Annotated in this window: 45 protein-coding genes and 2 pseudogenes (2 of these 47 cut by a window edge); 25 read left to right on the top strand and 22 right to left on the bottom strand. The window is 71.7% G+C overall.

What is annotated here, in order from left to right; translation table 11 throughout:
- From ACFV9T_RS22570 to ACFV9T_RS22555, 4 genes are all read left to right on the top strand, one after another.
- Positions 1-134: the final stretch of a zinc-binding alcohol dehydrogenase family protein gene (locus ACFV9T_RS22570; RefSeq protein ID WP_385443109.1), read on the top strand. The gene continues 850 nt to the left of window position 1, outside the view; only the last 134 of its 984 coding nucleotides appear in the window; its start codon lies beyond the left edge, outside the window; its stop codon occupies positions 132-134.
- Between the two features lie 185 nt (positions 135-319).
- Positions 320-1141 carry a PaaX family transcriptional regulator C-terminal domain-containing protein gene (locus tag ACFV9T_RS22565; RefSeq protein ID WP_385443107.1) on the top strand — a complete coding sequence of 274 codons (822 nt, stop codon included), beginning with the start codon at positions 320-322 and terminating at the stop codon, positions 1139-1141.
- Positions 1142-1317: 176 nt separating this feature from the next.
- A complete protein-coding gene (locus tag ACFV9T_RS22560) occupies positions 1318-2700 on the top strand; it encodes an MFS transporter (RefSeq protein ID WP_385443104.1) in 1383 nt (460 codons plus the stop codon).
- Positions 2697-4121, top strand: a complete 1425-nt coding sequence (locus ACFV9T_RS22555) for an alpha/beta hydrolase family protein (protein ID WP_385443103.1) — start codon at positions 2697-2699, stop codon at positions 4119-4121. Before ACFV9T_RS22560 ends, ACFV9T_RS22555 begins: the two co-directional genes overlap by 4 nt.
- Here the strand turns inward: ACFV9T_RS22555 and ACFV9T_RS22550 are convergent.
- The 5 genes from ACFV9T_RS22550 to ACFV9T_RS22530 all read right to left on the bottom strand — a co-directional run bounded on the left by ACFV9T_RS22550 (position 4118) and on the right by ACFV9T_RS22530 (position 9978).
- Positions 4118-4732 carry a DUF742 domain-containing protein gene (locus ACFV9T_RS22550; RefSeq protein ID WP_385443100.1) on the bottom strand — a complete coding sequence of 205 codons (615 nt, stop codon included), beginning with the start codon at positions 4730-4732 and terminating at the stop codon, positions 4118-4120. The two genes, ACFV9T_RS22555 and ACFV9T_RS22550, sit on opposite strands and share 4 nt — an antisense overlap.
- 16 nt (positions 4733-4748) lie before the next feature.
- Positions 4749-5183 carry a roadblock/LC7 domain-containing protein gene (locus tag ACFV9T_RS22545; RefSeq protein ID WP_385443097.1) on the bottom strand — a complete coding sequence of 145 codons (435 nt, stop codon included), beginning with the start codon at positions 5181-5183 and terminating at the stop codon, positions 4749-4751.
- A gap of 32 nt (positions 5184-5215) precedes the next feature.
- Positions 5216-8059: a nitrate- and nitrite sensing domain-containing protein gene (locus ACFV9T_RS22540; protein ID WP_385443094.1), complete on the bottom strand. Its 2844-nt coding sequence runs from the start codon at positions 8057-8059 to the stop codon at positions 5216-5218.
- 228 nt (positions 8060-8287) lie between these two features.
- Positions 8288-8431 carry a hypothetical protein gene (locus tag ACFV9T_RS22535; RefSeq protein ID WP_385443091.1) on the bottom strand — a complete coding sequence of 48 codons (144 nt, stop codon included), beginning with the start codon at positions 8429-8431 and terminating at the stop codon, positions 8288-8290.
- Complete coding sequence (locus ACFV9T_RS22530; RefSeq protein ID WP_385443088.1) at positions 8431-9978, bottom strand: MFS transporter; 1548 nt, start codon at positions 9976-9978, stop codon at positions 8431-8433. The genes ACFV9T_RS22535 and ACFV9T_RS22530 overlap by 1 nt, the downstream gene beginning before the upstream one ends.
- Positions 9979-10534: 556 nt before the next feature.
- On the opposite strand from ACFV9T_RS22530, the gene ACFV9T_RS22525 reads away from it, so the two are divergent.
- Complete coding sequence (locus ACFV9T_RS22525) at positions 10535-10930, top strand: DUF485 domain-containing protein (protein WP_385443086.1); 396 nt, start codon at positions 10535-10537, stop codon at positions 10928-10930.
- Positions 10927-12513, top strand: a pseudogene (locus tag ACFV9T_RS22520) (cation acetate symporter); the annotation flags it as partial. The gene ACFV9T_RS22525 and the pseudogene ACFV9T_RS22520, both read left to right, overlap by 4 nt.
- 86 nt (positions 12514-12599) lie before the next feature.
- On the opposite strand, the gene ACFV9T_RS22515 reads toward ACFV9T_RS22520, so the two are convergent.
- On the bottom strand, positions 12600-13589 hold the full coding sequence (locus ACFV9T_RS22515; RefSeq protein WP_385443124.1) for a LacI family DNA-binding transcriptional regulator: 990 nt from the start codon (positions 13587-13589) through the stop codon (positions 12600-12602).
- A gap of 286 nt (positions 13590-13875) precedes the next feature.
- Between ACFV9T_RS22515 and ACFV9T_RS22510 the strand changes: the two genes are divergently transcribed.
- The 7 genes from ACFV9T_RS22510 (at position 13876) to ACFV9T_RS22480 (ending at position 24795) form a co-directional block, all read left to right on the top strand.
- Positions 13876-14802, top strand: a complete 927-nt coding sequence (locus tag ACFV9T_RS22510) for a carbohydrate ABC transporter permease (protein ID WP_385443084.1) — start codon at positions 13876-13878, stop codon at positions 14800-14802.
- Between the two features lie 4 nt (positions 14803-14806).
- Positions 14807-15754: a carbohydrate ABC transporter permease gene (locus ACFV9T_RS22505; RefSeq protein ID WP_385443082.1), complete on the top strand. Its 948-nt coding sequence runs from the start codon at positions 14807-14809 to the stop codon at positions 15752-15754.
- 78 nt (positions 15755-15832) lie between these two features.
- Positions 15833-17173 carry an ABC transporter substrate-binding protein gene (locus ACFV9T_RS22500; protein ID WP_385443079.1) on the top strand — a complete coding sequence of 447 codons (1341 nt, stop codon included), beginning with the start codon at positions 15833-15835 and terminating at the stop codon, positions 17171-17173.
- A gap of 45 nt (positions 17174-17218) precedes the next feature.
- Complete coding sequence (locus ACFV9T_RS22495) at positions 17219-19282, top strand: beta-galactosidase (protein ID WP_385443077.1); 2064 nt, start codon at positions 17219-17221, stop codon at positions 19280-19282.
- A gap of 29 nt (positions 19283-19311) precedes the next feature.
- A complete protein-coding gene (locus ACFV9T_RS22490; RefSeq protein ID WP_385443075.1) occupies positions 19312-21354 on the top strand; it encodes an RICIN domain-containing protein in 2043 nt (680 codons plus the stop codon).
- A 118-nt stretch (positions 21355-21472) separates the two neighbouring features.
- Entirely contained in the window at positions 21473-23371 is a 1899-nt protein-coding gene (locus tag ACFV9T_RS22485) for a glycoside hydrolase family 9 protein (RefSeq protein WP_385443072.1), read from the top strand.
- A gap of 86 nt (positions 23372-23457) precedes the next feature.
- Positions 23458-24795, top strand: a complete 1338-nt coding sequence (locus ACFV9T_RS22480; RefSeq protein ID WP_385443069.1) for an NAD-binding protein — start codon at positions 23458-23460, stop codon at positions 24793-24795.
- A gap of 10 nt (positions 24796-24805) precedes the next feature.
- On the opposite strand, the gene ACFV9T_RS22475 is transcribed toward ACFV9T_RS22480, so the two are convergent.
- The 3 genes from ACFV9T_RS22475 to ACFV9T_RS22465 all read right to left on the bottom strand — a co-directional run bounded on the left by ACFV9T_RS22475 (position 24806) and on the right by ACFV9T_RS22465 (position 28856).
- Positions 24806-26785: a phosphatase PAP2 family protein gene (locus tag ACFV9T_RS22475; RefSeq protein WP_385443067.1), complete on the bottom strand. Its 1980-nt coding sequence runs from the start codon at positions 26783-26785 to the stop codon at positions 24806-24808.
- Between the two features lie 64 nt (positions 26786-26849).
- Entirely contained in the window at positions 26850-27491 is a 642-nt protein-coding gene (locus ACFV9T_RS22470; protein ID WP_385443065.1) for a YceI family protein, read from the bottom strand.
- A gap of 186 nt (positions 27492-27677) precedes the next feature.
- Complete coding sequence (locus tag ACFV9T_RS22465) at positions 27678-28856, bottom strand: PucR family transcriptional regulator (RefSeq protein ID WP_385443062.1); 1179 nt, start codon at positions 28854-28856, stop codon at positions 27678-27680.
- 166 nt (positions 28857-29022) lie between these two features.
- Between ACFV9T_RS22465 and ACFV9T_RS22460 the strand changes: the two genes are divergently transcribed.
- Positions 29023-30813, top strand: a complete 1791-nt coding sequence (locus tag ACFV9T_RS22460) for an FAD-binding dehydrogenase (protein ID WP_385443060.1) — start codon at positions 29023-29025, stop codon at positions 30811-30813.
- A 19-nt stretch (positions 30814-30832) separates the two neighbouring features.
- Here ACFV9T_RS22460 and ACFV9T_RS22455 read toward each other — a convergent pair whose 3' ends face one another.
- Complete coding sequence (locus ACFV9T_RS22455) at positions 30833-31978, bottom strand: Glu/Leu/Phe/Val dehydrogenase (protein WP_385443058.1); 1146 nt, start codon at positions 31976-31978, stop codon at positions 30833-30835.
- 132 nt (positions 31979-32110) lie between these two features.
- On the bottom strand, positions 32111-33025 hold the full coding sequence (locus tag ACFV9T_RS22450) for a LysR substrate-binding domain-containing protein (protein WP_385443056.1): 915 nt from the start codon (positions 33023-33025) through the stop codon (positions 32111-32113).
- A gap of 176 nt (positions 33026-33201) precedes the next feature.
- On the opposite strand from ACFV9T_RS22450, the gene ACFV9T_RS22445 reads away from it, so the two are divergent.
- The 3 genes from ACFV9T_RS22445 to ACFV9T_RS22435 are packed head-to-tail and all read left to right on the top strand — an operon-like array spanning position 33202 to position 37370.
- Entirely contained in the window at positions 33202-34386 is a 1185-nt protein-coding gene (locus tag ACFV9T_RS22445; RefSeq protein WP_385443053.1) for an NAD(P)/FAD-dependent oxidoreductase, read from the top strand.
- A gap of 27 nt (positions 34387-34413) precedes the next feature.
- Entirely contained in the window at positions 34414-35817 is a 1404-nt protein-coding gene (locus ACFV9T_RS22440; protein WP_385443050.1) for a 2-oxoadipate dioxygenase/decarboxylase family protein, read from the top strand.
- Positions 35818-35840: 23 nt separating this feature from the next.
- Entirely contained in the window at positions 35841-37370 is a 1530-nt protein-coding gene (locus ACFV9T_RS22435; protein ID WP_385443047.1) for an aldehyde dehydrogenase family protein, read from the top strand.
- Here the strand turns inward: ACFV9T_RS22435 and ACFV9T_RS22430 are convergent.
- From ACFV9T_RS22430 to ACFV9T_RS22420, 3 genes are read right to left on the bottom strand one after another with little or no spacing between them, the layout of a single operon-like run.
- Positions 37357-39693 (bottom strand): SpoIIE family protein phosphatase, encoded by a 2337-nt coding sequence (locus tag ACFV9T_RS22430; RefSeq protein ID WP_385443044.1) that lies wholly within the window; start codon positions 39691-39693, stop codon positions 37357-37359. The genes ACFV9T_RS22435 and ACFV9T_RS22430 overlap by 14 nt on opposite strands.
- A complete protein-coding gene (locus ACFV9T_RS22425) occupies positions 39651-40025 on the bottom strand; it encodes a hypothetical protein (protein ID WP_385443043.1) in 375 nt (124 codons plus the stop codon). Before ACFV9T_RS22425 ends, ACFV9T_RS22430 begins: the two co-directional genes overlap by 43 nt.
- Before the next feature lie 33 nt (positions 40026-40058).
- Positions 40059-40451 carry a VOC family protein gene (locus ACFV9T_RS22420; RefSeq protein ID WP_385443041.1) on the bottom strand — a complete coding sequence of 131 codons (393 nt, stop codon included), beginning with the start codon at positions 40449-40451 and terminating at the stop codon, positions 40059-40061.
- A gap of 92 nt (positions 40452-40543) precedes the next feature.
- Between ACFV9T_RS22420 and ACFV9T_RS22415 the strand changes: the two genes are divergently transcribed.
- Positions 40544-41614: a helix-turn-helix transcriptional regulator gene (locus ACFV9T_RS22415; RefSeq protein ID WP_385443039.1), complete on the top strand. Its 1071-nt coding sequence runs from the start codon at positions 40544-40546 to the stop codon at positions 41612-41614.
- 166 nt (positions 41615-41780) lie between these two features.
- On the opposite strand, the gene ACFV9T_RS22410 is transcribed toward ACFV9T_RS22415, so the two are convergent.
- The 3 genes from ACFV9T_RS22410 to ACFV9T_RS22400 form a co-directional block, all read right to left on the bottom strand.
- Complete coding sequence (locus tag ACFV9T_RS22410; RefSeq protein ID WP_385443037.1) at positions 41781-42665, bottom strand: fructosamine kinase family protein; 885 nt, start codon at positions 42663-42665, stop codon at positions 41781-41783.
- On the bottom strand, positions 42662-43132 hold the full coding sequence (locus ACFV9T_RS22405; protein WP_385443036.1) for a low molecular weight protein-tyrosine-phosphatase: 471 nt from the start codon (positions 43130-43132) through the stop codon (positions 42662-42664). Before ACFV9T_RS22405 ends, ACFV9T_RS22410 begins: the two co-directional genes overlap by 4 nt.
- A 320-nt stretch (positions 43133-43452) precedes the next feature.
- Positions 43453-45003, bottom strand: coding sequence for a carboxylesterase/lipase family protein (locus ACFV9T_RS22400; RefSeq protein ID WP_385443034.1), 1551 nt, complete (start codon positions 45001-45003; stop codon positions 43453-43455).
- Between the two features lie 153 nt (positions 45004-45156).
- Here ACFV9T_RS22400 and ACFV9T_RS22395 point away from each other — a divergent pair, with 153 nt between their 5' ends.
- Positions 45157-45312, top strand: coding sequence for a DUF6131 family protein (locus ACFV9T_RS22395; RefSeq protein WP_385443032.1), 156 nt, complete (start codon positions 45157-45159; stop codon positions 45310-45312).
- 16 nt (positions 45313-45328) lie between these two features.
- Here the strand turns inward: ACFV9T_RS22395 and ACFV9T_RS22390 are convergent, their stop codons facing one another.
- Complete coding sequence (locus tag ACFV9T_RS22390) at positions 45329-46183, bottom strand: LysR family transcriptional regulator (protein ID WP_385443030.1); 855 nt, start codon at positions 46181-46183, stop codon at positions 45329-45331.
- A 68-nt stretch (positions 46184-46251) separates the two neighbouring features.
- On the opposite strand from ACFV9T_RS22390, the gene ACFV9T_RS22385 reads away from it, so the two are divergent.
- A complete protein-coding gene (locus ACFV9T_RS22385; RefSeq protein ID WP_385443028.1) occupies positions 46252-47184 on the top strand; it encodes a DMT family transporter in 933 nt (310 codons plus the stop codon).
- 127 nt (positions 47185-47311) lie between these two features.
- The gene (locus ACFV9T_RS22380) at positions 47312-49288 is read left to right on the top strand and encodes an aconitate hydratase (RefSeq protein WP_385443025.1); all 1977 of its coding nucleotides are present in this window, start codon (positions 47312-47314) and stop codon (positions 49286-49288) included.
- 167 nt (positions 49289-49455) lie between these two features.
- On the opposite strand, the gene ACFV9T_RS22375 is transcribed toward ACFV9T_RS22380, so the two are convergent.
- The 4 genes and pseudogenes from ACFV9T_RS22375 to ACFV9T_RS22360 all read right to left on the bottom strand — a co-directional run bounded on the left by ACFV9T_RS22375 (position 49456) and on the right by ACFV9T_RS22360 (position 53667).
- On the bottom strand, positions 49456-50142 hold the full coding sequence (locus ACFV9T_RS22375) for a GAF and ANTAR domain-containing protein (protein WP_385443023.1): 687 nt from the start codon (positions 50140-50142) through the stop codon (positions 49456-49458).
- 42 nt (positions 50143-50184) lie between these two features.
- Positions 50185-50778, bottom strand: a complete 594-nt coding sequence (locus tag ACFV9T_RS22370) for an aconitate hydratase (protein ID WP_385443122.1) — start codon at positions 50776-50778, stop codon at positions 50185-50187.
- Between the two features lie 468 nt (positions 50779-51246).
- Positions 51247-52475, bottom strand: a pseudogene (locus ACFV9T_RS22365) (aconitase family protein); the annotation flags it as partial.
- 301 nt (positions 52476-52776) lie between these two features.
- Positions 52777-53667: an FCD domain-containing protein gene (locus ACFV9T_RS22360; protein ID WP_385443020.1), complete on the bottom strand. Its 891-nt coding sequence runs from the start codon at positions 53665-53667 to the stop codon at positions 52777-52779.
- Positions 53668-53820: 153 nt separating this feature from the next.
- On the opposite strand from ACFV9T_RS22360, the gene ACFV9T_RS22355 reads away from it, so the two are divergent.
- The 4 genes from ACFV9T_RS22355 to catA all read left to right on the top strand — a co-directional run.
- The gene (locus ACFV9T_RS22355; RefSeq protein ID WP_385443018.1) at positions 53821-54747 is read left to right on the top strand and encodes an SDR family oxidoreductase; all 927 of its coding nucleotides are present in this window, start codon (positions 53821-53823) and stop codon (positions 54745-54747) included.
- A gap of 120 nt (positions 54748-54867) precedes the next feature.
- Positions 54868-55878, top strand: a complete 1011-nt coding sequence (locus ACFV9T_RS22350; protein WP_385443016.1) for a LysR substrate-binding domain-containing protein — start codon at positions 54868-54870, stop codon at positions 55876-55878.
- Positions 55805-56908: a mandelate racemase/muconate lactonizing enzyme family protein gene (locus ACFV9T_RS22345; protein ID WP_385443015.1), complete on the top strand. Its 1104-nt coding sequence runs from the start codon at positions 55805-55807 to the stop codon at positions 56906-56908. The genes ACFV9T_RS22350 and ACFV9T_RS22345 overlap by 74 nt, the downstream gene beginning before the upstream one ends.
- 39 nt (positions 56909-56947) lie before the next feature.
- Positions 56948-57671, top strand: the 5' portion of a protein-coding gene (gene catA / locus ACFV9T_RS22340) for a catechol 1,2-dioxygenase (protein ID WP_385443013.1). Its footprint extends 143 nt past the window's final position; 724 of the gene's 867 nt are visible here — the first part of the coding sequence; the start codon lies at positions 56948-56950; the stop codon falls past the right edge of the window.

Here is a 57671-nt window from a genome sequence, read left to right as displayed (position 1 = left end):
GCGCCGTGCTCGACGGCGAACTGCGCGTGGCGGTCGGCCAGGTGCTGCCGCTGCGGGACGCCGCAGAGGCCCACCGCCGCCTCGAAAGCGGCCGCACCACCGGCAAGCTGGTGCTGGAGATGGGGCAGGAGTGACCTGCTCACGGTGACCCCCGCGCCCAGCGGCGCGGGACTCCCGCGCCCGTTGGCGCGGGTGTACCGGCGGCCCCGGCCCACCCCCGACGGGCCGGGGCCGCCGTCGTGTCTCACGGGGTGTCCCACGGGGTGTCCCACGGGCGGCGGCGGACGCGCTGTCGGCGGATGCGCGTACGGTTGGCACCGTGACCACTGCTGATGCCGCCCCCCGGCCCCAGTCGCTGATGCTCACCTTCCTGGGGGACTGGGTGCTGGGCCGGGACGTGTGCGTGTACTCGGGGAGCGTCATCGACCTTTTCGGCCGTGCGGGTGTCGGCGAACACGCGACCCGCTCGACGCTCACCCGCATGGTGGGGCGCGGCCTGCTGCGGCGGCAGCGCGAGGGCCGCCGCATGTACTTCGGGCTCACCGAGCGCTCGGAGACGGTGCTGCGGGACGGCGAGGGTCGCATCTGGCAGACCGGCGCCGTCAACCGCAACTGGGACGGCACCTGGACCCTGCTCGGCTTCTCGCTGCCCGAGTCCTGGCAGCGCCAGCGCCACGACCTCCGCTCCCAGCTCACCTGGAACGGCTTCGGGCCGCTGTTCAGCGGGCTGTGGATCGCACAGGGCGAGGTCGACGTGGTGCCCATCCTCAACGAACTGGGCCTGGCCGCGCATGTGAAGGTGTTCCGCGCCCACGCCGACGCGGGCATGGACATCGGCGCGATGATCGAGGAGACCTGGGAGCTGCCCGCGTTGGCCGGGCGGTACGAGGAGTTCGTACGCCGCTGGCAGCCCCAGGAGCACACGTCCGCCGGGGACGACGCGTCGCTGGTGGCCCGGCTGCGGCTGTCCACCGAGTGGCTGCGGATCATCCGGCAGGACCCCCGGCTCCCGGTCCGGCACCTGCCCGATGACTGGCCCGCCGAGCAGGCCGAGAAGACCTTTCGCGCCGTCCACGAGCGCCTGACACCGGGGGCGCGGACGGCGGCGGAGCGCCTGCTCGACCTGGTGCCGGTGCGCTAGCCGACTGCTCAACCGCACGCGATAACAGGTGACCGAAGCCGGTCCCGCAGTCCGTCGCGCTGTCAGTCGCGCACAAATGTTGTGCAGAACATTGACCGCAGTCGGATATCTGCCTACCTTCGCGGGAACCAACGGCACCGTCTCCATGCCACCCCGACGGCACCAGGGAGCTTCCCGTGCAGCCAGCCCCCGTCCCCGTTCCGCCGCCCCCCGATTCCCGGCAGCTGCGCCGCGTCGCACTGTCCGGCCTGCTCGGCACCGCGGTCGAGTTCTACGACTTCCTCGTGTACGGCACGGTCGCCGCGCTCGTCTTCGGCGAGCTGTTCTTCCCCGACGCCGACCCCGCCGTCGGCACCATCGCCGCGTTCGGCACCTTCGCCGCCGGATACCTGGCGCGGCCCCTCGGCGGCATCGTCTTCGGCCACTTCGGCGACCGGCTCGGCCGCAAGTCGATGCTGCTGCTCACGATGGTCCTGATGGGCACCTGCAGCTTCGCCATCGGACTCCTCCCCACCTACGACGCGATCGGCGTCTGGGCGCCGGTGCTGCTGGTCGCCCTACGCGTCGTCCAGGGCCTCGCGATCGGCGGTGAGTGGGGCGGCGCCATGCTCATGGTCGTCGAACACGCCGAGCGCACCGGCGGCGCCCGGCAGCGCCGTGGCCTGTGGTCGAGCTTCACCCAACTCGGCGCCCCGCTCGGCTCGATGCTCTCCGCGGGCGTGGTCACCATCGTCTCGACCCTGCCGGACGACGAGTTCCGGGCCTGGGGCTGGCGGGTGCCGTTCCTGCTGAGCGTGGCGCTGCTCGCCGTCGGGCTGTTCGTACGGCTGCGGGTGGCCGAGAGCCCGCTGTTCACGGAGGCCCAAGCCCAGTCGCGGAACACCCGGCCGTACGACAAGCCCCCGCTCGCCGAGGTGCTGCGCAGCCCCAAGCCGCTGCTGCTGGCCGGGTGCGTCGGCATCGGCGCGTTCACGGCCCAGGCGCTGCTGACCAGCTTCATGATCTCGTACGCCGTACGCAACGGGTACACCCGGCCGCAGGTGCTCACCGCCGTGACCGTCGCCTCCTGCGTGGCCCTCTTCGCGCTGCCCGCCGCCTCCGCGCTGTCGGACCGGGTGGGCCGCCGCCCGGTCGTGCTCGCCGGGGCCGTCGCGTCGGCCGCGCTCGCCTTCCCGGTCCTGGCGCTCGTCGACTCCGGATCCCCCGGGCTGCTGATCCTGGCCCTGGCGCTGGGCCACGGCGTGGCGCAGTCCACCATGTACGGACCGCTCGGGGCCCTGCTCAGCGAGATGTTCGGCACCCGTGTCCGCTACACGGGCGCCTCCCTCGGCTACCAGCTCGCCACCCTGGTCGGGGCCGGTTTCTCACCGCTGATCGCGAGCAGCCTGCTCGCGGCGTACGGCGGCGGCAGCACCCCGCTCGCGCTGCTGCTGTGCGGCGGCGCGGCCATCACCGCGCTCACCGTGTGGCGGCTGCGCGAGACCCACGCCGACACCCTCGACGACCGCGCCACCGCCCCCTCCGCCGATGTCCCCGCCACCGAAGGAGTCCGCCCGTGAAGCCCCGCGCCCGCGCCCGCGCTCTCGCCCTCGCCGCGACTGCCGTGCTCGCCGCCACCACGCTGCCCGCCCTGCCCGCGCAGGCCGCGAGCGCCGAAGGTGAGCACCTGGAAGGCCAGCTGGCCTCCGGGGCCGCGTACATGGTGGACGTGCCCGCGCGGTGGAACGGCACCCTGCTGCTCTTCAGCCACGGCTACACCCCACAGGGCGCCCCCAACCCGGCCCAGAACGCGCCGAGTTCACAGACGCGCGCCCGGCTCCTGGACCAGGGGTACGCCCTGGCGGGCTCCTCGTACGCCACCACCGGCTGGGCCGTGACCGACGCGGTGCCCGACCAACTGGCCACGCTGGACCTGTTCGCGCAGCGGTTCGGCGCGGCCCGGCAGACCCTCGCCTGGGGCCAGTCGTACGGCGGGTTCGTCACCACCGCGATCGCCGAGCGCCACCCCGACCGGATCGACGGATCGCTGTCGATGTGCGGACTCGTCCAGGGCGGGGTCGCCAACTGGAACAGCACCCTCGACCCGGTCTTCGCGCTGAAGACCCTCCTCGCCCCCGACTCCGGCATCCGCCTCACCGGCTTCGCCGACCAGGCGGCGGCCAAGGACGCCGCGACCGCGCTCACCGGGAAACTGACCGCCGCCCAGCAGACCCCGCGGGGCCGGGCCCGGATCGCGCTCGCCGCCGCCCTGCACAACATCCCCGGCCACAACGACGCGTCGCAGCCGAAGCCCGGCCCGGCCGACTGGGCCGGACAGCAGGCCAACCAGTACGCGGCGGTCTCCGGACTGCTGCGGACCGCCGCGTTCTCCTGGCGGCAGGAGGCCGAGTCCCGCGCGGGCGGCAACCCGTCCTGGAACACCGGCGTCGACTACGCGGCGATGCTGCGGCGGTCCTCGGTCTACAAGGAGGTGACCGAGCTGTACAAGGAGGCCGGGCTGCCCCTGCGCGACGACCTCGCCGCCCTGGACCGCGCGCCCCGCACCACCGCCGACCCGAAAGCCGTGGCGTGGATGCGGCACACCAGCGGCTTCACCGGCAGGCTGACCGACCCGCAGCTGAACATCCACACCACCGGAGACGGGCTGATCCCCGTACAGTCCGAGAGCGCCTACCGCCGGGCCGCCACCGGCGGCGGATCGGCGGGGCTGCTGCGCCAGGCGTACGTCGACGCCCCCGGCCACTGCACCTTCAGCCCCGGCGAAACCCTCGCCGCCGTGCACACGCTGGAGCGGCGGCTCGCCACCGGCCACTGGAACACCTCGCCGGACGCGCTCAACTCGACGGCCAAGGCGCAGGATCCGGCAGCCGAGGCACGCTACGTCGGCTACCGGCCCACCGCCTATCCGCGCCCCTACGACCTGGCGCACCAGGACGGCCCGCGCCACCGGGGCGAACACCACCGGGGTGATGGCTCCTAGAGCCGCCTGAGCCCGGTCAGCACCCGCTCCATCAGCGTCACGCTCGGGACTTCGCCCTCTTCGGTCCCGGTCTGCTCGACGGCGATCAGCCCCCGGTCCGCCATGTCGCCGAGCAGAACCCTGGCCACGCCCAGCGGCACCGAGAGTCGTGCCGCCACCTCGGCCACCGACTTCGGCTCCTGGCACAGCGAGATCACGGGAACGTGGTCCGCGTGGGTGAAGGAGGCGGACTGGTGCCCCAGTTCGGTGGTCGTCACCAGGGTCTCCAGCTCGAAGTGATGCTGGGACCTGGTGCGACCACCCGTCCACGTATAGGCGCGCACGAACGAGGGCGAGCCCTGTTGCTGCTCGTGTCCGTCCTCCCACGCCGCGTGCTCCTCGTCCTGCGACGGGGGGTACGCGTACGGGTCCTGGGGAGCGGCGGGCGGCGCCTCCTCCGGCTGCTGGCGGGCCGCGGTCTCCGGCTGGGAGCCGGAGTCGGAGCCGGACTTCTTCCGCGGCCGCCGTGCCTTGCCGAAACTGAACGCGTTGAGCACGTCGGCGAAGGTCTGGTCGTCCTCCGCGCCCTGGTCTCTCCGAGTGTGCCCGGAAGGGCCTTCACCGGTGCTCATGATCTCCTCATCCGGGCTAGCGGGCTGCTGTCTGCTGGAATCCTTGCAGCTCGGCGCGTAGTTCGGGGGTCAGCATTTCGCCGACCTGGTCCACGAGCACGGCCATCTCGTAAGCCACCTGACCAATCTCGCAGTCCGGTGCCGCCAGTGTCACCAGGCACGAGCCGTCCTTGATGGACATCAGCAGCATATGTCCGTACTCCATCTGGATCACCGTGCTCTTCACCTCACCGGTGTCCAGACACCGCGCGGCGCCCTGGATCAGGCTGATGGCGCCCGCGGCGATGGTGGCGAGGTGTTCGGCGTAGTCTCCCGCCAGCCGGTTGGAGGCGGTGAGCAAAATCCCGTCGGCTGATACCACCACGGCGTGGGCCACATTGGGAACACGTTCGGTGAAGTTGGTGACCAGCCATCCGAACTGGCTCACCTCCCGCGGGTGGGGTGAGGTCATGGCTTCTTTCCTGCCCGTTCGTCGATGGAATTTTAGCGCTCGTCGGGGCGGGCCCGACGGATGCCTGACTGGTAGTTGCTGAGGAAGCTGTGCGTCTGTCCCGCGTCCTGGCTCGGCTTGGCCTTGCCGGGGGCGGTACGCGGCGCGGGACGTTCACCGGGCCGGGGCCCGCGCGGGGTCCGCTTCGGTAGCCCGGACTGGGTGCGGTCGGCCTCCTCCGCGGTGTCCGAGGAGTCGGCCGGGGCCTCGGCGGGACCGCCCGGGCGGCGGTCGGCCCCCTGGTCCGGGCCGTTCCCCGGCAGGGGTTCCGTCTGCTCGGAGGGCGGGGTGAACAGACGCGAGGAGCCCTGGGGACGGGGGCGCGCCGGACCAGGCGCCGGTGCCGGTGCCGACGGCTGTGCCGGTGCCGATGGCGCGTCATCCGAGGCGGGCGGCGTGAACCACGACGCGCTGGTGGCGCGCTGCTGCTCCTGACCCGACCACTGCTCCTGACCCGACCGCTGCGGTGGCACCAGGCCGTTTCCGGTGGTGGGCCGGGCCTTCTGGGCGTCGTGCTGGGCGGCCGGTCCGTCCGCCGGTGTCCTGCCGTGCTCGGCGGCGTGCTGGGACCCGTGCTCGGCGGCGTCGCGGGACGTGTCCGGCGTGCCCTTGCCGACCGGGCCGGGGCGTCCGGCCCCGTTGGCCCCGTCGGGCCCGCCAGGCGTACGGCGCGGCAGCCGCTTCGGCAGGCCGCCCTGAGTGTTCGAGTCAGCCGTACCGGTTCCGGCCGAGGCGGAACGGTCCTGCTGCGGCCCGCCCCAACCCGCAGACCGCGTACCGGAGTCGGCGGCGGCCGCCGGACGGACCCCGTTGGAGGTCTCGCGCACGGCGGGGGCCGCCGTGATCTGGCCCTGTGGCCGCGCCGGTTCGAAGGCCTTGGCGGCGGTCGGCGTCGGACCGCCGCGCCGGGGCGAGTTGCCCCGGGGAGCGTCGTCGGACCGGTCCGTCGGTACGAGGTTCGCCGGGACGAGCACACCGGCCCGCAGACCCGCGCCCCACTCCGAGCTGAGGTTCACAGAGATGCCGTGGCGGTTTGCCAGACGGCCGACGACGAAGAGGCCCATTTGACGGGAAGACGAGGCTTCCTCGGAACTGGTTGCCTCCAGCCGCCGATGTGCCTTGGCCAGTTCGGCGCCGCTCATCCCGATGCCCTGGTCGCGGACCTCGATGAGGGCGGAGCCGTCGCGGCGCGGCGTGGTGCTGATGACCACCTGGGTCTCCGGCGGGGAGAACGCGGTGGCGTTGTCGAGCAGTTCGGCGATGATCCGCGCCAGGTCACCGGCCGCGTAGCCGGTCACCGCCACGGAGGCGGAGGCCTGCACCTCGGCGCGCTGGTAGTGCTCGATCTCGGAGACCGCGGCCCGCAGGACGTCCTCCAGCTGCACGCGGTGACCGTGGGTGCGGACGAGCGTGCTGCCGCAGAGAACCATCAGGTTCTCGTTGTTGCGCCGCATCCGGGTCGCCAGGTGGTCCATCTGGAAGAGGTTGGCGAGCTGGTCCGGGTCCTCTTCGTGCCGTTCGAGCTGCTCCATCAGCCGCAGCAGCCGGTCCACCAGGGTCTGGCTGCGCCGGGAGAGGTTGACCAGGGTGTCCCGCAGGTCGCCGCGGAGCGCGGCCTGTTCCGACGCCAGACGCACGGCCTGCCCGTTCACCGCGTCGAAGGCCCGGGCGAGCTGCCCGAACTCCTCCGTGGTGTGCACCGGCACGGCGCTGACGGCGGTGTCCGCCTTCTCGCCCTCGCGGATGCTGGAGACGGCGGCCGGGAGCCGGTTCTCGGCCACGTCGAGCGCGGTGGAGCGCAGCACGGTCAGCGATCGCAGCAGATGCCGGCCGATCGCGAAACCGATCCAGAGGGCGAGCAGCAGCACCGCGAGCAGGCCCACGGAGTAGGCACCGGCCCGGTTACTGGTCTGGTCCTGCAACTGGGCGGAGTTCACGCGCAGCTGCTGGGCGAGGTTCTTCTCGACCTTGCCCAGGAGTACCGCTGTCGTCTCCGAGCTGCGGTTCCACTGGGAGGCCGGGATCGGCGGTGTGGTGACGCCCTGCTCGGCGTCCTGGGACCGGGACAGCGCGGTACGCACCAGATCCGAGCGCTTGGCCACCAGCTTGCCGGTGACCGTCCGCTGGTACATCTCCTGCTCCGAGGGGGTGGCCACGGCCCGGAAGTCGCCGAGCTTTTCCTGCAGCCGGATGTCGGACTCCTCCAGCGCCCGGATCAGCTTGGTGTCCATGGGCTGCCCGGGCTCCATGCCCTCCAGGAGGGTCACATGCTGGAGGTGGACCTCTTCCTGGACCGCCTCCAGGTCGTACAGCGCGGACGCGGGCCCGGTCAGCTTGGGTTCGGCGAACCGGCTGCCCAGGGACTGGTCCAGGTCGAGCAGGCTGTTGATGACGGTGCGGTACCTGTTCACCGCGGCCCAGGAGCTGATGCTGCCGGACGTCACCTGCTGACGCAGATCGGTCAGGCCGCCCAGGGCTTTGGTGGCGTCCTTGTAGCGGACCCCCGCGGCGCCCTTGAGCAGGGGTGCCCGCTGCTCGGTGTTCGTGAGCACGGTCCGGGCGCGGTCGGTGGACCGGGCCTGCCGCAGCATGTCGGCGGAACCGGCGTCCGCCTTCTCACGCAGGTGTTCGGCGGCCATGGTGCGCTCCATCTGGAGGCTTCCGAGCAGTGGCATCAGCCCGGAGCGCAGCTTGACCAGCTGCTGCATGTCCGCGTACGAGTTGGCGCGTTCGACTTCGCGCTGAATCTGGACGACACCCAAGGCGACCGCCAGCAGCGCGGGCACCACCAGCACGGCGCCCATCTTGACCGGAAGCCGCCAGTTTCGCCATTGCACGATAGTGGCCCACAGCCCCGGGCCGCGTGCAACTTCGGCCGCATGCCTGCCCGGGGTCACGAGACGCGCTCCGCGCCCGGAGCGGCTTGGCCACAGCGATGTATCACGATGCGCTTTCTCCTGGGATTTCTCCTGAAGAGGAAGTCGAACGACCGGCGGCACACCGGCCTGGCCGGGGGCGGCGGAAACGCCCGCGGCCGGACTGGTGATGTGCCGGCGCGAACACCTCTACTCGAACAGCTTTCGGCTCGTCATGGCGAGCTCATAGAGGCCGTACGCGAAGGGAATGGCCACCCACAGCCACGCCACGGCCAGCAGAACGGGCGACGACTTCACGGCCGCGCTCTGCGAAGGATCGTCCTGGTGAGCCATCAGTTACCCCTCTCGGCCGACGCGGCCTTCTCAGCCGACGCGGGCTTGTCGGTCGACTCAGCCGACTCGGCCTTGTCGGTCGACTCGGCCGACTCGGCCTTGTCGGTCGACTCGGCCTTCTCCGCGGCCGGTTCGGCCTTCTGGGCCTTCTCAGCCGGTTCGGCCTTCTCGGCCTCGCCGCCCCGCTCACCCGAGGCCACCGGCTCCGACTCCGACTTCGGCTTCGGCTCCGGCTCATGGAACTTCGGGTTCACCGGGCGCACCAGCTCGTTGGCGATGAAGCCGATGACGAGGAGCCCGATCATGAGGTAGAAGGAGACGGCGTAGAGGCCCGGTCCGGAGTTCCCGGACTTCTTCCCGGCGTCCGCCACGGCGTCCACGATGATCGGCCCGGCGACCCCGGCGACCGACCACGCGGTCAGCAGCCGACCGTGGATCGCGCCGACCTGGTACGTGCCGAACAGGTCCTTCAGATAGGCCGGTACGGTCGCGAACCCGCCGCCGTAGAACGACAGGATCGCCATGGCCGCGACCACGAACAGCACGGTGCTGCTGTTCTTCCCGAGCAGGATGGTCAGGTAGAGCAGAGCACCCGCGCCCAGGTACAGGCGGTAGATGTTCTTCCGGCCGATCGCGTCGGAGACCGACGACCAGACGAAGCGGCCCGTCATGTTGGCCAGGGACAGCAGGGCGACGAATCCGGCGGCGGCGGTCGCGCTCACCGGGGCGTCGGTGTCCTGGAAGAAGTCCTGGATCATCGGGGCGGCCTTCTGCAGGATCCCGATGCCCGCAGTGACGTTCATGCACAGCACGATCCACAGCAGCCAGAACTGAGGAGTCTTCACCGCGTTCTTCGCCGACACGTTCGCCGTGGTGACGAGCGCCTTCCCGGTGTCCTCGCTGGGGACCCAGCCGGCCGGACGCCAGCCGTCGGCCGGTACCCGGATGAGCAGCACGCCGAGCGTCATGAACGCGGCGTAGGCCAGGCCGTGCACCAGGAAGGTCTTGGCGATGCCGCTGGTGTCGCTGCCGAAGGAGGACAGCATCTGCGACGACCAGGGGGAGGCGATCAGCGCGCCGCCGCCGAAGCCCATGATCGCGGTACCGGTGGCCATGCCCGGGCGGTCCGGGAACCACTTCATCAGCGTGGACACCGGCGAGATGTAGCCGATGCCGAGGCCGACTCCGCCGACGACGCCGTATCCGAAGATGACCAGCCAGTACTGGCTGGTGGCGACACCGAGCGAGGCGATCAGGAAGCCCGAGGAGAAGGTCACGAGCGACACGAACATCGCCCACCGCGGTCCCTTGCGCTCGACGAGCGTGCCACCGAAGGCGGCGGAGAGACCGAGGACGAGAATGGCGATCTGGAAGGGCAGTGCGCTGGCGGTGCCCGATATGTCTAGGGCTTTTTCCAGCGGCGTCTTAAAGACGCTCCAGGCATATGCCTGGCCAATGGAGAAGTGAATCGCAAGCGCCGCCGGGGGAATCAGCCATCGATTCCACCCCGGCCCTGCGATAATGCGCGAGCGGTCGAGGAAACCCACCGCTTACCTACCTCCGTCCTCGGGAACCCATTGCCGCAGGCTCTATTTGTGGAGACGCCAAACGCGTCTCGGGCGGTGGCGAGTGTAGAGCACTCTGATCAGCGGTAACAACGGCGGGACATCATTGCGGGCCCCGTAGTGGAGCAGCCTCCCACACGTTCGCATAGATGGGGCGATCCACCAACATCATCACATTGCATGCATCCTCCGTTCACGAAAAATCCGCAAGTCCGGTGGTCAGGGGTCGCCGCCATGGCGTGACACCAGGTCAGACGGATCGAAAGGAGGAAGGATCGGTAAAAGCGCACATCCTGAGAAGTTCTGACAGGTGATCACAAGCGGTTCGTAGCGGCATATGTGGCATCGAATCACCTGGATGGGGTGCCACTGGTGCATCCCAGGACGGGCCGGTCCACGGGGTATCCCCGGTCGTTGACGGCATCCGGCGCCTTACTACACTGACCCCGCCATGGGGCTGCGGGTTGCTCCTCCTCCCCACCATCCACTGCAGGCAGATCGGTACGAATTCTCCTGCCCGAAACTCCGGGAGAGGACCATGACGAAAGCGGTGCGGCCGCCCGCGCCCATTTCATCCGAGCGGGCCACTGGACAGGGGTTCGCCGGCCGCGGCAATGAAAACGGCGAGCCCGACTTCGCCGCGATCCAGGAGAGCCCGGAATTCGACCGGCTGCGCAAGAGGCTGCGCCGGTTCGTCTTCCCCATGAGCGCGCTCTTCTTTTGCTGGTACATGACCTTCGCCCTGTTCTCGGCGTATGGTCATGGTTTCATGAGCCGTAAGGTGTTCGGCTCGGTCAATATGGGGACCGCCTTCGGCCTGCTGCAGTTCGTGTCGACGATGGCGATCGTTCTGCTGTACCGGGGCTTCGCCGACAAGAAAATCGACCCGCAGGTGGACAAGGTGCGCGAGTTGGCAGGGGCCGACAAGGAATGACATTGCAGAGCGCGGGTGAGGCCACCGGCAGCCCGGTCATCAACGTCAGCGTATTCGTCGTATTCGTCCTGATTACGCTGTTCATCGTCTACAAGGCCACCACCCGGAATCAGACCGCGGCCGACTACTACGCCGCGGGAAGCGCCTTCACCGGCGTGCAGAACGGCATCGCCCTCTCCGGCGACTTCCTCTCCGCGGCGTCCTTCCTCGGCATCTCGGGGGCGATCGCCGTCCACGGCTACGACGGCTTCCTCTACTCCGTGGGATGGCTCGTCGCCTGGCTGGTCGCCCTCCTGCTCGTTGGCGAACGGCTGCGCAACACCGGCCGGTTCACCGTGGGCGATGTGATGGCCTACCGGATGAAGCAGCGCCCGGTGCGCGCGGCGGCGGCGAACGCCACGCTGGTGATCACGTTCTTCTACATGCTCGCCCAGATGGCGGGCGCGGGCGGGCTCATCGCCCTCCTGCTCAACGTGCACAGCAAGGGCGGCCAGGCCCTCGTCATCACGGCCGTCGGCCTCGTGATGGTCTTCTACGTCCTGGTGGGCGGCATGAAGGGCACCACCTGGGTGCAGATCATCAAGGCGGGGCTGCTGCTGGCCTGTGTGACCTTCATGAGTGTGTTCATCGTCGGCAAGTTCGGCTTCAGCTTCTCGGCGATCCTCGACCAGGCGGCGCAGCGCAGCCCGCTGGGGGAGAGCCTGCTGGAGCCGGGCGGCTGGTACGGCGACGGCGCGATGGACAAGCTCGACTTCGTCTCGCTGTCCCTGGCGCTGGTCCTCGGCATCTCCAGCCTGCCGCACGTGCTGATGCGCTTCTACACCGTGCCGAACGCCAAGGAGGCGCGCCGGTCGGTGGTGTGGTGCTCCTGGTCGATGTTCATTTTCTACCTGGGCATCCTGGTCGTCGGTTACGGCGCTGCCGCGCTGGTCGGCCCGGACGCGATCCTGGAGGCCCCCGGCGGGGAGAACTCGGCGGCACCGCTGCTCGCGTTCAAGGTCGGCGGCGCGGTGCTCCTCGGCATCGTCTCCGCGGTGGCCTTCGCGACGATCCTCGCGGTGGTGGCCGGTCTGACGCTGACCGCTTCGGCCTCGTTCGCGCACGACGTCTACGCCAACGTGCTGCGGGAGGGGAAGGCCGACGCGCGCTCCGAGATCAAGGTCGCCCGTCTCACCGCCATCGCGGTCGGCGTCCTGGCCATCGTCGGCGGCATCGTCACCAGCGGCCAGAACGTCGCGTTCCTGGTGTCGCTGGCCCTGGCGCTCGCCGCGTCCGCGAACCTGTCGACGATCCTCTACACCTTGTACTGGAAGCGTTTCAACACGGCGGGGACGCTGTGGAGCATCTACGGCGGCCTGGGGTCGGGGCTGATCCTCATCCTCTTCTCCCCGGCGATCTCGGGTTCCCCGACGGCCATCTTCAACAGCGTCGACTTCCACTGGTTCCCGCTCACCAACCCGGGCATCGTGTCGATCCCGCTCTCGTTCCTGCTCGGGTTCCTCGGCACGGTCCTCAGCAAGGACAAGGCGGACCCCGAGAAGCAGGCGGAGATGGAAGTACGGTCGCTCCCCGCCACCGCCAGCATGGTCTCGCCGAGCCGCCACCGCCGTATACCCCACCCCGGCGGGTCCGGGGAGCACACCGCTCCCCGGACCGGCCGTTCGCCTTTCTACCGCCCGGGCGGCGGCGCGGTGCTGTGGCGCGGGACGAGCCGGGTGGGGACGAGCGTGGTCCCGCGCCCCGGTGCGCTCTGCCGCACCTGGCGCAGGACGCCCTCGACGCAGCGGCGCCCGACCTCGGCGAAGTCCTGGTGCACGGTGGTCAGCGGTGGCAGGAACGACCCGGCCTCGGGGATGTCGTCGAAGCCGATGACGCTGACGTCGTCCGGCACCTTCCGGCCCTTCTCGTGCAGGGCCCGCAGCAGTCCCAGCGCCATCTGGTCGTTGGCGGCGAACACCGCCGTGCAGTCGTCCTCGGCGGCGAGCGCGAGCCCGGCCCGGTAGCCGGACTCGGCCGACCAGTCGCCCCGTACGAGCGGTGGCGCGGCGCACCCGGCCTCGGTGAGCGCCGCGTGCCAGGCGTCGGCGCGGCGCTGCGCGGCGAACGAGCCCTCGGGCCCGGCGAGATGCCACACCGTCCGGTGGCCGAGGCCGAGCAGATGGTCCACCGCGTCCCGGGTGCCGCCCGCCTGGTCGGTGTCGACCACCGTGTAGCGGTCCCCGGCGTCCGAGTCGGCCACGACGACCTGGACGTGGGGCGGCAGGGAGAGCGCCGCCGCGTCGAGGAGATGGACCTCCATGATGACGATGACGGCGTCGACGGCGAGTTCGCCCAGCCGGGAGAAGGCGCCGCGCACCTCGTCCTGGGTGGGGACGGCGACGGGCAGCAGGGTCACGGCGTAGCCCTCGTGTGCCGCGGAGGTGGCGATCGCCTCCAGCGTGCGCACATTGCCCGTGGTGGAGAGGGTGAAGGTGATGACGCCGATGGTGCGGAACTCACCGCGCTTGAGCGCCCGCGCGGCGCTGTTGGGCCGGTAGCCGAGCTGCTTCATGGCGGCCAGCACGTCCTGCCGCGTCTCCTCGGTGACACCGGGGTAGCCGTTGGAGACCCGGGAGACGGTCTGCGCGGAGACCCCGGCGAGACGGGCCACGTCCGCCATGGACGCGCGCTGCGCGCGCCGGGCGGCCCGGGGCCGGGTGGTGCCGCCGTCCGCCGGGGTGTCGTCCGCCGAGGGGCTGTCCGCTGCTTCCACTTTCTCCCTCGCTGCCTGCGTCCCGGTTTTGCCAGACGGCTCTTGACCACCGTCATTGGGGCAGTGTAGACATTCCGCCATCAGATGTTTACGTAAACATAACACCTCCGCGTCCGCTTGAGCGCCGAAATGTTTACGCAAACATCGCGACGGCGCACGGCGCCGGTTCCGTGATGGACGAGCGAGGAACGACATGACGACGCTGCAACCCCCCGCCGCCGTGAAACGGCGCCCGGCCCGGCCTCCGGCGAAGCGGGACCGCCGCTCCTGGTCAGGCTGGGGGTTCATCGGCCCCTTTGTGGTGGTCTTCGCCTTCGTCTTCCTGGCGCCCATCGCCTACTCGGTCTACCTCAGCCTCTTCCGCGACCAGCTCATCGGCGGCACCACGTTCGTCGGCTTCGACAACTACCAACAGGCCCTGCAGGACGACCGGTTCTGGCAGTCCCTGGCCCGGGTGTCGCTGTTCCTGATGGTGCAGGTGCCGATCATGCTGGGCATCGCCCTGCTCGTCGCCCTCGCCCTGGACAGCGGGCGGCTCTACGGGCGCGACTTCTTCCGGATCTCGATCTTCCTGCCGTACGCGGTGCCCGCCGTGGTCGCCACCCTCATGTGGGGGTTCATGTACGGCACCCGCTTCGGCCTGGTGAGCGACATCAACGACGCCCTCGGGACGTCGCTGCCGAACCCGCTGTCGCCCGATCTGGTGCTGACGTCCATCGGCAACATCGTCACCTGGGAGTTCGTCGGCTACAACATGCTGATCTTCTACTCCGCGCTCCGCGTCATCCCGCACTCCCTCTACGAGGCCGCGGAGATCGACGGCGCCGGGCAGATCCGCGTCATCACCGCCATCAAGCTCCCCGCGATCCGCGGCGCCCTGGTCATCGCCACGATCTTCTCGATCATCGGCACCTTCCAGCTGTTCAACGAGCCGAACATCCTGCAGAAGCTGGCGCCCAACTCCATCACCACCGACTACACCCCGAACTTCTACACGTACTCGCTGTCCTTCTCCGGACAGCAGCACAACTACTCCGCGACGGTCGCCATCATCATGGGGCTGATCACCATGGTCATCGCCTACGTCGTCCAGCTGCGCGGCATGCGCAAGGGAGCGTGAAGCGATGAGCACCCCGGTCACCACCGCCTCCCGGCCCGCCCCCGCCACGTCCGGCGCCCAGGGCTCCGCGCCCCGGCTGCGCGGGCCCCGCAAGCGCGCCGAAGGGCGCCGCCCGCGCCGCAGTGTGCTGCTGACCGTCCTCACCGGGCTGGTCCTGCTGTACTCGCTGGTGCCGCTGGCCTGGCTGGTCATCAGCGCCACCAAGACCCAGGAGGGACTGGCCCGGTCGTTCGGGCTGTGGTTCGGCGGCGACTTCGCCCTGTGGGACAACATCAGCCAGACGTTCACCTACAACGACGGTGTCTTCACTCGCTGGCTGCTGAACACCGTGCTGTACGTGGTGGTCGGGGCCGGTGGCGCCACGCTGCTGGCGGTCCTCGGCGGCTACGCCCTGGCGAAGTTCACCTTCCCGGGCAAGCGCGCCGTCTTCGCCGTCATCATCGGCGCGGTGGCGGTACCCGGCACCGCGCTGGCCGTCCCCACCTTCCTGATGTTCAGCGAGATGGGGCTGACCAACACCCCCTGGGCGGTGATCATCCCGTCCCTCATCTCGCCGTTCGGCCTGTATCTGATGTGGGTCTTCGCCACCGAGGCCGTACCCGACGAACTGCTGGAGGCCGCCCGCATCGACGGGGCGAGCGAGGTGCGCACCTTCTTCCAGGTCGTCCTGCCGCTGCTCGCCCCCGGCATCGTGACCGTGCTGCTGTTCACGATGGTCGCCACCTGGAACAACTACTTCCTGCCGCTGATCATGCTGAAGGACCCGGACTGGTATCCGCTGACGCTGGGCCTCAACAGCTGGAACGCCCAGGCCGCGACCGCCGGGGGCGAGGCCGTGTTCAACCTCGTCATCACCGGCTCCCTGATCACCATCGTGCCGCTGATCGCCGCGTTCCTGCTGCTGCAGAAGTACTGGCAGTCCGGGCTCGCCGCCGGAAGCGTCAAGGAATAGCCCCGCCCCGTCAAGGAACAGCCCCACCGTCCCGCACCACGAAGAGTCCCGCACCACGAAGAAGTGGAAAGCACGCCCATGCCCAAGAACGCTCGCCGCCTGCTGCGCGGCATCGCCCTGGTCTCCGCCCTCACCCTGGGAGCGACCGCCTGCGGTGGCTCCGACGACAGCGCCGCCGAACAGAAGCCGGTGTCCGCCAAGGACATCGACGCGGCCCTGAAGAAGGGCGGCACCCTGAAGGTGTGGGCCTGGGAGCCCACGCTCAAGAAGGTCGCCGACGACTTCGAGAAGGAACACCCCAAGGTCAAGGTCGACCTGGTCAACGCGGGCACCAACAAGGACCAGTACAAGGCCCTGCAGAACGCCATCGCCGCGAAGAAGGGTGTCCCCGACCTCGCGCAGATCGAGTACTACGCGCTGGGCGAGTACGCCCTGACCAAGGCCCTCGACAAGCTGGCCCCGTACGGCGCCGACAAGCTCGCGGGCAAGTACTCCCCGGGCCCGTGGAACTCCGTGAAGTCCGGCAAGGACGTCTACGCCCTGCCCATGGACTCCGGGCCGATGGCGATGTTCTACAACAAGAAGGTCTTCGACAAGTACAAGCTCAAGGTGCCGACCACCTGGGACGAGTACGTCGAGACCGCCCGCGATCTGCACAAGGCCAACCCCAAGGCGTACATCGCCGCCGACACGGGCGAGGGTGGCACCGCCACCAGCATGCTGTGGCAGGCCGGTTCCCGCCCGTACAAGGTCGACGGCACCAAGGTGAAGATCGACTTCTCGGACTCGGGCGCCGAGAAGTACACCGACACCTGGCAGAAGCTCCTCGACGACAAGCTGGTCGCGCCCATCACCGGCTGGACCGACGACTGGTACAAGGGCCTCGGTGACGGCACCATAGCCACCCTCACCACCGGCGCCTGGATGCCCGCCAACTTCGTCTCGGGCGTGAAGGAGGCCTCCGGCGACTGGCGCGTGGCACCGCTGCCGCAGTGGACGGAGGGCGACACGACCACCGCGGAGAACGGCGGCAGCTCCCTGGCCCTGCCCACCCTCGGCAAGAACAAGGAACTCGCCTACGCCTTCGCCGAGTACGCCAATGCGGGCAAGGGCGTGCAGACCCGCATCAAGGAGGGCGCCTTCCCGGCGACCACCGCGGACCTCGAATCCGACGCGTTCCAGAACACCGCGTTCCCGTACTTCGGCGGGCAGAAGGCCAACAAGATCTTCGCCGAGTCGGCCGCGAACGTCGGCCGCGGCTGGTCGTACCTGCCCTACCAGGTCTACGCCAACTCCATCTTCAACGACACCGTCGGCAAGGCCTACGTCTCGAACACCAAGCTCGCCGCCGGTCTGAAGTCCTGGCAGGACGCCTCCGTCAAGTACGGGGAAGAGCAGGGCTTCACCGTCGAGAAGTAACCAGCCCCCTCGCGCCGCCCCGTACGGTTCACCGGAAGGAACCCCATGATCTCCACCCTCCAGTCCCAGCCCCCGCACGGGACGGACGGTGACCCCACCCCACGCCTCGGCTACGGCGCGGACTACAACCCCGAGCAGTGGCCGCGCGAGGTGTGGGAGGAGGACATCCGGCTGATGCGCGAGGCCGGTGTCACCATCGTCTCCGTGGGGATCTTCTCCTGGGCCCGCATCCAGCCGGCCGAGGACACCTGGGACTTCGGCTGGCTCGACGAGATCATGGACCTGCTGCACACCGGTGGCATCGGGGTCGACCTGGCCACCGCCACCGCGTCCCCGCCGCCCTGGCTCACCACGGCACACCCGGAGATCCTCCCGGTGACCGCCTCCGGTGAGACGGTGTGGCCGGGGGCGCGGCAGCACTGGCGCCCCACCTCGCCCGTCTTCCGCACCCACGCGCTGGGCCTGGTGCGGAAGCTGGCCGAGCGGTACGCCGGTCATCCGGCCCTGGTGGCCTGGCACGTCTCCAACGAGCTGGGCTGCCACAACATCTACGACTACTCCGACGACGCCGCCCGCGCCTTCCGCGACTGGCTGCGCTCCCGCTACACCACCCTCGACGCGCTCAACCACGCCTGGGGCACCGCGTTCTGGTCCCAGCGGTACAGCGCCTGGGAGCAGATCCTGCCGCCCCGGCTGGCCGCCTCCCACCCGAACCCCACCCAGCAGCTGGACTTCAAGCGCTTCTCCTCCGACGCGCTGAAGGAACACCTGCGCGCGGAGCGGGACCTGCTGCACGACCTCACCCCCGGCATCCCCGTCACCACCAACTTCATGGTGACGGGCGGCACCAAGGGCATGAACTACGCCGACTGGGCCGGTGAGATCGACTTCGTTTCCAACGACCACTACGTCCACCCCGGCCCGCAGGACCGCGACGAGCTGTCCTTCTCCGCGAACCTCACCAGCGGCATCTCCGGCCACCGCCCCTGGTTCCTGATGGAACACTCCACCAGCGCCGTGAACTGGCAGCCGGTGAACGTGGCCAAGCGGCCGGGCGAGCTGGCCCGGGACGCGCTGCTGCACGTCGCGCACGGCGCCGACGCCGTGTGCTTCTTCCAGTGGCGGCAGTCGGCGGCCGGGGCCGAGAAGTACCACTCGGCGATGGTGCCGCACGCCGGACCCGACAGCGAGGTGTTCCGCGCGGTGGCCGCCCTCGGCCGGACCCTGCGGACCCTCGCCCCGGTGGCCGGGACCGAACGCGAACCGGCCCGGGTCGGGATCGTCTTCGACTGGGAGTCGTGGTGGGCGAGCGAACAGGACTCCCACCCGACCTCCCGCCTCGACTACCGCCAGGAAGCGCTGGACTGGTACTCAGCCCTCCTCGCCCTCGGCATCCGGGCCGACGTCATCACGTCGCAGTCCGATATCGACCGGTACGAGGTGCTGATCGCGCCGGTGCTGCACATGGTCCCCGCGGCCCTCGCCAAGGACCTCACCCGGTACGCCGAGCAGGGCGGCCACCTGATCGCCACCTACTTCTCCGGTGTCGTGGACGAGAACGACCACGTCTGGCTCGGCGGCTACCCGGGCGCCCTGAGCGAGCTGCTCGGCATCCGCGTCGAGGAGTTCGGCCCGCTGCTCGACGGCGAGAGCGTCGACATCGAGTCCGTGTCCGGTTCGGATGAAACCGCCACCGGCACCCTGTGGACCGACCGGATCACCGTCACCGACGCCGAGGTGGAGGTGCTGGCCCACTACCGCAGTGGTACGTACACGGGCCGTCCCGCCGTCACCCGCCGCGCGGCGGGCGGGGGCTCGGCCGCGTACGTCTCCACCCGGCTGGGCCCCGGCGGCCTCGCCGGACTGCTGCCCGCGCTGCTCGCGCCCGCCGGGGTCCGCAGTGAACTGCCGGACGGAGCCCGGGGAAGCGTCGAGCTGGCGGTGCGCCACGGCGGTGGCAGCCGCTATCTGTTCCTGGTCAACCGCACCGATACGACGGTGCCGCTGACCGGGCTCACCGGGGAACCCCTGATCGGCGGTGCCGGAGACGGCGGCGGGCTCGTCCTGGCCCCCAGGGGTGTCGCCGTACTGCGACAGCCCGCGACCTGAATCGTCCGCACACGAGTTGGGAGCACACGTTGGCACGCCGTACCCGCACACGACGACTTCTGGGCACCATCGGAGTCACCGCGCTGGCCACCGGGGCCGCCCTGATCACCGCGCCACCGGTGACCGCGCAGGCCCCGGCGGCGACGGCCGACGCCGTCACGGTCTCACCCGACCCCTCGTACCAGGCGGAGAGATTCGAGGGCTGGGGCACCAGTCTGGTCTGGTTCGCCAACGCCACCGGCGACTACCCCAAGGAGATACGCGAGAAGCTGGCGAAACTCCTCTTCGGGGACAGCGGCCTCGCCCTCAACATCGCCCGCTACAACATCGGCGGTGGCAACGCTCCCGACGTCAAGGACTACCTCCGCGCCGGGGGAGCGGTCGAGGGCTGGTGGAAGGCCCCGGCGGGCACCACGCGCGAGGAGACCGACTGGTGGGACGCGAACGACCCGGCGCACTGGAATCCCGACGCCGACGCCACCCAGCGCTGGTGGGTCGACCGCCTCAAGAAGGACATCGACCACTGGGAGACGTTCAGCAACTCCCCGCCCTGGTTCATGACCGAGAGCGGCTATGTCTCCGGTGGTTTCAACGCCACCGACGAGCAGCTGAAGCCCGAGTCCGTCGATGACTTCGCCGCGTATATGGCGGGCGCCACCAAGCGGCTGGAGAAGGCACACGGCATCAAGGTCGACACCGTCGACCCGTTCAACGAGCCGAACACCAACTACTGGAGCACCCGCCTGGGAGCCGACGGCGAGCCGGTCGGCGGCCGCCAGGAGGGCGCGCACATCGGCCCGGAAGCCCAGCAGAAGGTGATCAGCGCACTGGCCCCGGCCCTGAAGAAGGCACGGACCGGTGCGCAGATCTCCGCGATGGACGAGACCAACCCCAGCATCTTCACGCAGAACTGGAACACCTACCCGCAAGCGGTGCGCGACCTCGTCGGCCAGATGAACGTCCACACCTATGGCACCGGCGGCCGCACCAGCGCGCGCGACCTCGCCAAGGCCGCGGACAAGCCGCTGTGGATGAGCGAGGTCGAGGGCGACTGGGGCGACGGCCAGAGCTTCACCGATATGCGGCCCGGCCTCGGCCTCGCCCGGCAGATGGTCGACGACCTGCGCGAACTGGAGCCCAAGGCCTGGGTGTTCTGGCAGCCCGTCGAGGACTACGACAACATGAAGCCCGGCGGCGAGTCGGCCAAGGGCGGCAACTGGGGCAGCATCCAGCTCCCCTTCAGCTGCACCTCGAAGGACACGCTCGAAACCTGCCCCATCCGTACGAACACCAAGTTCGACACGGCCCGCAACTTCACCCACTACATCAAGCCCGGCGACCGGCTCATCAAGACCGATGACACCTCCAGCGCCGCGGCCGTCGCCAAGAAGGGCGACGCGGCCACCGTCGTCCACGTCAACAGCGGCACGAGCGGCCGTACGGTCACCCTCGACCTGTCCAAGTTCGGCAAGGTCAGCCGCCACGCCACCGTCACCCCCGTGGTGACCAGCGCCGACGGCAAGCTGGAGCGGCAGGACGCCATCAAGGTGTCCGACAAGAAGGCCACCTTCGCCGCCCCCGCCCAGTCCGTGACGACCTTCCTGGTCAAGGGCGTGTCCGGGGTGGCGAAGGACGCCGCCGAGCTGCGCAAGGGCCACACCTACGAGCTGTCCGGTGTCCAGAGCGGCAAGGCGCTCTCCATCGCCGACGACGGCACCAAGCTCGTCATCAGGACCACGGACGCCGCCGCCACCGGCCAGAAGTGGCGGCTGCGCCAGATCAGCGGCGACACCGGCAACCGGCAGCGGTATGTGTTCACCAACCCGGCGGAAGGCAAGCGGCTGGCCGTCCGCGACGGCTCGCCGATAGCGGAGCCGGATCGCGGAAAGCGGGACAAGGCCACCCAGTGGATCATGTCGACCACCGGTGACGGCACCTGGACCCTGGTGAACGCGGCCACCGGCCGACTGCTGGAGGTCGGCGGCCAGGCCACCCACGACGGGGCCGCCGTCACCACGTACACCCCGAATTCCGGTGCGAACCAGCGCTGGAAGGTCTCCGATGTGAGCTGATGTTCGTAGAGCCCCGCCTCCCTCAATTGAGGGAGGCGGGCCTCGGTCGCTCGCGGGAGCCAGATTTCGACTAACCGTACGAAGCCGCAGGTCAAGCCCGCTTCCTAGGCTCTGAGGCATGGCTGAACACGTCGAACGAATCCCGCGCGCCCTGGGCGCGGCCATCGCCACGGCCGTCGCCGGGGGCCTGGCGCTGGGCGCCCTCGCCGCACCCGCCGCCGGGGCCGTGGACCACCGGGCCCGGCCGGGTGCCGAGAAGCCCCGCCCCCAGGTCCACACCGGCTCGCCGGTGCGGGTGAACCAGGTCGGCTACCTCACGCACGGCCCCAAGAAGGGCACCGTCGTGACCGGCGCCACCCAGCCCCTGACGTGGACCCTCAAGACCGCCGACGGCACCAAGCGGGCGAGCGGCACCACCACCCCCGCGGGCGTCGACCCCAGCTCCCGGCAACGCGTCCAGACCTTCGACTTCAGCAAGGTCACCGACGCGGGCGAGGGCTACACCGTCACCATCGGCGGGCACAAGAGCGAGCCGTTCACCATCGGTGACCAGCTCTACAGCGGGCTGCGCACCGACTCGCTGGCGTACTTCTACCACAACCGCAGCGGCATCAAGATCGACAAGGATCTCGTCGGCGCCCGGTACGCCCGCCCCGCTGGCCATGACAAGAACGCACCGCACGGCGGCGACACCGCCGTCCCCTTCCGGTCGGGCGGGTCCGAGTACCGGCGCAATGTGACCGGTGGCTGGTACGACGCCGGTGACCAGGGCAAATACGTCGTCAACGGGGGCATCTCGGTCGCCCAGCTGATGTCCGCCTACGAGCGCACCCGCACCACCCAGGGTGCCAGTGGCGACGCGCTCAGTGACGGCAAGCTGCGGGTGCCCGAGCGCGGCAACGGCGTCCCGGACATCCTCGACGAGGCGCGCTGGGAGATGGACTTCCTGCTGCGCATGCAGGTGCCCCGGGGCAAGCCGTACGCCGGTATGGCGTTCCACAAGATGCACGACAAGCGCTGGACCGGCTTCCCGACCCGCCCCGACCAGGACGAGCAGCCCCGTGTCCTGCGCCCGCCGTCCACCGCGGCCACCCTCAACCTGGCCGCCACCGCCGCGCAGTGCGCCCGGCTCTTCAAGCCCTACGACCAGGCCTATGCCGCGCGGTGCCTGGAGACGGCCCGGACCGCCTGGGCCGCGGCCAAGAAGCACCCGAAGATGTTCGCCAGCGACAAGGACTCCATCGGCGGTGGCGCGTACGGCGACCGCCACGTCAGCGACGAGTTCTACTGGGCCGCCGCCGAGCTGTTCCTCACCACGGGTGAGGACACGTACCGTACGGCGATCCTCCGCTCGCCGCTGCACGGCGACACCGACGCGCTCTTCCCGCGCGGCGGCGGGCTGTCCTGGTCGGCCACCGCGGGCCTCGGCGCGCTCGACCTGGCCACCGTGCCGAGCAAGCTCACTCGTGAGCAGCGCGCCGCCGTGCGCGCCACGGTGGCCAAGGCCGCCGACCGCTATGCCTCGGACTCCGCGAAGTCGGCCTACGGCGTCCCCTACGCGCCCAAGGGCGGCACGTACGAGTGGGGCTCCAACAGCCAGGTGCTGAACAACATGGTCGTGCTCGCCACCGCCGACGAGCTGACCGGCAAGACCCGCTACCGGGACGCGGTGCTGCGCGGCATGGACTACCTGCTGGGCGGCAACCCGCTCAACCAGTCCTACGTCACCGGCTACGGCGAACGGGACTCGCACCGCCAGCACCACCGCTTCTGGGCACACCAGCTCGACCGCAAGCTGCCGAGCCCGGCCCGCGGCTCGCTGGCCGGAGGCCCGAACGCCGGGCTGGAGGACCCGGTCTCGGCCAAGAAGCTGAAGGGCTGCGCCCCGGCGATGTGCTACACCGACGACATCATGGCGTTCTCCACCAACGAGATCACCATCAACTGGAACGCGCCGCTGGCCTGGGTGTCCTCCTACCTCGACGACGTTGAGCATATGTCTGATCAGCGGCGCTGACCCTGTGGCATCTGTTCATGGCGGCGTGTCCTTCTCGCCCCTAGCGTGTGCGGGCAAACGCCTAGGAGCGCCCGAGGAGGAGTCGGATGCGGGAGGAGCGGCACACCACCGACACGGCCGGTGAGCGGTACTTCGTCGTGATCGGCAGCGAGGTGGCGCGCAAGGTGTGCGGTTCCCTGCGGGCGGCCGGACACCGGGTGCGCCACTTCGCCCAGCCCACGGACGAGGAGCTGCGCCAGGCGCTGGACCGGGAGGTGGCGGGCGTCGCGATCCTGCTGGAGGAGGACGCCGAGTCGCTGCGCTACGCGCTCGCGGTGGAACACATCCACCCGCATGTCACCCTGGTGGTGACGATCTTCGACCGGACGGTGGCCGACCAGCTGGTGCGCGTCGTGCCGAACTGTCAGGTCACCTCCCCGGCCGACGTGGCCGCGCCGGTCCTCCTGGCGGGCTGCCTCCAGCCCGATCTGCTCGCGCTCACCACGACCCCCTCGGGCCACGCGGGCGCCCGCTGGGACGGGGACACCGTGCGCCTCCAGCCGTACCGGCCACCGAGGCCGCTGCGGTACCGGGCGTGGCTGGGGAAGTTCCGGGGGCAGCTGCGGCCGCACGACGGCAGTTCGCGGATCATGCTGATGGGTTTCGCCGGGCTGCTCGCCGTGCTGCTGACGGACTGGGTCTGGCTGGTGGCCCTGCACCACCGCACCCCCGTCGAGGCGTTCTTCGAGGCGGCGCGCACCGTTGCCGCCGTGGGCCCGGCGCTCGCTCACGGCTCGCACGCGTATCTGATGTTCTCCGGCCTCGCGATGCTCATCACCATCGTCTTCACCGCCGTCTTCACGGCAGGTGTGGTGGACCGGCTGCTGGCCCCGAGGGCGGTCGGCATCGTGGGCTCGCGCGCCGTGCCCCGGGGCGGCCATGTGGTCGTCGTCGGGCTCGGCCAGGTGGGGCTGCGGCTCTGCACCCAGCTGCAGGCCCTGGGCATCGGCGTGGTCGCGGTCGAGCGCGACCCGGCGGCCCCGAACCTCCGGCTGGCCAGGGCGCTGGGCGTGCCCGTCGTCGTCGCCGACGCCACGGACCGGTACGTGCTGCGCACCCTGCGCCTCGGGCGCGCCCAGGCGATGGCCGCGGTGGCCTCGGACGACCTCGACAACATCGCCGTCTCGGTGGCGGCGCTCGCCGTCGCTCCGGAGCTGCGCGTGGTGATGCGCGCCGGGGACCACGAGGCCATCGCGGAGACCCGCTCGCTGTTCAAGATCGGCCTGGTACACGACCTGGGCAGCCTGAGCGCCGCGTACACCACCGCGAGCCTCACCGGGCTGCGCCCGCGCGGGGTGCTGGCCCACGACAAGCGGCTCCTGGTGGAGCGGTCGGACGGGGCGTTCGTACCGTGGCCGCAGCCGGAGCGCTGCGGCCACGCCTGACCTCAGCGGTTCACGTCAGCCGTACGGTGAGGGTGTTGCGGGAGTACGACGGTATGGCCGTGTACGTGTGCCCCTCCGAGTGGACCCTGATGGTGGCGAACCGGCCATGCAGCCCGCCACGGGCGTGCAGCACCCGGATGACGGTGTGCCGGGCGGGGGAGTGGCGGCCGTCCAGCCGGATGCCGAGGACACTGCCGTGGCCGAGCACGGCGGAGCGGGCCACCGTGAGCGCGGGAGTCCCGCCGTCGCCGATGCCGGTGCCCGCCGCCACCTCCAGCGTGGCGCCGGAAGCCACGACGAGGCCCCGGCGCGCCCGTACGCCGCCCGGGGACGCGAGCCGCAGTGTCCCGCCGCCGTGGACGTGGACCTCGCCCGCGCCCAGCGCCTCCGGCGCCCCCGCGACCAGGGTTCCGGCCTCGACGCGGGTGCCGCCGCGGTAGCGGTTGCGGCCGGTGAGGGTCAGGGTGCCGGTACCGCGCTTGATGAGGCCGCCGTCGCCGGTGATGTCGTTGCGCCAGGCGTCGGCCGCGCTGAACCCGCCGTCGCGCGCGGCCATCTCCACGCGTACGTCGCGGTCGAAGGCCCCGTAACCGTCCGCCGCCGCGAAGAGGTTGAGCCGCCCCCACTGCTCGGGCCCCTCCAGCAGGGCGTAGCCGGAGGGCAGGGCGGTGGTGCGCAGCACCTCCCGGCGCTGGTGTGCGGTGAGATAGGGCAGCCGGGTCTCGATGAGCACTTCGGCGCCCTTGGGCACGGTCATCTCACGGTGTTCGCCGCCCCGGGGCAGGACGTACGTCAGGCGCGGGGTGAACGCCCGTGCGTTGGCGGCGCGATCGGCGTACGGGTCGGTGTCCGGGCCCGCCGCGTGCGCGTAGTCCCAGAGGGTGTCGGCCGTGGTGCCGGTCCGGGCGCGGAGGTAGTCGGCGGCCTGCCGCCGCGCGGCGGCCTTGAGCCCGGCGTTGGCCGGGTCGTACAGCGCGGCGGCGGCCAGCGCGGTGGCCATGACGCGCCCGCCGACGACATCGAGGGAGGAGTGCATGCCGGACACGACGCGGGTGTGGGAGGCCGCGGCGGCGTGGGTCACCAGCTCCTGGAACCGCTCGGGGATGGCGTATGCCAGCGCGAGCCCGGCCAGATACAGGGCGTTGGTGTGGCCGCTCGGGAAACCGCCGTCCTCGGACGGCTTGCCGCCGCGCTGCCGTAGCAACTGCGGGGTGACGGACACCTCGGACGCGTAGACGGGGAAACCGAAGGCGTCGGTGGCGCCGGTGGCCACGACCTCGTTGTGCTCCGTCATCCGCCAGGGCCGTGGGTACTGGAAGCCGAACTTGGCGGGGTTGCCCGACGCGTACGGGCCGCGCAGCGTCTGTACGAGCCGTACGACATCGCCCAGGTCCGAATCGGTGGCCCCGGCCCCGATGGCGGAACCGGCGGGCGCGCCGGGCGGCACGGCGTCCCCGACCGTGGTGTCCGGGGTGGTGTCCGGGGCGCTGGTGATGCTGGTGACGGCCTTGGCGCCGGTGCGGTAGATCTCGGTGAGCGGGCCGAGACCGGCGGTGGCCGCGTAACTCTGGTCCTGGCGGTCGTAGATGAAGGTTTCCCGGGCCTGCGCGTCGGTGCGCCGCGCGGTGAGGGCGATCGAGTAGCGCATGTTGGCGCGCAGCACGGCGGCCGCGCGCGGGGTGCCGTTGTCCCAGGCCGTGCCGGTGTGCCAGAGCCGCTGCACACCGCTCAGGACGCGGAGGACGGCGTTGGTCTCGGGGGTGAGGTTGGCGGTGGTGTTGGTCTTGTAGTCATCGACGAAGGACGTCAGCGCCCGCCCGGCGGCCTGCCCGGCCGCCCGCTCCGCCGCCCGGGCCGGTGGGCCCGTCAGGAGGGCTAACGCCGCCGGGGCGCTGATCAGCCCCGCCGGAACCGAGGCGGAACGCCGGAGGAAACCCCTGCGGTCCAGGGGGGATCCCGCGGACCGGCCGGGGGAGATACGCGCCGTCATGCTGCCCTCGCGATTCGTGTCGTAAGCGCTTGCGATGCGTTGACGCGAAGGAGTGTAGAGGCCGTCACCCGGCGGAGGGCGTGCGGATGGCCGCGATGTCGAACTGAAGGCGCACCTTCTCGCTCACCATGGCGCCGCCCTGGGCCAGTTTGGCGCTGTAGGTCAGGCCCCAGTCGGACCGGTTGATGGTGGTGGTGCCGTCGAAGCCGACCCGCTCGTCGCCGAAGGGGTCGGTGACGTGTCCGATGTAGGTCAGCTCCAGGACCACGGGGCGGGTGGTGTCCCGCAGGGTGAGGTCACCGGCCATGCGGTACACGTCCTGGCCCGCGAGCCGCACCTCGCGGCTCCGGAAGCTGATGCGCGGGAAGGCGCGTGCGTCCAGGAAGTCACGGCTCATGAGATGGGCGTCGCGCTGCTCGACACCGGTGTCGACGCTGGCGGTGGACAGCACGATCTCGGCGCGGGAGCGGGCCGGGTTGTGGCCGTCGAAGTAGAGGCGGCTCTCGTATTCGGTGAAGGCGCCGCGCACCGTGGTGACCATGGCGTGCCGGACGGAGAAGCCGATCCTGCTGTGCGCCGCGTCGATAGTCCACTCCCCGGTGAGCGCCGGCAGTCCGGAGCCCGGCTGGTCGGTGTGATCGGAGGCGGCAGGGGCGTCCTGGGCGGCCGTGGACCGGGGCGAGGAGTTGCGAGTAAAAAGTTTCATGGGGCATCTAGTTACTGCAAGGGTGAGTTTCGCTGCAAGTCCTGTTCTGGAACCAACCCGGGACTGCGCACGTCACCCTACCCCCCCGGGTCCCAATTCCCGGTCAGAGCCCGCCTTTTCGCGACGGGTCCGGCACCGGGTCTTCACATATAAACGGCGGGCGCGAATTTCTTCAAAAGATCTCCACTATCGATAATCCAGCCAGGTGGTCAGGGCCCACCACCAGTGCAGCGTGTCCAGCGGCCCGCCACGGCCGCCCGGCCGGGTGTCGGTCAGCGAGGTGCCGGTGATCTGCTGGAAGCGGCCGAGTCGGTAGCGGATGGTGTTGGGGTGGGTGAACAGGGCCGCCGCGGTCTGGTCCAGGCGACGGCCGTGGTCGAGGAACGTCACAGCGGTGAGCGCGAGTTGCCGGTGAAACGTGTCCGACGGGTCGAGGTCACCCAGGAGCCGGTCGCTCAGGTGCGAGCCCAGCAGCGGCTGGTCCGCCACGGCGATCTCCCCGGCGAAGTCGGTGAGTTCGTGCCATCCGCGCCGTCCCGCCGCCGCTCCGAGGGCCACGGCGCGTACGCAGAGCCGGTACAGCGGGCGTAACCGGTCCAGGGGAGCCGCCGGAGAGGCCACGACCAGGGCGGGCGCGGCGGGCAGGTCAGGGTCTCCGCCGTCCTGAGGCAGCCGGGCGCACAGGCTCACCACACGGCCCTCGACCACCCCGGTCACGCCGCGCAGCGCGGACAGTTCGCGCACCAGGCGGTGGGCGTGGCCGGGCTCGGTGGCCTCGGCGACGACACAGTGGTGCGGGGCGTGGCCGTCCTCCGCCCGGATCCCGGCGCTCGTCAACTCCTCGGCGCGGGGCGCGACTCCGTCGATCAGCACCTGCCGGAGCAGTCTGGTGCGGATTTCGTGTGTCTCGTGTGCCGGTCCCCGCTCCGCCGCGTGGTACCCGTTGATGACATGGCGCTCGATGGCGTCGCCGTACTCCTTCAGCCGGAGCACCACGGGCAGCAGCGCGCCGTCGGGCACCCCGGACATCCGGCAGCGGTCGACGCTGATCTCCACGGCCCGGGTGAGCGCGGCCTGCACACCCCGCAGTACGGCGGTCATCGGCACGCCCTGGCCCGCCCGGTCGGCGCCCAGCAGCAGGGCGGTGGTGAAGTCCTGTTCCTCGACCCGGTCGAAGGTGCTGAACCACGCACCCGCCGCGCGGATCATCGCGAGGACATGGGAGCGGGTCTCCGCCTCGGTCAGCCGCGCCACCTCGGGGGAGTGGGTGCGCGCCGCGCGCACGAGTTCGCCGCACACGTCCGCGTCGTCGGCCATGGCCAGCAGGATCTCGGTGACCGGCTCGCGCTCGTGGACGACGGCCATGCGCCCCTCTTCTCTGGCGCTGTCGCCGGGACACAACGAAGCGGTGACCGCGTTGGCGCCCAGCTACTACCGCGCCGCTGTGCCGACCTGATTTCCTGTGCGCTACCGACGGTAACAGCGCGGCCGTCGCGGTGACAGCCATCGCGTATCACCGGGAGGGCATCCCATGGAGAACCCCGTATCCCCGACGTCGCTCACCCGGCGCCGCGCCCTGACGGTGGCTGGCGGCGTGCTCGCGGCGGCCACCCTCGACCAGGCGGTCCCCGCCTTCGCGGCCGGGTCCGCGGCCGAGGACGCGGACGCGATCGTGGTCGGCCACGGGCTGGCCGGACTCGTCGCGACGGCGGAACTGGCGGCGGCGGGGCGCAAGGTGCTCCTCCTGGACCAGGAACCGGAGAGCAACATCGGTGGGCAGGCGTTCTGGTCGTTCGGCGGACTGTTCTTCGTCGACTCCGAAGAGCAGCGCCTGATGGGCATCAAGGACTCCCACGAACTGGCCTGGCAGGACTGGCTGGGCACGGCCGGATTTGACCGTGGCGTGGGCGATCCGCGCGGCCAGGACTACTGGGCGCACCAGTGGGCCGAGGCGTACGTCGACTTCGCCGGGGGCGAGAAGCGGTCCTGGCTGCACGGGCTCGGGGTGCGCTGGTTCCCGATCGTCGGCTGGGCCGAGCGCGGCGGCGGACTCGCGGACGGGCACGGCAACTCGGTGCCCCGCTTCCACGTCACCTGGGGCACCGGACCGGCGGTGGTCGAGCCGTTCGAGAAGAAGGTGCGGGCGGCGGTGGCGGACGGCCGGGTGGTGTTCAAGCACCGGCACCGCGTCGACGAGATCGTGACGAGTGGCGGCGCCGTGACCGGGGTACGCGGCGCGGTCCTGGAACCGAGCAACGCCCAGCGCGGCAAGGCCAGTTCCCGTACCGTGGTCGGCGACTTCGAGCTGCGCGCTCCGGTGGTCATCGTCACCTCGGGCGGCATCGGCGCCAACCACGACCTCGTACGGCAGAACTGGCCGGACCGGCTGGGCACCCCGCCCAAGCGCATGATCACGGGTGTCCCGGCGTACGTGGACGGCCGCATGCTCGCCATCACCGAGAAGGCGGGCGGGCGGATCGTCAACCCCGACCGGATGTGGCACTACACCGAGGGGCTGAAGAACTACGACCCGATCTGGGCCGACCACGGCATCCGGATCCTGCCGGGGCCGTCCTCGATGTGGTTCGACGCCAAGGGCAAGCGCTTCTCCGCTCCCGACCTGCCCGGGTACGACACCCTCAGCACCCTGAAGACGATCACCGACTCCGGCTACGACTACTCCTGGTTCGTCACCACGCAGAAGATCATCGCGAAGGAGTTCGCGCTCTCCGGCTCCGAGCAGAACCCGGACCTCACCAACAAGGACATCCTCCAACTCCTCTCGCGCATCTGGCAGACGCCCGAGCCGATCGAGAAGTTCAAGAAGAACGGCGTGGACTTCGTCGTCGCCACGACCCTGTCCGAACTCGTGCGCGGGATGAACAAGCTGACCGGGGACAACCTCATCGACCTGGCCGACCTCAAGCGGCAGATCGACGCCCGGGACCGGGAGATCGACAACCCGTACACCAAGGACGTCCAGGTCATGGGCATCCGTAACGCACTCGCCTACCCCGGGGACACCCTGAGCCGCACGGCCTCGGCGCACAAGATCATGGACTCCGGCGCCGGACCGCTGATCGCCGTACGCCTCAACATCCTCACCCGCAAGACCCTCGGCGGCCTCCAGACCGATCTGTCCGGCCGCGTCCTGGGCGCCGACGGCGAGCCGGTCCCCGGGCTGTACGCGGCGGGCGAAGCGGCGGGGTTCGGCGGTGGCGGGGTCCATGGCTACCGGTCCCTGGAGGGCACGTTCCTGGGCGGCTGCCTGTTCTCGGGCCGCCGTACGGGCCGGGCCGCGGCGGACGCCACCGCGACCTGACACCCCCGGTACAAGGGGCTCAGCCGGGCAGCCGTCCCTTGCTGCGCATGGCCGCGCGGACCCGCTCCTCGGCCAGCCCGCGCCCGGCCGTGTGCGGGGTGGTGCCACGCCGCTCGGCTTCGTCTAGGACGGTGACGGCGTTCGCGCGCAGCCGGGTGGAGATCGTCTCGAAGATGGTGGCGGTCTCGGGCCGGAAGCCGGAGTAGCGGGCGTCCATGGCGAACGCGGCGGCCACCACACCGCCCGCGTTGGCCACGAAGTCGGGCAGCACGGTGACACCCCGCCCGGCAAGGATCTCCTGGGCCGCCGGGGACGTGGGCAGATTGGCACCCTCGACCACCAGCCCCGCCTTGATCAGGTGGGCCGTCCGGTCGTCGATGACGTCCTGCAGGGCGGCGGGGACCAGGATGTCGCAGTCGACGGTGAGTTCCTGCCCGGGGCTGAGCACCTCGCCCTGGGAGTGCCGCCCGACGAAGTCGTCGCCGTGCTCCTCGCGGGCGGCCAGCAGGGCGCGTACGTCCAGCCCACCCGGGTCGTGCAGCGCCCCGCGCGCCGTGGACACGGCCACGACGGTGGCGTCCAGTTCGGCGAAGCGCCGCGCCGCCGCGGCGCCCACCGCGCCGAACCCCTGGATGGCCACCCGGCAGCCGGACAGGGACAGCCCGCGCCGCCGCGCGGCGGCGTCAGCGGCCTCGGCCACGCCGTAGCCCGTGACCCCGAGCTTGTCGTAGGCCACGCCGCCCAGGTGTTCCGGGGTGCCGACGGCGGCGCCACGGTCGCCCAACTCGTCCTGGATGATGGCCGCGTCGCTCTCCGTCAGCCCCATGTCCAGCCCCATCACATACTCGCGGGGCACCTCGTTGGACAGCGCGCGGGCGAACGCGCGCAGGACCGCCTCCTTGTCGCGGGACGCGGGGTCGGCGGCGATGCCCGCCTTGGCGCCACCGTAGAAGAGGTCGACACCGGCCCACTTCCACGTCATGACCCGGGCCAGCCGGGCGACTTCCCCAACCGTCACCGTGGGGCTCATCCGGGTACCGCCCTTGCCGATGCCCCGGGAGGTGTTGTCGATGACCAGCACGCCCTTCATGCCGGTGCGCCGGTGGGAGACGACGACGATCTTCTCGGGGCCCCAGTCGTCGACGAGCGAGAGTGCGTCAGCCACGTCTGTCCGTCCTTCTCCGTAGATCGGTCCACCTCACGATGTGGCCGCTGACCCCGCCCCACAAGGGTCGGCAGGACGACAGAAATGACGCCGGGGGACAAGAAACGCTTACGCTCCCTGGGTTCCGGTGGACTACGCCGCCCCGCCCAGCCCCGTCCGCACCACGGCGCGCAGAACGTCGACGAGGGCCACCACCGAGGGACGGCGCTCCGCGGCGCAGCGGAACACCACGACGATGTGCCGCTCGACCGGCTCGCGCAGCCGCACCACATCGAAGTGCGAGGGCCGGAGCCGGAGCATCAGATCCGTCACCGTGCTCACCCCCACCCCCGCCTCGACCAGCGCCAGCGTCGCCGCCGTGTCCGTCACCTCGTGCAGCACCTCGGGCTCGACGCCCGCCCGGCGGCAGGCGGTGCGCACGGCGCGCCCGTAATAGCTCTCGGCGGACGGCAGGATCCACCCGAGCCCCCGGGTCCGCGCCAGCGAAACGCTCTCCCGGCGGCCCATCGAACCGGTCGGCACCGCCAGCGAGAACCGCTCCCGGTGCAGCCGCGTCACCCGCAGGGCCGGATCGCGCGGGATCGGCACGTCCGGGTAGTCGAGGCCGAGCGCCAGATCCACGGCCCCGGAGGCCACCGCGTCGTACACCTCGTCCACGTCCATGTCCCGGCTGTGCACCGTCAGCCCCGGATGGTCCTCGCGCGCCGTGCGCAGCGCCGGGGGCAGTAGCTCGGCGGCGGCCGTGGTGAACAGGCCCACCAGCAGCGTGCCCGAGGCGTCGTTGCGGGTGCGCTCCAGCGCCTCGACGGCCTCGGCCTCCGTGGACAGGATCCGCTCCGCGTGCCGGGCCAGCGTCATCCCCGCGTCGGTCAGCTCCACCCTGCGTCCGGTGCGCCGCAGCAGCTCCATGCCGGTGGCCTTCTCCAGCGCCGCGATCTGCTGCGAGACCCCGCCGGGGGTGTACCCCAGCGACTCGGCCACCGCCGTGATGGTGCCGCGCCGGGTCAGTTCGACGAGGGAACGCAGCTGGGCACTCGTCCAATCCATATAGCGACCCTAATAGATCACGAGCAATAACTGTTCATGGACGTCAACGGTCGGGGTGCTGCACGATGACCGGCAGATAGCTGATCGGCATCGTCCTGCACTGCGACAGCCGCGCCGCGCCCGGGACCGGAGACCCGTCCGGCCCCCGGCGCCCGCCTCAGGAAGGGATCGGCCACGTGTCCTCCTCGTCCTCCTCGCCCTCCTTCCGCACCGTTCCGCCCGCCGCCGACGTCGTGATCATCGGCGGCGGGGTGATGGGTACCAGCACCGCCTTCCACCTGGCCGAGGCCGGGGTGGAGAACATCGTCGTCGTCGAGCGCGGACACCTGGGCTGCGGCAGCTCGGGCAAGCCCATCGGCGGTGTGCGGGCCCAGTTCTCCGACCCGCTCAACATCCAGCTGGGCAGCCGGAGTCTCCGTGCCTACCAGGACTTCCCGCACCGTCCCGGCGCCGACATCCGGCTCGACAGCGTCGGCTACCTCTTCCTGCTCACCAGCGACCAGCAGGCCGCGGACTTCGAGGCCTGCGTCAGGACCCAGAACGGCCTCGGCGTGCCCAGCCGCATGATCGGCCCGCAGGAGGCACGCGCGCTGTGCCCCTACGTCAGCACCGACGGGCTCGTGGCCGCCGTCCACTCGCCCACCGACGGCCACGCCCGCCCCGCGCTGGTCATCGAGGGCTACGCGCGCGCCGCCTCCCGTTCCGGCGTGTGCATCGCCACCCACACCGCCGTCACCGCCATCGACACCGCGGGCGACCGGATCACCACCGTGCACACCGACCAGGGGCCGATCTCCTGCGCCACCGTCATCTGTACCGCGGGCGCCTGGTCGGCGCGGATCGGGGACATGCTGGACGTCAGCCTCCCGGTGCGCCCGGTGCGCCGTCAGGTGGCCTTCACCGCCCCGCTCACCCCGCCCGCCCCGCGCATCCCCTTCACCATCGACTTCTCGTCCACGGCCTACTTCCACAACAGCGACGACGGGCTGCTGTTCGGCCTCGCCGACCCCGGCCAGGCCGATGGCTACGACACCACCTGGACCCCGGACTGGCTGGAGCTGTTCCGCGCCGCCGCACGGCGACAGGCCCCGGCCCTGGCCGATATGGAGACGGTCGGCGGCTGGGCCGGGCTCTACGAGATCACCCCGGACCACAACGCCCTGATCGGCCGCTCCAGTGAGGTGAGCAACTTCTTTTACGCGACCGGGTTCTCGGGGCATGGCTTCCTCCAGGCCCCGGCGGTCGGCGAGATCGTCCGAGACCTGTATCTGGACCGCACACCGTTCGTCGACGTCACGCCGTTCAGCGCCGACCGCTTCACCATCGGGGCGACGGCGCGCCCCGAAGCCCACGTCGTGTGAACGGCCAACCGAAAGGCAGCACTCTCCATGACCAGCCGGACACATCGCCAGTGGCAGCTGCGCGCCGCGTTCGCCGCCCGGCTCTCGGACATGTACGGGCGGGAGGTCCCCGCCTACACCACCCTCGTGGACGTCTCCCGCGAGGTCAACGACGATGTGCTGCGCACCCGGGGCGCCGACGCCGAACGGCTGGGCTCCATCAGCCGCGTCACCGCCGAGCGGCACGGCGCCATCCGGGTCGGCACCCCACGGGAGATGAACCAGGTCGCGCGCGTCTTCGGCGCCCTCGGCATGCGTCCGACCGGCTTCTACGACCTGCGCGAGGCCGCCGCCAGCGCGGTGCCCGTCATCTCCACCGCCTTCCGCCCCACCGACGGCGAGGAGCTGGCGCGCAACCCGTTCCGCGTCTTCACCTCCATGCTCACCCCCGCCGATCCGCGCTTCTTCGACGACGATCTGCGCGCCCGGCTGGAAACCTTCCTCGCCGGACGCGAGCTGTTCCCGCCGGAGCTGCTGGCCCTCGCCGACCGGGCCGAAGCCGAGGGCGAACTGCCCGAGGCGGAGGCGACACGCTTCCTCCAGCTCGCCGTGCAGGCCTTCGAGCTGTCGACCGAGCCGATCGACCAGGGCTGGTACGCGACCCTGGAGCGGGTCTCCGCCGTCGCCGCGGACATCGGCGGTGTCCGCAGCACCCACATCAACCACCTCACCCCGCGCGTCCTGGACATCGACGAGCTGTACCGGCGCATGACCGAGCGCGGCATCGAAATGATCGACGCGATCCAGGGCCCGCCGCGCTGGGACGGCCCCGATCTGCTGCTGCGCCAGACCTCCTTCCGCGCCCTCGCCGAACCCCGCGCCATGCGCGCCGCCGACGGCAGCGTGGCCGAGGGGTCGTTGCGGGTGCGGTTCGGCGAGGTCGAGGCGCGCGGCATCGCCCTCACCCGTGAGGGCCGCGCCCTCTACGACCACCTGCTGACCCGGATCGACCAGGAGGTGGCCGCCCGACCCGACGCGGACCGAGGCGACATCGCCCACGCGCTGTGGGCGGACCACGTCCCCGCCACCGAACGGCAGCTCGCGGACCGGAAACTGGGCTACTTCACCTACCACGTGGTGCCCGACCGGCCACGGGACGGCAGCCGCCCGCCCGCCGACCTCGGCGAGCTGGTGGCCGGGGGCTGGCTGCGCGCCGAACCCATCGTCTACGAGGACTTCCTGCCCCGCTCCGCGGCGGGCATCTTCCAGTCCAACCTGACCAGCGAGGGCGCGCGCAACAACGACCACGCGGGCACCGCCTACGACAGCGCGTGGCTGTCCGGCGCCATCGGACGCGACGTCCTCGACCCCTTCGCCCTCTACGAGCGGCAGCGAGACGACTCCATCGCCCGGGCCGCCGAAACGCTCCAACTCGACGGCGTGCTCAGCTGAAACAACTTCCCGAGGGAGCATCCATGACCAGCACCGCCCTTCCCACCACCGACGACCTGCGCGCCCGGGCCCGCACCGCCCTGGAGCGCGTCGGCGCGCATGTCCCCGAGGGCAGCGGCCTCACCGCGCGCACCCCGATCACCGGTGACGACCTCTTCGGCCTGGCCGCCGCGACCCCGGCCGACGCCGAGGACGCCATCGCCGCCTCCCGTGCGGCCTTCCTCACCTGGCGCACCACCCCCGCCCCCCGGCGCGGTGAACTCGTGCGCCGCCTGGGCGAGTTGCTGCGCGACCACCACGGCGACCTGGCCGACCTCATCACCATCGAGGCGGGCAAGATCCGCTCCGAGGCGCTGGGCGAGGTCCAGGAAATGATCGACATCTGTGACTTCGCCGTCGGCCTCTCCCGCCAGCTCTACGGACGCACCATCGCCTCCGAGCGCCCCGGCCACCGGCTCGCCGAAACCTGGCACCCGCTCGGCGTGGTCGGGGTCATCTCCGCGTTCAACTTCCCCGCCGCCGTCTGGTCCTGGAACACCGCCGTCGCCCTGGCCTGCGGCGACACCGTGATCTGGAAGCCCTCCGACCTCACCCCGCTGATCTCCCTGGCCTGCGACCGGCTCCTCGCCCGGGCCGCCGAGGACGTCGGCGCGCCCCGCGATGTCCACCGGCTGCTGCTCGGCGACCGCGCCATCGGCGAGAAGCTCGTGGACGACCCCCGGGTGGCCCTCGTCAGCGCCACCGGGTCCACCCGCATGGGCCGCGAGGTCGGCCCCCGCGTCGCCGCCCGCTTCGGCCGCAGCCTGCTCGAACTCGGCGGCAACAACGCCGCCATCGTCGCCCCCTCCGCCGACCTCGACCTCGCCGTCCAGGGCATCGTGTTCGCCGCGGCCGGAACCGCCGGGCAGCGCTGTACGACGCTGCGCCGCCTCATCGTCCACCGGGACATCGCCGACACCCTCATCGCCCGGCTGACCGCCGCCTACACCAAGCTCCCCATAGGCAACCCCTTCGACGAGGACACCCTCGTCGGCCCGCTCATCTCCACGGGCGCCCTCGACACGATGCGGGACGCCCTCACCCGCGTCCAGGCCGAGGGCGGCACGATCGTGGCGGGCGGCAACCGCCGCCTGGCCGAGGCGCTTCCGCGGGCCGCGTACGCCGAACCCGTCATCGTCCGGGTGGACGAGCAGAGCGAGGTCGTACGGGAGGAGACCTTCGCGCCGATCCTGTACGTACTGACCTACGACACCCTGGAGGAGGCCATCGCCCTGCACAACGACGTACCGCAGGGCCTGTCGTCCAGCATCTTCACCCGCGACCAGCGGGAAGCCGAACTCTTCCTCTCCGCCGAAGGCTCCGACTGCGGCATCGCCAACGTCAACATCGGCACCTCCGGCGCCGAGATCGGCGGCGCCTTCGGCGGCGAGAAGGAAACCGGCGGCGGCCGCGAGTCCGGCTCCGACTCGTGGCGCGCGTACATGCGACCGGCCACCAACACCATCAACTACTCCAGCCAGCTGGCCCTGGCCCAGAACGTCAGCTTCCTGTGATGTTCTCAAGAGGCTGCTCCGTCCAGATGCACTTTCCCTGGGCGGTGTAGCGGGCGCCCCACCGATGGGCGAGGGCGGCGACCAGCTGCAGTCCGCGGCCGCCCTCGTCCAGGTCGCCCGCCCGCCGGATCCTCGGTGTGGCCGGGCTGCCGTCGGACACTTCGCAGATCATGGCCCGGCTGCGCAGCAGGCGCAGCCCGATGGGGCCTTCGGCATGGCGCACGACATTGCCCACCAGCTCGCTGACCAGCAGCTCGGTAGTGGTGGTGAGTTCGTCAAGATGCCATGCGCCGAGCTGGCCGCGCACATGGGCGCGCGCCTGTCCGGCCGCCCGGGGGTCCTCGGGCAGCGACCACGTGGCGATGTCCTCGGCGGGGAGGGGCCTCAGCCGCGCGATGAGCAGCGCCGCGTCGTCGTCGGTGTGCTCGCCGGGTGGCAGCAGAGTGGCCATGAGGGTGTCGCACAGCCGGTCGGGATCGGCGGTGTCGCCGTCCGGTGTGCGGCGCACCGCGCTGGTGAGGTCGCGGGCGAGGTCGGGGAAGAACACCGAGCCGTCGGCGCGGACCACGGCGGGCGGCGGATGTCCGGCACGCGCGATGGCGCAGAGGTGGCGGGTGGGGTCGTATTCGGCGTACAGGCAGGTGGCGTAGAAGTCGTCGCCGAGCCCGCTGACGAGGTCGTTGAGGTGGAAGAGGAGTTCCCCCGGCGGGAGTTCGAGGTCGGCGAGGGTACGGACGGCCGTGCGCAGCCGCCCCATGGTGGCGGCCTCGGACAGGCCGTGGCCCATCACGTCGCCGATGACGAGCGCCACCCGGCCCCCGGACAGCGGGATGAGGTCGTACCAGTCGCCGCCCACTTCCGCGCTCGCGCTGGCGGGCAGATAGCGCGCCGCCGCGGTGGCGGCGGGCACTTCGGGCAGGCTGCGGGGGAGCAGCCCGCGCTGCAGCTCCTGGGCGTGCTGGTGCTCGGCGTCGTACAGGCGGGCCCGCGCCAGGGCCTGGGCGGCCAGCCCGCCGAGCGCCGTGAGCAGGGTGCGCTCCTCGCCGGTGAGGATCCGCGGATGGTCGAACGAGACGGAGCAGTAGCCGATGGCGTCCCCGGAGACGATCAGCGGGAGGAACGCCCAGGCCTGCTTGCCGGAGGCCGTGGGCAGATGGGCCAGTTCGGGGTAGCGCTGGACGAACTCCTGCGACGAGGAGACGAAGGTGGGGACGGCCGAACGGAGCGCCACCGTCAGCGGGTTCTCACGGGGATGCCCCGGGTCCGCCAGGAGCGCGATGAAGTCTTCGGAGTAGCCCCGGGAGCCCGCCGTGACCAGGCTGGTGCCGTCGACCAGCTGGACCAGCAGCCCGACGGCGCCGAAGAGCGGCAGCACTCGGTCGGCCAGGGCGTCGACGACGTCGTCCACGGTGGCCGCCGCGGCCAGGGTCCCGGCCAGCTCCTCCAGCCGGGTGGCGCGGTCGCCCCCGGTGTGGGCGCTGCCCCGCTCCTGGGTGGCGTCGGCGAAGTGGAGGGTCACGCCGCCGTCCACGGGGACCAGCCGTATCCGGTAGAGGTGGCCGGTGGCGGGCCACCGGGCGTCGAAGCTGAACGGCCGCCCGTCGGCCATGGCCTGTCGGTACGCCGCCTCCAGGCCGAGGGCCCGCAGCGCCGGGACCGACTGCCAGGGCACGGTGCCGACCGGCGGCGCGGCGGGTGCGAGGAGGTGTTCGGCCTGCTCGTCGATCCGGGTGACGCGCCCGGTGGCGTCGAGGGTGAGGAATCCGCCCTCGTAGTGGTCCGGCGGCGGCCAGGCGGGGTTCTCCGGCGCGTCCTGGAGGCTTCCCGTCATGCGATACGGAGTGCCGTCGTCCCCCGAGGGCAGATGACCCCGGGCCTCGACCCGGAGGTACCGTCCGTCCGGCTGGCGCACCCGGTAGACGGCGCCGTAGGTGCCCCGGGTGCGGATCGCCTCCTCGGCGGTGGCGAGCACCTGGGGCAGATCCTGGGGGTGGACGCGGTCCATCCACTCCTCGATGCGAGCGGAGGCGGGGAGGGAACCGGCGCCGAGGATCGCCAGCGCGGTCTCGTCCCACTGGATCGTTCCGGCGGTGAAGTCCCAGGCCCAGGTGCCGACGCCGGTCCCGCTCCGGGACCGGCGGAGGTCGGAGCGGGTGGGCCAGGTCCAGCCGGGCGGGCCGCCTTGCGGCAGCGCCGGTTCGTGCAGCCGCTCCGAGACCCATCCGGCCACGGCGGTGAGCAGGGCCCGGTCCGCCGGTCCCGGCCCGTCGCGCGCGGCCGTCAGGACGGACAGCGCGCCCTGCGGTCCGCGCGCGGCGGGCATGGGGACGGAGGCCAGCCCGGTGCCGACCGGAATTCCCCGGCCCCGGTGCCGCCGGTCAGGGGCGTCCAAGCGAAGGTGTTGTCCCGTACGGCGAGGGCGGGCGCGACCGGCTCATCGCCCCCGACGCGTTTCCACGCCTCGGCCAGGGCCTCGGAGAGCCCGCAGCGGGTCGCCAGATACAGCTGTCCGCTGCCCCCGCCGCCCAGATGCACCATGCCGCCGAGCCCGCCCACCCCGGCCACCGCCTGATCGAGACCGATCCGCAGCGCCTCCGGCGCGCCGACGTCCTCGCCCGCGGCCATGAGCATGCCGATCCGGGGGTCCCTCTTCATCGCGTCACCTGTTCCCACATGCTCTTATCCACCCTATCCGGGCATATGGGGCGCGGCCGGGGTGAAGAAGTTGACGAGGTTGCCGTCCGGGTCGCGGAAGAGGAGCGAGCGGTTGCCCCAGGGCATCGTGGTGGGCTCCTTGACGACGTCCCGCACGAAGCCGGTGCCGGTCAGGTTCCGGTACACGCTGTCCACGTCGTCCACCCGGAACTCCAGGATGACGCTGCGGTTGTCGGCCGGGTGGGACGAGCCGGGCGCGAACATCGGGACGGTGCGGGTGCTGCCGATCGCCAGGGTGGCCGAGCCGATGCTCAGCTCGGCGAAGTCCTCGGTGGCCCAGCGCGCCCGCACTCCGGTGGCGCGTTCGTAGAAGCCGACGAGGCGGGCGATGTCGCCGGTGATGACGCGGATCGAGACGAAGTCCATGGGTGTTTCTCCTGGTCGGTCGGTGCTTCGGACCGCACGCTACGGCTAATACCGGGCAGAACCTGCCCGGTATCTACGGGAGACTTGTCGGTATGCCCCGACCGATCGCCCGAGTGCTCACCCTGCTGGAACTTCTGCAGTCGGGCGGCCTGCGCACCGTCGCCGAACTCGCCGACCGGCTCGGCGTGGACGAACGCACGGTGCGGCGGTACGCCGACCACCTCATCGACCTCGACGTACCCGTCGAGTCGGTGCGCGGCCGCTACGGCGGCTACCGGCTCGCCCCTGGTTTCCGCATGCCCCCGCTGATGCTGACCGACGACGAAGCGCTCGCCGTGCTGCTCGGCCTGGCCGCCGGGCGGCGCAGCGGCCTGACGACGGCCCCGGGCGCGGCTACGGCGGCCACGGACACGGCGGGCGAGACCGCGGCGGCCAAGATCCGGCGGGTGCTGCCCGACCGGCTCCGCCACCGACTCGACGCCGTGCTCGACTCCCTCGCCTTCACGGCCCCGCCCGGCGCGTCCGCCGCCCCGCAGACCCCGGTCCTGCTGGCGATCGCCGACGCGGTGCGCCACCACCGGCCGGTCCGTATCCGCTACACCGCCGCCGACGGCCGGTCCGGCGAGCGCACCCTGCACCCGTACGGGCTCGTCGCCCACGCGGGCAAGTGGTACGTGACCGGCGTGGATGCCGGGATCGGCGAGGACCGGACGTTCCGGCTGGACCGCGTCGCCGATGCGCGCACCCTGCCCGGTTCGTTCGAGCCGCCCGCCGGACTCGACCCGGCGCGGCGCGTCCTGGAAGGGCTCGCCACCGCGCCGTACCGGCATGAGGTGACGCTGCGGATCCAGGGGACGGCCGAGCAGATCCACACCCGGCTGCCCGCGAGTGTCGCGCTCGTGACCGAAGCCCCGGCGGCCGGGGAGTGGTCGCGTGTCGAACTGCGCGTGGAACGGCTCGACTGGCTGCCCGGCGTGCTCGCGTCGCTGGACCTGCCGTTCGTCATCGAGCGCCCCGACGAGCTGCGCGCCCTCGTCGCGGCGCTCGCCGACCGGCTCACGCGGGCCGCTCAGGCGTCTTTCGGATCAGGCCGAATCAGCTCGCGGCGTCAGGGGGCACCTCCCAGCGGTAGCTGGGGGCGCGGGGGCACCGCCCAGCGGTAGCTGGGGGAGGCGCGGAGTGCGACGGGCGCGGGGCCGCGAGGTGCCGTGCCCGTCGCGCCAGCGGCTGATGTCCCCGTCCGTCGCGGCAGCGGCTGATGTCCCCGTCGCGCCAGCGGCTGATGTCACGGTGGCGTCGGGAGCCCGGCATGATCCGGACGACGCCCCCCTACCCCGCCAGGGCGGTGCGGGCCGCCGCGAGGGCCTGCTCGGCGTAGCCGCGTCCGAACAGCACCGCGTGCACCAGCAGCGGGAAGAGCTGGTGCAGCCCGACGCGGTCCGCCCAGCCCTCGGCGAGCGGTGACGCCTCCTGGTAGCCCGCCAGCACCCGGTCCAGATGCGGGCAGCCGAACAGGTGCAGCATTGCCAGGTCCGTCTCCCGGTGGCCGCCGTGCGCGGCCGGGTCGATCAGCCAGGCCTGCCCGTCCGCGCCCCACAGCACATTGCCGTTCCACAGGTCGCCGTGCAGCCGGGCGGGCGGCTCGGCGGGGCCCGCCAGCTCGGGCAGCCGCTCGCAGGCCCGCTCGATCGTGGCCGCCTCGGCCGCGTGCACCGTTCCGTCGTCGACCGCGCGGCGCAGGTAGGGCAGCACCCGGTGGTCTGCGTACCAGCCCGGCCAGTCGCCGCCGGTGACGTTGCGCATCGGGGCGAGCCCGATGTACGCGTCCTCGGGGCCGTCCGGCGGCGGGGCGCCGAACGCGGGCGCGCCGGACGCGTGCAGGGCGGCCAGGGCGCGGCCGAACCGCACCGCCGTCTCCGCGCTCGCCCGGCCGGACGGGACCCGGTCGGACACCAGCCAGCGCGGATCGTGGCCGTGCACCACCGGGACGTTGACCGTGCCGGTGTCGGCCAGCCAGCGCAGCCCGGCCGCCTCGGCCGCCACCGCGCCGGGGTCGTCCCCGCGCTTGACCATCACCACCTGCCCGCCGTCGAGGGTGACTTCGGCGAGCGCCCCGGACAGCGCGCGCTCGCCGGTCACCGGGAGGCCGGTGAGCCGCGCCGCCGCCGTGCCCGGTCCTTCGCCGGTTCCGGCCGGGTCCGGACGGGCGGTCATGCGTCGGCGTCGGCGCGCTCGCGCGCCCAGGCGAGCAGGCCGGGTGTCGCGGCTTCGATCATGTCCAGCACCTCGTCGAATCCCTCCGGACCGCCGTAGTACGGATCGGGCACGTCCAGGTCGCCGGTCGCGTCCGGGTCGAAGGACCGCAGCATCCGGACCCGGGACGGATCGTCGACGAGCTGGCGCAGCGCCCGCTCGTGGCCGCTGTCCATGGCCAGGAAGAGATCGGCGTCCAGATGCTCGGCACCGACCTGGGCCGCGACGTGCTCGACCGGATAGCCGCGCTGGTCCAGCACCTCACCGGCCCGTTCGTCGACGGGTTCGCCGACGTGCCAGGGGCCGATCCCGGCGCTGGTGACCCGTACCGCGCCGTCGAGGCCCGCGCGGCGCAGCTGCTCGGCGAAGACCAGGGCGGCGGAGGGTGAACGGCAGATGTTCCCGCTACAGACAAAGCAGATGTGCACGCCCACCAGCGTAGGGCCGCCCTGCCCGGTGCGGGGGGACGGGGCCGCGTGCACGCCCGGCGCCGCGCCTCACCGGGGTGTCCCCGGGGCTTTCGTGCGCGGGTGCGGCCCGGTGGCCGGGTTGTGCCCACCCGTTCCGCCAGGGGGCACCTCCCAGCGGTAGCTGGGGGAGGAACGATTGCCCACAACCAGGGAGCCAACCCGGCGGTCGGCGCGGCCCCGGCGCCTCCCGGTCCGCCGCGCCGAGCCGCGAGCCCGCGCGTCGTCGACCAACTGCCGCGCCGCGACGGGGGTGGCCAACGTTCAGCGCGCCGAGGGCGTCAGCTGAGCAGGGGCAGGGTCGGGAAGGTGTGGTCCTGCCAGAGGACGCGGGAGACCTCCTCCGGGTAGGCGGTGACCTCGGGCGCCGCGTCGAAGACCTGGGTCAGCCGCCGACCCGGGTCGTACGCGGGCCAGCCCGGGTCGCCCGTCGCGGCGAACGCGGTCCACGCCGCGCGGAAGCGGGACGACAGTGCCTCCGCCTCCGGTGAGGGCCCGGAAGCGTCGAACAGCAGCATGCCGAGGTCGGCGTCGAAGGTGCCGAACAGCAGCGGGACGTCCAGGCCGTGGCAGGCGCCCAGGGCGCCGCCGCCTCCCGGGGCGGGCCAGGTCAGCTCGTACATATGGGCGCGGCCGCCCCCGGCCACCTGGGCCTCGGCCAGCCGGAGCGAGGGCATGTGGAACAGCCAGTCGGACTGGACGCGTTCGTGGAGTTCGGCGGGGGAGGCGTCCGGGAAGGCGGCGCGGTAGGCCCGTTCGCCGTCCGGTCCCGGCCCGAACGTGCGCAGGGCCGCCGCCGCTTCCTCCTCGCCCGCCTCGCCGAGCCGTCCGCTGAGGGCGAGGAACAGCCGGTATTCGTCCCGGTTGTGCCCGGCGATCAGCTCCACGTCGCGCGCCGCACCGGCCGCCAGCGCCTGCCACGGGGTGGTCGGCAGCACCTCGCCGTCGACGACGGGGGAGAAGGGGGTCTGGGTGTGGACGACCTTCCCCCACGTCTCCTCGTACTGGCGCATCTTGGGGCCCAGCGCCTCGCCCGCGGAGGTCAGCCGTCGCGGGTCGACCGTGGCCAGGTCGGCGGCGGTCGGGCGCAGGCCCGCCTCGGTGGCGAGCGCGCCCGCGATGTCCCGGGCCAGCTCGCCGGAGAAGAACGTGCCCGGCACGCTCTGCGCGATGGCGCGCCGGAACAGGCCCGCCGCGCTCGGCATCGCCAGCAGCGAGGCGACCGACCCGGCTCCGGCCGACTCGCCGAACACGGTGACCCGGCCGGGGTCGCCGCCGAACGCCGCGATGTTCTCCCGCACCCACTCCAGGGCCGCGACCTGGTCGAGCAGACCGCGGTTGGCGGGCGCCCCGTCGAGGTGGGCGAAGCCCTCGATGCCGACGCGGTAGTTGAGGGTGACCACGACGAGGCCGCCGTCGCGGGCGATGCGCCGGGCGTCGTAGCCGGGGCTGCCGGAGTGGCCGAGCTTGTAGGCGCCGCCGTAGATCCACACCATCACCGGGCGGCGCGCGGCCGGGTCAGGCTCGGGGGTCCAGACGTTGACCGTCAGCCAGTCGTCGCCCGTGGGCGCCTCCAGTACGCCGGTGCGGCCCATGAACCCCGACTCCTGCGGGGGCGGCGGCCCGAAGGTGAACGCGTCCCGCGTCCCCTCCCAGGCGCGTACGGGGCGCGGCGCCTGGAACCGCGCCTCCCCGACCGGCGGCTCGGCGAACGGGATGCCGCGGAAGATGGCCAGACCGTCCTCCCGGCGGCCGCGCACCGCACCGGCGGCGGCGCGCACCACGGGCTCGGCGGACCCGGCCGCCGCCTCACGGGACTCGGCTGTCGTCATCGATGACTCCTCACGGCTCCTGGGCGAACACGTCGGTAGCCACGATGCCCGAGCCGCGCGCGGATGCCCCCGGCGGGGGTGCGACGCGTTGGCGCGGCAGCCGGAAGAGGCGGATAGTTGAGGTGGAGCAATCCCGAGAGATCGGAGGACGCCATGATTGTCCTCGGGGTCATTCTCCTCATCATCGGCCTGCTGACCGGTATCGCCGTCCTGTGGACGATCGGCATCGTCCTTCTCGTCATCGGGGCGGTCCTGTGGGCCCTGGGCACCGCGGGTCACGCGGTCGCCGGACGCAGGCACTTCTACTGACGGACGGACCGGCTGCTCACCCCGCCCGGTAGAGCGCGGTGAGCAGCTCGATCACCGCCTGTCCGGCGGGATGCGGATCGTCCCGCCACCAGCCCAGCCGTACCGCGATCGGCTCGGCATCGCGCACCGGCCGGTACACGATGCCGGGCCGCGGATATTGGTGCGCGGTCGACTCGGCCGTCATTCCCACGTAGTGGCCCGTGGAGATCAGGTTCAGCCAGTCGTCGACGTCATGCGTCTCCTCGGTGGCCGGGCGGGCGCCGGGCGGCCACAGCTCGGGCGTGGTGGTGCCGGTCCGCCGGTCGACCAGCAGCGTGCGGTCGCCGATGTCGGCGAGCCTGATGGAGCGGCGCCGCGCCAGCGGATCGTCCGCCGCCATCGCGCACAGCCGCCGCTCAAGACCCACGATGGCCGAGTCGAAGCGGTGGTCCTCCAGCGGCTTGCGCAGTACGGCCAGGTCACAGGCCCCCTCCGCCAGACCGGCCGTGGCCGTGTTGACCCGTACGAGGTGCAGCCGGGTCTCCGGACGCGCGGCCGCCCAGCGGCGCTGGAAGGCGGGGGTGTGGCTGCCCAGCGCCGACCAGGCGTAGCCGATCCGCAGCCGGGTGTGGCCCGACGTGGCCTCCCGCACCAGATCGTCCACCTCCCCGAGCACCCGCCGGGCCTGCGCCACCACCCGCAGCCCGGTGCCGGTCGGGGTCACCGTCCGGGACGTACGCCGCAACAGCCGCACCCCGAGGGCGCGTTCGAGCGAGGCCAGCGTGCGGGACACGGCCGCCTGGGACACCCCGAGCGCGATCGCGGCATCGGTGAAGGTGCCCTCGTCCACGATCGCGACGAGACAGCGCAACTGCCGCAGCTCCACATCCATAACCACAGCGTATAGGTGCGTTGTGGAACGCATTTTGCGCAAGGGTCGCCCGGCTCCACGATCGGGGCATGGACGCAGCCCACGCCCCCGCTTCCGCCCCCTCCCCGGCCCCCGCGCACCGGATCGCTACGTCACCCACGAGCCCGGACCTCCCGGACGAGAACCCGGCCGGGCGGCCGCTGGCCGGGGTGCTCACCATGGCCGGGAGCGGTCTGTCCAACCAGACCGGGGCCGCGATCGGCTCCCTCGCCTTCCCCGTCCTCGGCGCCACCGGCGTCGTCGCGGTACGCCAGTACGTCGCCGCCATCGTCCTGCTGGCCGTCGGCCGCCCCCAACTGCGCTCCTTCACCAAGCGGCAGTGGTGGCCGGTGCTGCTGCTGGCCCTGGTCTTCGGCGCCATGAACCTGTCCCTCTACAGCGCCATCGACCGCATCGGCCTCGGGCTGGCGGTGACCCTGGAATTCCTCGGCCCGCTCACCATCGCCCTGTCCGCCTCCCGCCGCCGCACGGACGCGTGCTGTGCGCTGGTCGCCCTGGCGGGCGTGATCACCCTGATGCGCCCGCAGCCCTCCACCGACTATCTGGGCCTCGGCCTCGGGCTGCTGGCCGCCGCCTGCTGGGCGTCGTACATCCTGCTCAACCGCACCGTCGGCCGCCGCGTCCCCGGACTCCAGGGGTCGGCGGCGGCCGCCGCGCTCTCCGCCCTGCTGTTCCTGCCCGTCGGCATCGTCATCGCGGTGCAGCACCCGCCGACGCCGGGGGCGGCCGGTTACGCCATCGCCGCCGGTGTCCTCTCCTCCGCCGTGCCCTACCTCGCCGACCTGCTGACCCTGCGCCGCGTCCCCGCCCAGACCTTCGGGCTCTTCATGAGCGTCAACCCGGTCCTCGCCGCGGTCGTCGGATGGATCATCCTCGGCCAGAGCCTGGGGTGGACCGAGTGGGCGAGCATCGGCGCCATCGTCGCCGCCAACGCGCTCAGCATCCTCACCTCACGCGCCTGACGCATGGCCCCGTGACCCCGTACGGGTGACGGTGCCGCCGCGCGGCCGTCATAGCCGCCGCTGAGGGGAACCCGCATGGTGGCGCCCGGACGTCCCGGCCGCGCCGCACCGGGAAGGCGGTACCGCTATGGGTCCCCCTCGTGGCCGCGCACACGGCACCGTGACACAGCGGCTGATCGGCGACCACCTCGTCTCCGGCCGCATGGAGCCGGGGGAGGAGATCGCGCTGCGCGTGGACCAGACGCTCACCCAGGACGCCACCGGCACCCTGGTGATGCAGGAGCTGGAGGCGCTGGCGCTGGACCGGGTCGTCACGCAGGTCAGCGTGCAGTACGTCGACCACAACATCCTCCAGGCCGACGAGCGCAACGCCGAGGACCACCTCTTCCTGCGCTCGGCCGCCCGCCGCTTCGGCCTGTGGTTCTCGGGGCCCGGCAACGGGGTCTCCCACCCGACCCATATGCAGCACTTCGGCGCCCCCGGCAGAACACTCGCCGGATCCGACTCCCACACCTGCGCGGGCGGCTCGCTCGGCATGCTGGCGATCGGCACCGGCGGCCTGGAAGTCGCCCTCGCCATGGCCGGACGGCCGCTCCACCTCACCATGCCGAGGATCTGGGGCATCCGGCTGACCGGGGAACTGCCGCCGTGGGTGAGCGCCAAGGACGTGATCCTGGAGATGCTGCGCCGCCATGGTGTGCAGGGCGGTGTCCACCGCGTGCTGGAGTACCACGGGCCAGGGCTCGCCTCCCTCACCGCCATGGACCGGCACGTCATCGCGAACATGGGCGCGGAACTCGGCGCCACCACCACCGTCTTCCCCTCCGACGACGCGGTGCGCGGCTTCCTCGACGGGGTCGGGCGCGGCGCGGACTTCACCGGGATCGTCGCCGACGAGGACGCCACGTACGACCTCGACGAGGAGATCGACCTGTCGTCCCTGCAGCCGCTGATCGCACGGCCCACCTCGCCGGGCAACGTGGTGCCGGTCCGGGAGGCCGCCGGGGAGCCCATCGGACAGGCGGTCATCGGCTCCTCCGCCAACCCCGGGTTCCGCGACTTCGCCGTACCGGCGGCCATGGTCGCGGGGCGGCGGACGGCGCCCGGTGTGAGCTTCGACGTCAACCCCACGTCCCGCGAGATCCTGCAGGACCTGACGCGGTCGGGCGCCACGTTCGACCTGATCGCCGCCGGTGGCCGGATCCACCAGGCGGGCTGTCTCGGCTGCATCGGCATGGGGCAGGCGCCCGCGGCGGGGCGCAATTCGCTGCGTACCTTCCCGCGCAACTTCCCCGGCCGTTCCGGCACCGAGGACGACGCGGTGTGGCTGTGCTCGCCGGAGACCGCCGCGGCGTCCGCGCTGACCGGCGTCATCACGGATCCGCGCGACTGGGCCGACCGCCTGTCGGCGGATCCTCCCGCGCCACCCGCACCCGAGCCGCCGTCGGTCAACGACGCCATGCTGGAGCCACCGCTGCCACCGGACGAGGCCCACCGCGTCCGGCTGGTGCGCGGCCCCAACATCTCCGCGCTGCCCGACCTCGACCCGCTGCCGGACACCCTCGAAGGGCCGGTCCTGCTCAAGGCCGGTGACGACGTCTCGACGGACGAGATCTCCCCGGCCGGGGCGAAGGCCCTGCCCTACCGGTCCAACATCCCGAAGCTGGCCGAGTTCACCCTCACCCGGCTGGACCCCGACTACCCGCGCCGCGCCGCGTCGGTGCGGGACGCCACCGGACACTTCATCGTGGCCGGTGCGAACTACGGGCAGGGCTCGTCCCGCGAACACGCCGCCATCACCCCGCGCTACCTCGGGCTGCGAGCGGTCATCGCCATCTCGTACGCCCGCATCCACTGGCAGAACCTCGCCAACTTCGGTGTCCTGCCGCTCGAATTCGACGACCCCGGCGACTACGAGCGCGTCCAGGCCGACGACCGGCTCTCTCTGTCCGGTCTGCACGAGGCCCTGACCCGGACGGACGACCGGACCCTCCGCGTACGCGACACCACCCGGGACGAGGAGTACCTGCTGCGCCACCGGCTCTCGCCCCGGCAGTGCGAGGCGGTCCTCGCGGGCGGCGTCATCCCGGCCCTCGCCCGCTGAGCCCTCGCCCGCTGAGCCCTTGTCCGCTGAGAGGCATGCATACGGGTTGGGGCGCCGGGTACCCGCGCCCCACGCTGTCAGTGAGTCCCCCGGGGGAACGCGATGGCCAGGCTCTTCCGGTCCAGAATGCGGGCCGGTGGAGCCGCATTGCGGCGGCACGGCGGCCCTCAGCCGTCGATGCCGCCGCTCTCACAGACCTGCCGGGCGATGTCCCGCAGCTTGATGTTGCGCTCCTGGGACACCCGCCGCAGCACGTTGAAGGCGTCGTCCTCACTGACCTTGAGGCGTTCCATCAGGATGCCCATGGCCTCGCCGATGGTGTGCCGGGTGGAGAGCGCCTGCTGGAGCTGGTCGGCCGTACGGGCGCTGGAGAACGCGACCGCGGCGTGCGAGGCCAGCAGCCAGCCCGCCGTCTCGCTGCCCTTGGTGAAGACGCCCGTACGCCGTGCATACAGGTTCAGCGAACCGAGTTCCTCTTCCCTGGTGTAGAGCAGGAACCCCATCATGCTCCCGATGCCCAGGTCACGGGCGCGGCGCCCGAACTCGGGCCACTTCTCCTGCGGCTCGGCGAGGTCCCTGATCCGGTAGACGGGCTCACTGTGGAGAGCGGCGTCGAAGCACGGGCCCTCACCGGTGTGCTCCTGCAGCTGATCGGAGCGGACCACCAGCCCTTCGGTCGGGGCCAGGGTTTCCACGCGCTGACCGTGGAGGAGCAGGATCCCCGCCGCGTCGCACCCCTCGACGTTCTCCACGGCGCCCGCGGTGATCCGCTCCAGCGTCGCGTCCACCGAGTCCTGCGCCAGCAGGTCCCGCGCCATCCCGGCCATCTGCTCCGCGAAGCTCTCCCAGTCCATGCCCACCGTCTCTCTTCGACGCCATCTCGCCCCGCAGGGCCATCATGGTCCCTGAAGGGAGCGGCGGACCACGTAGGGCAGGATGCCGCCGTGGCGCAGGTAGCCGAGTTCCTGCCGGGAGTGGATCCGCAGCCGCAGCTCCGCCGTGGCGGGGCTGTCGCCGTGGAGGTGGAGGACCACCCGGTTGGTGCCGACGCTCAGTTGGCCGAGCCCTTCGAAGGACAGTTCCTCCGCTCCGGTGAACGCGTGGGCCGACGCGCTGTCGCCCTCGGGGAACTCCAGGGGCAGGACGCCCATGCCGATCAGGTTGCTGCGGTGGATGCGCTCGTACGACTCGGCCACCACCGCCCGGACGCCGAGCAGGGCCTGCGCCTTGGCGGCCCAGTCGCGGCTGGAACCGGCGCCGTAGTTGCGGCCCGCGACGACGACCAGGTCGTAGCCCGCGTCGCGGTAGGTGGGCGCGGCCTCGTGCACCGGCAGGACCCGGGTGCGGTCGGCCGTATGGGTGTGGGCGCCGGGTCCCTTCCGGGTTCCGGGCAGCAGATTGGCCACCGCCGGGTTGGTGAAGGCGCCGCGCAGCATCACCTCGTGGTTGCTGCGGCGGGTGGAGTACTGGTTGAGGTCGCGGCGGGCCACTTGGCGCTCGGTCAGCCAGTGGCCCGCCGCGCTGTCGGCGGGGATCCGGCCCGCGGGGGAGATGTGGTCGGTGGTGACGTCGTCGCCGAGGTGCAGCAGCACCTTCGCCCGGCCCAGGGCGACGCGGTCCGGGGCCGTGGCCGACAGTCCGGTCAGCTGCGGCGGGCGGCGGACGTACGTCGACTCGGCGCTCCAGGGGAAGCGGGTGCTGCCCGGGGCCTCGATGCCGCGCCACGCCTCGGTGCCGTGGTGGAGACGGGCGGCGTTCGCCCGGAACAGCTCGGGGCGGACGTGCTCGGCGATGCGGGCGCTCACCTCCTCGTCCGTCGGCCACAGGTCCCGGAGGTGGACGGGGCGGCCGTCCGGGGTGGTGCCCAGGGGGTCGTGGCCGAAGTCGTGCAGGATCGAACCGGCCAGGGCGTAGGCCACGACCAGGGGCGGGGAGGCCAGATAGGACAGCGGGGTGCGGGGGTTGACCCGCCCGGCGAAGTTGCGGTTGCCGGACAGGACGGCGACGGGCTCGACCGCGCCCCGCTCGGCGAGGTCTTCCATCGCCGGGTGCAGCGGGCCCGAGTTGCCGATGCAGGTCATGCAGCCGAAGCCGACGATGTGGAAGCCGGTCTTCTCCAGGGCGGGCAGCAGCCCGGCCGCCCGCAGATACTCCTCGACCACCCGCGAACGGGGGGAGAGGGACGTCTTCACCCAGGGCTTGGCACTCAGCCCGGCCTCGGCGGCCCGCTCGGCGAGCAGCCCCGCCTGCACCATGAGCGCCGGGTTGGCGGTGTTGGTGCAGCTGGTGATCGACGCGATGGCCACCGGATCCTCGGGAAGCGGCTCGCCGAAGGTGTCCCCGGTGTCCACCGCCGTGGCAGTCGCCGCCGCGCGGTACGAGGCGGGTACCCGCGACAGCGACAGCCGCTGGTGGGGGAGGTTCGGCCCGGCCATGCTCGGCTCCACCGCGCCGAGGTCGAGGTCGATGACATCGTCGTAGCGCGGTTCCGGCCGGTCCTCGGTGCGCTTGAGGCCCTGGGCGGCGAGGTAGGCGTCGACGAGCCGGACGTGTGCCTCGTCGTGGTGCCGGTGCCGCAGAATTCCACGAAGCTGTCCACCACGCCCTCGGCGCGCAACCGCTCGGTGAGGGTGAGGGCGAGGTCGGTGGCGCCGATGCCCGGCCGCAGCCGCCCGGTCAGCCGCACGCCCACCACCGTCGGGTACGGGATGGTGACCGGCTCGCCCAGCATGGCCGCCTGGCCCTCCAGCCCGCCGACCCCCCAGCCGACGACGCCCAGAGCGTTGATCATCGGGGTGTGGCTGTCGGTCGCGACGAGCACGTCCGGGTACAGCCACGGCGGGTCCTCGCCGGGGGCGTCCTGCTGCCAGACGACCCGGGCCAGCGCCTCCATGTTGACCTGGTGGATGATGCCGGTCCCGGGCGGGACGACCCGGAAGTTCCGCACGCTGCGCTCGGCCCACTTGACGAACTCGTAGCGCTCCCGGTTGCGGCGGAAGTCGATCAGCAGATTGCGCTCGACGGCGTCGGGGTGGCCGTACTCCTCGACGATGACGGAGTGGTCCACGGTGAGGTCGACCGGGATGGCGGGCTGCAGCAGCTCCGCCTCGCCGCCCAGTTCCGCCACGCTGTCCCGCATGGCCGCGAAGTCGGCGAGGGCGGGCAGGCACGTGGTGTCGTGCAGCATGATCCGGTTCGGATGCACCGGCACCTCGCAGGCCCCGCCCCCGGACCGGGCCCGGCCGACCACATCCGCCAGCGCACCGAGAGCGCGCCGCGCGACGTTCTCCAGCAGGACGCGCACCGCGTACGGGAGGGTGCCCAGCTCCGCGCGCGGCAGAAGGCGGTCCAGGGGCAGGTAGCGGTACGGGCGGCCGTCCACGGTGAGCACGGCGGTGCGGTCAGCGTTCATGGTCCCACGATATTGTCTTAAGCGGCGCATTGATACAATAGTGCTCGCACTCGGTTGCCTCAGGAGTGCTGCGGGACTACGCCTCCGGGCCGATCCCGGTCTTGAGGGACCGGACCTTGTCCAGATGGCCCTGGAGGAACGCCGACGCCTCCTCGATGCCGCCGCCTTCCACCAGGTCCAGCAGGCGCAGATGCTCGCGGGCCTGGTGGGTCAGCCGGGAGCGGTCGACCTGGTGGCGGTACTCGATCAGACGGCGCAGCCGGTTCTGCCGCCGTACGGCGTCCAGCAGGAACTGATTCCCCGAACAGCCCACCAGCATCTCGTGGAACGAGGCGTTGACCTGGAACAGCTCGGCCCGGGGCAGCAGCAGGATGTCACCGCGCAGCAGCGCCTCCTGCTGCCGCCGGTGCTGTGCGAACGCCTCGGTGTCCACGGCGAAGCCGGGCTCCAGCAGCGCCGCGGGCTCGATGATCATCCGAAAGCGGTAACTCTGGTCGTGCGCCTCGACGGTGGTGAGGACGTGCTGGAACTCCCAGCCCCGCCCGCCCGCTCTGCGGCGCACCAGGTCCTCGCCGTCCATCCGGGTCAGTACCCGGTCGGCCTGGCGCGGCGTCAGATGGTAGCGGCGGCTGATGTCGGCGGCGGTGAACGAGCCGGTGAAGCGGCCGCCGACGTAGTCGTCGGCGATCTGGAAGTACGCCTCCTGCTCGATGTCGGTGTCCTCGGACAGATCGCGCCGGGTCAGCGTGGCCGCGCCACGGGCCAGGAAGAAGCCGCGGTTCGGGACCCGGGTGAGGATGCCGACCTCGGTGAGGAAGACCATGGCCTTGCGGACGGGGGTGCGCGAGACCTCCAGCGCGTCCGCCGCCCACTGCTCGGTGATGTGGGCCCCTTCGTCGAGGCCGCTGTGGCGCATCAGGTCCACCAGGCGGGTGGCGATCGAGGTGGTCAGATTCGGCCGCGACATCAGCCCCTGCGTTCTTCGCGTGGTGGACGAGGACACTTCATCCTAAGAGGCCCGGTTCACGGGGCCCGCCGAGTGCGGTGGAGCACGGCGAATTGTTCCAACCTGCGGTGTGATGCAATAGTGGCATGTTCGTCGCCATGCGACACTCATCGCGTGAGCTGGTCACCGGATCACGAGGCGCTGCGCGGACGGGTCGCCGTCGTCGCGGGGGCGACCCGTGGCGCCGGGCGCGGCATCGCCACCGCGCTGGGCGAGGCCGGTGCGACCGTCATCTGTACGGGACGCAGCAGCGTCACGGGCTCGGGCCAGTCGGACTACGACCGGCCCGAGACGATCGAGGAGACCGCCGACCTCGTCACCCGCCTCGGCGGCACCGGAATCGCCATCCAGACCGACCATCTCGACTCCGCGCAGGTCCGGCGCCTGGCGCGGCGCATCCGCCACGAGCACGGCGGCATCGACGTGCTCGTCAACGACATCTGGGGCGCCGAACGCCTCAAGGGCGGGCCCGCCGACTGGAACACCCCGATCTGGGACCACGACCTCGACGCCGGTCTGCGCATCCTCCGGCTCGGCCTCGACACCCACCTGATCACCTCGCACCATCTGCTGCCGCTCCTCATCGGGAGGCCGAGCGGTCTGCTCGTCGAGGTGACGGACGGCACCGCCGAGTACAACGCCGGGCGCTACCGGATCTCGGTCTTCTACGACCTGGTGAAGACCGCCGTGAACCGGCTGGCCTTCTCCCAGGGCCATGAGCTGGCCCCCTACGGAGCGACGGCCGTGGCCATCACACCCGGCTGGCTGCGCTCGGAAATGATGCTCGACAACTACGGCGTCCGCGAGGAGAGCTGGCGCGACGCGCTGCTCGCGGACCGGGGCGAGGGCCGCCCGACCGCGCCCGAGAGCTTCGCGTCCTCCGAGTCGCCCCGCTACGTCGGCCGCGCCATCGCCGCGCTGGCCGCCGACCCCGGCCGGGCCCGGTGGAACCAGCGGTCCGTCAGCTCCGCCCAGCTCGCCGCGGAGTACGGATTCACCGACACCGACGGCTCCCGGCCGGACATCTGGAGCGCGGGCTGACGCCGCTCCCCGCGCCTGAACCCTATTGATATCTCCCACGTCTCAATAGGCTGCGACCAGGTATTTGTGGTGTATGGGACGCGTTCCCTACGCTGAGTCGCAGTGTGAGGGGAGTTTCCGATGGAACTCAGGCAGCTCCGGTATTTCGCGGCCGTCGCCGAGACACGGCACTTCGGGAGGGCCGCGGAACGGCTGCACATGGCCCAGCCCCCGCTGTCCCAGGCGATCCGGCGGCTGGAGACGGAGCTGGGGGTGGAGCTGTTCGCCCGCACCACCCGGCACGTCGCCCTGACCGGGGCCGGTGAGGTGTTCCGTACCGATGTGGAACGGATCCTCACCGCGGTCGACGAGGCGGTGGCCCGGGTCGGGCGGTTCGCCTCCGGCGCGGAAGGTGTGCTCCGGATCGGGCTGACGGGCTCCGCCTCGTACCGCCAACTGCCCGTGCTGGCCCGGCTGGTGAAGCGCGAGCTGCCGCAGGTGATCCTGGAGGTGCACACCGACATGCTCACACCCGCCCAGGAAGCGGGGCTGACCGAGCGCCGTCTCGACGTCGGCGTACTGCGTCCGCCGGTGCGCCAGGAGGGCATCGTCCACCGCCCGATCGCCACCGAGCCCCTGGTGGCCGCCGTCCCCGAGGGCCACTGGCTCGGCGAGGCGGACTCCGTACGGGTGGAGCAGCTGCGGCACGAGAACTTCATCATGTACGCGGCCGCGCTCGGCTCCGTCGTGGGCGACGCGGTGATCCGCAGCTGTCTCGCCTCCGGCTTCTACCCGCAGCGCGCCTACGAGGTCACCGAGACCTCGGCCGCCCTCGCCCTGGTGGCGGCGGGGCTCGGGGTGGCCGTGCTGCCGGACTCGATCCGCTCGGCGCCGCGCGAGGGAGTGGTGTGCAAGGACATCGAGGACGCGCTGTGCGTCCGGCTGGACCTCGCCTGGCGCGAGGACGACGACTCTCCACTGCTGCGGAACCTGCTGAAGGCGCTGGAGCAGAACGACGTGTTTCTTGCGGAGAACACGCTCGAAGGACAGCTCGAAGGAGACTCGGAGGAGAGCGACATTGAAGATCGTCAAGGTGGAGGCCATTCCGTTCGCCATCCCCTACGAGAAGCCCCTGAGGTTCGCGAGCGGTGAGGTCCACACCGCCGACCACGTCCTGGTCCGTGTGCACACGGACGAGGGCCTGACGGGGACCGCCGAGGCGCCGCCCCGGCCGTACACCTACGGCGAGACCCAGGAGTCGATCGTGGCGGTGATCGACAAGATCTTCGCACCGCAGATCCTGGGCCTGACGCCACTGGAGCGGGAAGCGGTCCACGACAGGCTCGACCGGACGGTGGGCAACCCCACCGCCAAGGCCGCCGTCGACATGGCCCTGTGGGACATCCTCGGCCAGGCCGCGGGCATGCCGGTGTCCGCCCTGCTCGGCGGCTTCGGCGACCGGATGCGGGTGAGCCACATGGTCGGGTTCGCGCCCACCGGGCAGATGGTGGACGAGGCACTGCGGGTCCGGGACACCTACGGCATCACCACGTTCAAGGTGAAGGTCGGACGGCAGCCCTACCGCGCCGACGTCGACGCGTGCCGGGCGCTGCGCGACGCCCTCGGCCCGGACGCCGGGCTGTACATCGACGGCAACCGCGGCTGGACCGCGTCCGAATCGGCGCGCGCCCTGCGCGAGATGGCCGACCTCGGCCTCACCTTCGCCGAGGAACTGTGCCCCGCCGACGATGTGCTGGGGCGGCGCTGGCTGGTCGCCCAGAGCCCCATCCCCTTCATCGCCGACGAGAGCGCCACCCGGGCCGCCGAGGTCACCCGCGAACTCCTCGGCGGATCCGCCACCGCCATCAGCGTCAAGACCGCCCGCACCGGGTTCACCGCCTCCCAGCGCGTGCTGCACCAGTGCGAGGGGCTGGGCGTCGAGGTGGTCATGGGCAACCAGATCGACGGCCAGATCGGCACCCTGTGCGCGGTCGCCTTCGGCGCCGCCCACCGGACGGCCTCCCGGCACCCGGGCGAACTCTCCAACTTCCTCGACATGTCCGACGACCTCCTCGCCGAACCGCTGACCATCGCGGACGGCACCCTGCGCGTCCGCGAGGGCGCGGGGCTCGGCATCGCCGTCGACCCCGCCAAGCTGGCCCGCTACCGCCAGGACCGCTGACCGCGCCCCCCGACCGACGGATAGACAAGGAAAGCGATCATGACCGACATCAGCACGGACCGGCCCACCGAGCAGGCCACCGCTGCCGCGTCCGGTGCCGCCGCCACCGAACGGTTCCGCACCAAGCAGCACACCGGCGCCGCCGGGGCCGACACCGCACGCGTGGACACCCTGGTCTCCGAACTCCTCGCCGCCACCCACGACATCATCCGCCGCCACAAGCTGACCTACGCCGAGTACGACGCGCTCAAGGCGTGGCTGATCCAGGTCGGCGAGGACGGCGAGTGGCCGCTGTTCCTGGACGTGTGGGTCGAACACGTCGTAGAAGAGGTGGCGAACGAGAGCCGCGAGGGCAGCAAGGGCACCATCGAGGGCCCGTACTACGTCCCCGGCGCGCCGAGCCTGCCCGCCGAGGCCACGCTGCCCATGCGCGACGGCGAGGAGGGCACCCCGCTGCTCTTCCAGGGCCAGGCCACCACCGCGCTCGGCACCCCGCTGCCGGGCGCCGTGATCGAGATATGGCACGCCGACAACGACGGCTACTACTCCCAGTTCGCCCCGGACCTGCCCGAGTGGAATCTGCGCGGCACGGTCGTCGCCGACGGCCAGGGCCACTTCAGGATTCACACCATCGAGCCCGCGCCCTACCAGATCCCCACCGACGGCTCCTGCGGCCAGCTCATCGCCGCAGCGGGCTGGCACGCCTGGCGCCCCGCACACCTCCATCTGAAGGTGTCCGCGCCCGGCCACCAACTCGTCACCA

Origin of the sequence: Streptomyces sp. NPDC059850 (assembly GCF_042731515.1) — a bacterium.
GTDB lineage: Bacteria > Actinomycetota > Actinomycetes > Streptomycetales > Streptomycetaceae > Streptomyces.
Note: the sequence above shows the minus strand (reverse complement) of the source record. Positions and strands in the feature narration are given on the sequence as shown.

Excerpts from the sequence above, each read along its gene's own strand:
- ACFV9T_RS22390 (WP_385443030.1), bottom strand. The coding sequence starts at position 46,183 with ATGGATGTGGAGCTGCGGCAGTTGCGCTGTCTCGTCGCGATCGTGGAC.
- ACFV9T_RS22465 (WP_385443062.1), bottom strand. The coding sequence starts at position 28,856 with ATGGCCGTCGTCCACGAGCGCGAGCCGGTCACCGAGATCCTGCTGGCC.
- ACFV9T_RS22510 (WP_385443084.1), top strand. The coding sequence starts at position 13,876 with ATGACGACGCTGCAACCCCCCGCCGCCGTGAAACGGCGCCCGGCCCGG.
- ACFV9T_RS22550 (WP_385443100.1), bottom strand. The coding sequence starts at position 4,732 with ATGAGCACCGGTGAAGGCCCTTCCGGGCACACTCGGAGAGACCAGGGC.
- ACFV9T_RS22350 (WP_385443016.1), top strand. The coding sequence starts at position 54,868 with ATGGAACTCAGGCAGCTCCGGTATTTCGCGGCCGTCGCCGAGACACGG.
- ACFV9T_RS22400 (WP_385443034.1), bottom strand. The coding sequence starts at position 45,003 with ATGACGACAGCCGAGTCCCGTGAGGCGGCGGCCGGGTCCGCCGAGCCC.
- ACFV9T_RS22425 (WP_385443043.1), bottom strand. The coding sequence starts at position 40,025 with ATGAAGAGGGACCCCCGGATCGGCATGCTCATGGCCGCGGGCGAGGAC.
- ACFV9T_RS22480 (WP_385443069.1), top strand. The coding sequence starts at position 23,458 with ATGCGGGAGGAGCGGCACACCACCGACACGGCCGGTGAGCGGTACTTC.
- ACFV9T_RS22545 (WP_385443097.1), bottom strand. The coding sequence starts at position 5,183 with ATGACCTCACCCCACCCGCGGGAGGTGAGCCAGTTCGGATGGCTGGTC.
- ACFV9T_RS22475 (WP_385443067.1), bottom strand. The coding sequence starts at position 26,785 with ATGACGGCGCGTATCTCCCCCGGCCGGTCCGCGGGATCCCCCCTGGAC.
- ACFV9T_RS22415 (WP_385443039.1), top strand. The coding sequence starts at position 40,544 with ATGCCCCGACCGATCGCCCGAGTGCTCACCCTGCTGGAACTTCTGCAG.
- ACFV9T_RS22430 (WP_385443044.1), bottom strand. The coding sequence starts at position 39,693 with ATGCCCGCCGCGCGCGGACCGCAGGGCGCGCTGTCCGTCCTGACGGCC.
- ACFV9T_RS22435 (WP_385443047.1), top strand. The coding sequence starts at position 35,841 with ATGACCAGCACCGCCCTTCCCACCACCGACGACCTGCGCGCCCGGGCC.
- ACFV9T_RS22505 (WP_385443082.1), top strand. The coding sequence starts at position 14,807 with ATGAGCACCCCGGTCACCACCGCCTCCCGGCCCGCCCCCGCCACGTCC.
- ACFV9T_RS22360 (WP_385443020.1), bottom strand. The coding sequence starts at position 53,667 with ATGTCGCGGCCGAATCTGACCACCTCGATCGCCACCCGCCTGGTGGAC.
- ACFV9T_RS22485 (WP_385443072.1), top strand. The coding sequence starts at position 21,473 with ATGGCTGAACACGTCGAACGAATCCCGCGCGCCCTGGGCGCGGCCATC.
- ACFV9T_RS22395 (WP_385443032.1), top strand. The coding sequence starts at position 45,157 with ATGATTGTCCTCGGGGTCATTCTCCTCATCATCGGCCTGCTGACCGGT.
- ACFV9T_RS22440 (WP_385443050.1), top strand. The coding sequence starts at position 34,414 with ATGACCAGCCGGACACATCGCCAGTGGCAGCTGCGCGCCGCGTTCGCC.
- ACFV9T_RS22470 (WP_385443065.1), bottom strand. The coding sequence starts at position 27,491 with ATGAAACTTTTTACTCGCAACTCCTCGCCCCGGTCCACGGCCGCCCAG.
- ACFV9T_RS22380 (WP_385443025.1), top strand. The coding sequence starts at position 47,312 with ATGGGTCCCCCTCGTGGCCGCGCACACGGCACCGTGACACAGCGGCTG.
- ACFV9T_RS22375 (WP_385443023.1), bottom strand. The coding sequence starts at position 50,142 with ATGGACTGGGAGAGCTTCGCGGAGCAGATGGCCGGGATGGCGCGGGAC.
- ACFV9T_RS22500 (WP_385443079.1), top strand. The coding sequence starts at position 15,833 with ATGCCCAAGAACGCTCGCCGCCTGCTGCGCGGCATCGCCCTGGTCTCC.
- ACFV9T_RS22495 (WP_385443077.1), top strand. The coding sequence starts at position 17,219 with ATGATCTCCACCCTCCAGTCCCAGCCCCCGCACGGGACGGACGGTGAC.
- ACFV9T_RS22535 (WP_385443091.1), bottom strand. The coding sequence starts at position 8,431 with ATGGCTCACCAGGACGATCCTTCGCAGAGCGCGGCCGTGAAGTCGTCG.
- ACFV9T_RS22385 (WP_385443028.1), top strand. The coding sequence starts at position 46,252 with ATGGACGCAGCCCACGCCCCCGCTTCCGCCCCCTCCCCGGCCCCCGCG.
- ACFV9T_RS22450 (WP_385443056.1), bottom strand. The coding sequence starts at position 33,025 with ATGGATTGGACGAGTGCCCAGCTGCGTTCCCTCGTCGAACTGACCCGG.
- ACFV9T_RS22420 (WP_385443041.1), bottom strand. The coding sequence starts at position 40,451 with ATGGACTTCGTCTCGATCCGCGTCATCACCGGCGACATCGCCCGCCTC.
- ACFV9T_RS22525 (WP_385443086.1), top strand. The coding sequence starts at position 10,535 with ATGACGAAAGCGGTGCGGCCGCCCGCGCCCATTTCATCCGAGCGGGCC.
- ACFV9T_RS22515 (WP_385443124.1), bottom strand. The coding sequence starts at position 13,589 with ATGGCGGACGTGGCCCGTCTCGCCGGGGTCTCCGCGCAGACCGTCTCC.
- ACFV9T_RS22410 (WP_385443037.1), bottom strand. The coding sequence starts at position 42,665 with ATGACCGCCCGTCCGGACCCGGCCGGAACCGGCGAAGGACCGGGCACG.
- ACFV9T_RS22460 (WP_385443060.1), top strand. The coding sequence starts at position 29,023 with ATGGAGAACCCCGTATCCCCGACGTCGCTCACCCGGCGCCGCGCCCTG.